We start from the raw sequence: 49,559 nt of genomic DNA, 5'->3' as shown, positions 1-49,559 counted from the left end.
CGCGCTGACCGGCGCGGCCGGGCTCGCCTTGGCGGCGCGCCGCCGGCGCGAACGCTTCGCGTTCGGCGCGGCGCTGCGCCGGTACGGCAGCGCCCTGAAGGCGGGCCGGCACACCGCGGCCCGCAGCCAGTTCCTTCAGCTCGCGGACGCCGTATGGCGCGAGCTGTACAAGCGGTGCGGCGCGAAGCCGCCGCACCGCACGGCGCGCGAGTACGCGGCGGGACTGGCGCTGCCGCCGGAGGCGGCCCCGCTCGTCGCCGACTTCGTGCGCTGGGACGAGGAGGCGCGGTTCGACGAACTGCCGCGCCGGCTGCCGTCGCCGCAGCAGATGGCGGCGCTCATCGAGGGGCTGAGCGCCCCGAAATAAACCCTATCGGTCACGCGCAAGCCGGGCGAAAAGCCCGGCTTTAGTTGTGCTCTGCCGAAGCTTCGCGCCGACTGCGCGAGTACCGCCGCCGCGCCGCGCTACGACCGCTGCGCGCCGCGCCGACTGCGGAAGTGTCGCCCCGCGCCCTCGCCGCAGGCGTCCAGCCCCGCATATCGCCAGCGGCGTAACCTCGCCGACTGGGGGAGTGCCGCGCCGTGCCTCGCCGCAGGCGTCCCGCCCCGCATCGCCAGCGGCGCAACCGCGCCGACTGGGGGAGTGCCGCGCCGCGCCCTCGCCGCAGGCGTCCCGCCCCGCATCGCCAGCGGCGCAACCGCGCCGACAGCGGGAGTGCCGCCGCAGGCCTTGCACGCGGAACTCGCGCTAGGCGCTGCACGCGGCCCCCCGCGCTAGGACTCGCCCCACCACCAAGGCCTTCCGATTGCCGGAATCATTCAAAAATTTCGTTTTATTACAATTTAATTGATTGAAAACGCTATTTCGTGTAAAATGCATGTATCTAATCCTTTCGGGAAGCGGGGTGTCTCCGTGCTGGAACTGAATTTCGACGAACCGGACAAGCTGGTCGGCATCGCGCACGCGTTATCGACCCGCTCGAGGGTCGACCTGCTGCAGCTGCTGAGCACGAAGAAAATGAACGTCGTCGAGATCGCCGAAGCGCTGCGGCTGCCGGTCTCGACCGTCGCGAACAACGTCAAGATTCTCGAGGCCGCGGGGCTCATCAACACCGAGCTGCTGCCGGCGACGCGCGGCGCGATGAAGGTGTGCAGCCGCAACTACGACGACATTCACATCAAATTCAATACGCCGAAGCCGCTGCCGAAGGGCGAGACGCTGGAGTACCGGATCGAGCTGCCGATCGGCCATTACAGCGACTGCGAGGTGTACCCGACCTGCGGGATCGCGGGCGCGGAGCAGTTCCTGCTGGAAGAGGACGAGCCGGTCCAATTCTATCATCCGAAGCACATCGACGCGCAGCTCATCTGGTTCCGGAAGGGCTACGTCGAGTACCAGCTGCCGCTCGATCTGCCGTCGGGCGCGCGGGTCAAGTCGCTGGAATTCTCCATGGAGCTCTGCTCGGAAGCGCCGAACTACGATCATAATTGGCCCTCCGACATTACGCTCTGGGTCAACGGCCTGGAGGCCGGCAGCTGGACGAGCCCGGGCGACTTCGGGGACCGGCGCGGCAAGCTCAATCCGGCGTGGTGGCTGGACGGCGCGACGCAGTACGGGCTCTTGAAGACGTGGATCGTGGGCGAGGAACGGACGACGCTGGACATGAAGGAAGTGTCCGGAATCACGATCGCGGATTTGAACCTGAAGCGGCGGCCGAGCGTGAGGCTGCGGATCGGCGTGAAGGAAGACGCCTTGCACAAGGGCGGCGTGAATCTGTTCGGCAGGCGGTTCGGCGATTACGAGCAGGATATCGTGATGAAAGTGAATTACGTGATGGAGTAATATTCGATCAAAACGCGGACAATAAGCCTATAATTACAGGAATCCTGTTATTAAAGGCTTATTTTTGTTTTGTTAATTACAAAATTATTGAATGAAACCGTTGACATTATGAATTAATGCCGCTAATATAGGGGCATAGAGACAAGATATATGTAATAAATCAAAAAACGTATTTTGTTTCTGATTGGCATGATTCGATTCGAACTAGGGAGGCCAACCATGAAAAAAAGGTATGCAATGGCAATGACGTCGCTCCTCTCGCTGTCTCTTCTCCTGAGCGCTTGCGGCGGCAACAACGCGGCAAATAACGGCGGCAATAATGGAAGCGCTGACGGCGGCAACGCGGCGCCGGCGGAGAACGCGGGCTCGAATGCCGGCAACGCGGGCGCGGGCGGCGGCGAGAAGGTGAACCTGAACTTCTGGACGCTGTTCGACGGCGGCGACGGCGCGAACATGCAGGCGCTCGTCGACGAATTCAACAAGACGCACCCGGACATCCAAGTCAAGAACACGAAGCTCGTCTGGGGCGAATATTATACGAAGCTGATCACGGCCGTCGGCAACGGCAACGGCCCGGACATCGGGATTTCCCATACGTCCCGCCTGCCGGACCTGATCGACCAAGGCGTCGTGACGGAGCTTGACGACGTCGCCGCGGACGCGGGCGTCGATTGGTCGACCTATAACCAGAACCTGCTGAACGCGACGATCGTCGACGGCAAGCACTACGCCGCCCCGATCGACACGCATCCATTCATCATGTACTACAACAAGAAGCTGCTGAAGGACGCGGGCCTGCTCGGCGAAGACGGCAAGCCGGTGCTGGAGCAATCGGCGGACGGCTTCATGAAATTCCTGCAGACGCTGAAGGAGAAGCTGCCGGCCAAGGTAACGCCGTTCGCGCTCTCCAACTCCAACGACGACCCGTACCGTTTCTGGTGGGCGCTCTACTCCCAGCAAGGCGGCAACGACCTCGTCTCCGACGATCTGAAATCCGCCGCCGTCGACGCCGACAAAGGCGCGAAGGCAGCCGACTACATCCAGAAGCTGTACACGGGCGGCTACATCAAGAAGAACGACCCGGACTTCTATAAGAACTTCCAAAGCGGCACGGCGGCGATCATGATGACCGGCGTTTGGGCGACCGGCACGTGGGAGTCGACGAAGGGCCTTGAGTTCGGCGCGATGCCGATTCCGAAAATATTCGACCAGGAAGCGACGTGGGGCGATTCCCACACGATCATCCTGCCCGTCACGAAGTCCGAGGATCCGGCGAAGCGCAAAGCCGCGATGATCTTCGCGGACTGGATCGCGTCCAACGGCCAGATCTGGGCGAAAGCGGGCCATATCCCGTCCAAGCCTTCGGTGCTCGAGAACGCGGACTATAAAGCGATGCCGTACCGCAGCGACTACGCGTCGGTAGCCGGCACGGTCAAATTCAGCAAGCCGTCCACCAAGAACTGGCAGATTCGCGACAACGCCTCGTTCAAGATCCTGAACGAAGTGTGGGCGAACAAGCTGAGCCCGACGGACGCCATGGCGAAGCTCCAAGAGGCCGTCCAGAAGGTGCTTGACGAATAGACCGATTCATATCGCGAGTTTCCCCCAAGCTTGCGGCCGTCCCGGCCGCAGGCTTGACGGCGAAACGGAGAGGGTGAGGCGCAAGTGAGAATGAGCAAGCTGAGGGCCGACGTGCAGGCGCTTCTGTTTCTGCTGCCGTTCCTGGTCATCTATATTCTGTTCACGATCTGGCCGATGATCAAGGGCGTGAACATGACGTTTTACAAATGGACGCTGATTCGCAAAATGAAATACGTCGGCGGCGACAATTACAACCGCATGCTGCACGACCACGACATGTGGGCGGCCATCTGGCATTCCTTCATCTTCGTCGTGCTGACGACGCCGACGATGATCATCCTCGCGATCGTGCTCGCGCTCATCGCGAACCGCAAGTCCCGGCTGCAGCGCTTCTATCGCAGCGTATTCTTCCTGCCCAGCGTGCTGTCCGTCGCGGTCGCTTCGTTCCTGGGCTTGTTCGTGTTTCAGCCCTACACGGGGCTCGTGAACTCGGTGCTCCACCTGATTCATCTGCTTCCGGAGAACACGGAGATCTTCTGGCTGACCGAAACGAATCTATCCTGGATCGCCATCGCGCTCATCACGCTGTGGTGGACCGTCGGCTTCAACTTCATCCTGTACTTGTCGGCCATGCAGGACATTCCCGACGAAATCTACGAGGCCGCCCGCTTGGACGGCGCGAACGATAGACAGATTTTCTTCCGCATCACGTTCCCGTATCTCAGCCCGATCACGAAGACGATCACGATGCTGCAAATCATTGCGTCCTTCAAGGTGTTTCTGCAAATCTACATCATTACCGGAGGCGGCCCGCTCGACAAGACGCGTCCGATCATTCAATTGATCTACGAAACGGGCTTCAAGAAAAACGATCTCGGCTATGCGGCGACGATGTCGTACATGCTGTTCGCGATTCTCCTCGTGCTCTCCGCCTTCCAATACTGGATGAACAACCGGAAAGGAGCGCAAGCGTGATGAAAAACGTCTACCGCATCTTGTCCCTGCTCGTCGCGCTCGTCTTCGTGGCGCCGGTCGTCTGGATGCTCGTCGTGTCCATCAAGGAAGAAGGCATGAAGATCGTGTCCGTCGTGGACTGGTTCACGCCGCCGTATTCGTTCGCGGTGTACGACCAAGTGCTCTCGGGCACGAAGCTGTCGAACTGGGTGCTGAACAGCTTCTTCGTCGCCGTATGCGTGACGCTGCTGACGGTCGTCATCGCGTCCATGGCGGGTTTCGTGCTCGCCAAGCTGCCGTTCCGCTATCGTTCCTTCGTCTTCTTCTTCACGCTGGCGGGGCTGCTCGTGCCGGGCGAAGCAATCATCATCCCGCTCTACCAGGTGGCGAAGGACATGAATCTGCTGAACTCTTACGCCGGTCTCATTATTCCGGCGCTGGCTTCGCCGTTCGCGGTCATCGTGCTCAAGAGTTTCTTCGACGGCGTGCCGAACGATCTGCTCGAGAGCGTCCAGATCGACGGCGGCGGCACGTGGCGCATCTTCGTCAGCATCATGCTGCCGCTCACCCGGCCGGCGCTGGCGTCCATGGCGATCCTGACTTTCATCGGCTCGTGGAACAATTTCCTCTGGCCGTTCCTGTCGATTACCGACGACAACCTGTTCACGCTCCCGATGGGCATCCCGACGCTGATGAGCCAATATTCGGAGGACTACGTAAAGCCGATGGTCGTCAATACGATCGCGTCGCTGCCGATCATGCTGCTGTTCCTGATCTTCGAACGCCAGATCGTCAAAGGCGTCAGCCTGTCCGGCATTAAAGGATGAGCGGCGGCGGGCCGCGCAAGCGGGAGAGCGCGATCGACCTCTTCAAAGGCTTGCTCGTGCTGGGCATGGTGTACGGCCATACGCTGCAGTTCTTCAGCGACCAGCGGATTTATCCGAACGGCCAAACCGTCATCGATTTCATCAATCTGATCACGTTCTCCGGCTTCGTGTTCAGCTTCGGGTACGTCTCGCAGCTGGCTTACTACCGGAAGACGTTCCGCGAAGCCGCGCCGCGGATGCTGAGCGCGGCGGCGAAGACGCTCGGCGCCTTCTACGTCTCGGGCCTCGCGTACCGGCTGTTCATCGACGGCCGCGTCCTCTCGTGGGCGAACGTCAAGCCGGTCCTGCTCTTGAACGACATGCCGGGCTGGTCGGAATTTCTATGGTCGTTCACGTATCTGATGGTGCTCGGTCTCGCGCTGTTCGTGCCCTTGAAGGCGCTGACGGCGCGCAGATGGACGGGCTTCGCCGCGGCCGCGCTGCTGCTCTTGACGACGTATCTGCCCTACGGGTCCGTTCATGTCATGAAGCTCGGGCCGCTGATCGGCACGCGCGACTTCGCGTCGTTCCCGGTCCTGCAATATTTCCCGTATTATCTCGTCGGCATGCTGTTCGCGAGGCATCGCATCGTCCGGGATTGGCGCGTGCTCGCGGGTGCGGCGCTCGCGACGGGCGCCTTCCTGTGGAAATGGCTGGCGGACGGCGCGCTCCCGGAACGGTTCCCGCCGTCGGTCTGGTGGATTCTCGGGGCGGCGCTGCCGCTGTACGGCTATTACCTGCTCGCCCGGCTGATGGAGCGGACGCCCGCGCCGTTCGCCGCGTTCGACGCGATGGGGCGCAACGTGCTGTGGTGCCTCGTCATGAGCAATTTGCTGCTGTTCTCCCTCAAGGGCAACCAGCAGGACAACCTGCTGCTCAGCACGCTGGACGGGCTCTGGATGGCGGCCGTTCTGCTCGCCGTCGCCTCGTTCGGCATCTGGATCATCACGAAAAAAGAGAGACAGCAATCTAAAAGGAGTGGGAGAGAACATGCTTCAACAACCTAGCGCAGTAGCTACTGAAGAAGATAACGCAATCGCAAGACCGGAATATCCGCGCCCGCAATTCGTGCGCGACCGGTGGCTGAACCTGAACGGCGACTGGGAATTCGCCTTCGACGACGCGAGCATCGGGGAGCGCGAGGGCTGGCAGCGCCGCGAAGCGGCGGCCTTCGACCGGACCATCGCCGTGCCGTTCTGTTATCAGAGCGAGCTGAGCGGCATCGGCGACGCGGCGTTCCATGACACCGTCTGGTACCGCCGTTCGTTCGTCCTGCCCGCCGATTACGCGGGGCACCGCATCCTGCTGCATTTCGGCGCCGTCGATTACGAGTGCCGGGTCTGGGTGAACGGGCAGCTCGTCGCCACGCACGAAGGCGGCCACACGCCGTTCCGCGCGGACATTACGGACGCGCTGCGGGACGGGGAGAACGTCGTCGCCGTCAAGGCGGTCGACTACAGCAAGGACGTTACGCTGCCCCGCGGCAAGCAGTTCTGGGAAGAGAAGTCCGCGGGCATCTTCTACACCCGCACGACGGGCATCTGGCAGACGGTCTGGCTGGAGCCGGTCGCGCCGACGCATCTCGAGCGGGTCCGCCTGACGCCGGACATCGATCGCAATCAAGTGAAGCTGCAGGCGTTCATCGGCGGCTTCGCGCCGGGCGCGGACGTGTCCCTGCGCGCGACGGTGACCTTCGCCGGCGAGCTCGTCTCGGAGGATACGTTCCGCGTGACGCGGGAGACGGAGACGCGCGTCATCGGCGTCCACGACTTCAACGATCACGGCCTCGGCCGCTGGTGGAGCCCGGAGAAGCCGAATCTGTACGACCTGCGCCTCACGCTGCTCGTCGACGGCCGGGAAGCCGACCGCGTCGACAGCTACTTCGGCATGCGTAAAATTTCCGTGGAGGACGGCGTCGTCCTCCTGAATAACCGTCCGTACGTCATGCGGCTGGTGCTCGACCAAGGCTATTTTCCGACGGGCCTCCTGACCGCGCCGAGCGACGAAGCGCTGAAGCGCGACGTCGAGCTGACGAAGGAGATGGGCTTCAACGGCGCCCGCAAGCACCAGAAGATCGAAGATCCGCGCTACCTGTACTGGGCGGACCGTCTCGGCCTGCTCGTCTGGGGCGAGATGGCGAACGCGTATCATTTCTCCGAGAAGTACGTCGGCCGCGTGACCCGCGAATGGCTGGACGCCGTCGAGCGCGACTACAACCATCCGTGCATCGTCGCCTGGGTGCCGATCAACGAGAGCTGGGGCGTCACGAACATCCTGGTCGACGAGCAGCAGCAGCAGCACGCGCTGGCGATGTACCATATGACGAAGTCGCTCGACCCGACGCGCCCGGTCATCTCCAACGACGGCTGGGAGCTCGTGAAGACGGACCTCGTCACGATCCACGACTACGAATGGCGCCGCGAGGTGCTGGCGGACCGTTACTCGTCCGTCGAGAAGGCGCTCTCCGCGCGCCCGGGCAACCGGTGGATCCTCGTGCCGGGCTATCCGTACGAAGGACAGCCGCTGCTGCTGACGGAGTTCGGCGGCATCTCGTTCCAGAAGGGCGACTGGGAAGGCTGGGGCTATTCCGGCGCGAAGGACGAAGCGGATTACGAGGAGCGGCTCGCCAACGTCGTCGATCCCGTCAACGCGGCGCCGCTGCTGCAGGGCTTCTGCTATACGCAGCTGACCGACGTGGAGCAGGAGATCAACGGGCTGCTCACGTACGACCGCCAGCCGAAGATCCCGCTCGAAAACATTCGCCGCATCGTGCAGGGCCGGTGATTGGAAGGCCGGAGCCGGCAAGCGGTTTGATTGCTGGTTCGTAATTTGCGGGTTCGTAAAGTACAAGTTTACAAAGTGCAGGTTCATAAAGTGCAGGTTCAATCGATCGCACGTTCATAGATTGCGCGTTCATAGATGGTAGGTTCATAGATTGCGCATACGATAAATCGTACGTTCAATAGTTTCGTGCAATAGTTTGTGCGTTCGCGGCTTGTACGTTCGCGGAATTTACCTTTAGATTTTACCTTCAATAGAAAGCAAGAGAAAGCAAGCTCAAACTCGCCGAACGGAGGGGCATCGCCATGTCCAAGCTCAAACGGACCGGACTGCTTGCCGCCGCGCTCTGCATCGCGGGAAGCGGGTGCGCCTTGAACGGGAACGACGCGCCGAAGCCGCCGGAGCGCACCTATTCCAATCCGGTCAAGCTGGCCGACGAATGGGGCGACTACGGCCTCGGCGATCCGTTCGTCTTCGCTTACGACGGCTATTACTATCTGTACGTGAGCACGCGGGATACGGACGCCGGCGTCAAGGTGTGGCGTTCGGCCGATCTCGTCGACTGGACGTACGAGGGGCTGTGCGCGGAGGACCCGGTCACGACGGGCGCTTACGCGCCGGAGGTCCGGTATTGGAACGGCAAGTTCTACATGTACACGTCGCCGGCGGGCCAAGGGCATTACGTGCTCGTCGCCGACAAGCCGACGGGGCCGTTCAAGGTCGCGACCGGCAATTTCGGCCGGACGATCGACGGCACGACGTTCGTGGACGACGACGGGCAGTGGTATTTCTATTACGCGGGACCGGCGGGCATTCAAGGCGCGCCGATGACGGACCCGCTGACCGTCGCGCCGGAAGAGTCGCAGACGGGCGCGTATATGGGCGGCTGGACCGAAGGGCCGACCGTGTTCAAGCATGACGGCAAGTATTACATGACGTATACGGGCAATCACGTGTTCAGCGCGGGCTACCGCGTCGATGCCGCCGTCAGCGATTCGCCGCTGCGGGGCTTCGCGGGGCAGCCGAACAATCCCGTGCTGCTGCGCACGGAAGGCGCGACGGTCGGACTCGGCCACAACTCCATCGTGACGGGACCCGATCTGGACACGTCCTACATCGTGTACCATAACCTGGAGGGACACGGCGTCGTCGGGCCGCTGCGGCATCTGAACCTCGACCGGCTCGTCTGGGACGGCGGGCTGCTTCGCGCGGCCGGCCCGACGTCGGAGCCGCAGCCGGCGCCGGGGCTGCCCGCGTTCGCCGACCGGTTCGAGCGGGATCGGCTCGGCGGCGCTTGGAAGCGCAAGGGAGCAGCGGCCGATTGGTCCGTGAAGACGGGCGAGGGCTTGGCGGCGGACGCCGCGGGCAAGGACGGGCTGTCCCTGCTGCTGGCCGGCAAGGAGACGGGCGCGGACTACACGGCGGAATTCCACGTTCGGCAGCTGTCCGGGGCGACGGGCGAGGCGGGCGTCGTCTTCTCGTACAAGGACGACCGCAATTACGGACTTGCGCTGTGGCACGAGGCCGAGCGCCGGTTCGAGGTACGGGTCGTCCGCGACGGCCGGTCCGAGCCGCCGGCGTATGCGAGCGCGCCGGCGAATCTGGACATGGGCCAGCTGCAGGCGATCCGGCTGGAGAAGAACGGCAACGCGCTGGCGCTGTACGCGGCCGGCATGCATCTCCTGACGCTGACGCTGCCGTCCGATGAAGACGGCGAGGCGCTCGGCGCCGGGCGGATCGGCTACGCGGTCGACGGCGCGCAGGCGCGCTTCGGCTACGTCGCCTTTAGCGGCTCGGTGGGCGGCAGCGGCGCCGGCCAGGCGTACGCGCCGCTGCCCGGCCGCGTCGACGCGCATGCGGACGAAGCCGGTCTCGCGCGGACGTACGGGCTGCGCGACGACGGCGGCGGCGGGCTCGCGGCGGCGAAGCTCGACGCGGCCAAGCCGCTGACCTACCGCGTCCGCGTGGCCAAGGACGGCGCGTACAGCATCGACTTCCGCGCCGCCGCCGGTCCGGACGGGGCGCGCTTCCGCCTGACGGAGGACGGCAAGCCCGTCGGCGGGGACCTGGAATTGAAGCCGGCGCCGGGGCCTTCGGCGTGGCGGACGGTATCCGTGCATGGCGCGGAGCTGAAGGCCGGCTACCACCGCTGGACGCTCGAGGTCGAGCAGGGAAAGCTCGACGCCGATTGGTTCGACGTGTCGCCGTACGCGCAGGTCGTGGCGAAGCGGGACGATTTCGACGTCAAGAACATTCCGGGCTGGACGCGCTTCGAAGGCGTCTGGTCCGTGAAGGACGGACAGCTTCGCGTGTCGTCGGCCGAGAGCGGCAAAATCCTGACCGGCGACGACGGCTGGACCGATTATTCGGTCCAGGCGGACGTGACCGTGCCGGCGGACGGCGGGACGGCGGGCCTGCTCGCCCGCGTCACCGATCCGGCCAACGGCATGGAGCTGAACCAAAACCGCGACGACTTCCTGCGCGGCTACTATGTCTATGTCGACGGCGCCGGCGTTCATCTGGCGCGGCATAACTACGATACCGTGCCGCTGGCCGACGCGGCGCTGCCCGCGGCGAAGCCCGGCGATCCGGTGCGGCTGAAGGTGACCGCGTCCGGTACCGTCCTGTCCGTGTACGCGGGCGGCGCGGCGAAGCCGGTCATCGTCTATGACGATAACGGCGGCCAAGCGCTCCTGCACGGCCGGGCGGGGCTCAAGGCCACGGGCGGCGCCGCCCGATTCGACGGGTTTCGGATCGATCCCGTTTCTTAATGAAAGATAATGCGTTGTGTTTTGTTTTGTTATGTCGGCAATCCTCCATTCTCCTACAGCGGCTCATGCAGCTCGTTGAACAACCAGAAAGCAAGGTGAATCGCGATGACGCTCAGCAGTTACCGCCCGGATTATCCGCGGCCGCAATTCGTCCGCAAGGACTGGCAAAACTTGAACGGAACGTGGGATTTCCGTTTCGACGACGGAGACGAAGGCGAGGCGCAAGGCTGGTTCCGCGCGTTTAACGGCGACCGCCGAATTAACGTTCCGTTCGCGTACGAGACGAAGGCGAGCGGCATCGGCGACGAGACCGCGCATGCCCGCGTTTGGTACCGCCGGACCTTCGACGTGCCGGAGGCGCAGCGGGGGAACCGGATCCTCCTGCATTTTCAAGGCGTGGACTACGTGGCGAAGGTGTGGGTGAACGGCGCGTACGTCGGCAGCCACGAGGGCGGCTACGCCGCGTTCTCGTTCGACGTGACGCCGCATCTCCGGCCGGACGGCGAGAACGTGCTGATCGTGAAAGCGGAGGACAGCGAGAGCGGCACGCAGCCGCGGGGCAAGCAGCGCTGGCGGGGCGCGAACTTCGGGTGCTGGTACGTGCAGACGACGGGCATTTGGCAGACGGTTTGGCTGGAGTACGTCCATCCGAGCCATGTCGAGTCGGTGAAAATAACGCCGGACGTCGACGCGAACGCGGTCCGCTTCGACTATCGGGTGAAGGGCGCGGGCGGCGCGGCGCCGCTGCGGCTGACGACGTCCATCCGCATGGACGGCGAGCTGATCAAGGAGACGGCGCAGCTCGTCGACCGGGCGGCGTTCTCGGCGACGGTGGATCTGGTCAGCGAGAAGCGGGAATGGCGCGTGGAGCACTGGCGTCCCGGGAACCCGAAGCTGTACGAGGTGGACTTCGAGCTTCGCGAGGGCGACCGCGTCGTCGACCGCGTAGCGTCGTATTTCGGCCTGCGCAAAATCTCCATCGTAAACGGCCAGATGCTGCTCAACTATGATCAGCTGTATCAGCGGCTTATCCTGGACCAGGGCTACTGGACGGACAGCCATCTCACTCCGCCGTCGGAGGAAGCCATCATCGCGGACATCGACGCGATTCTCGCGATGGGCTACAACGGCGTGCGGAAGCATCAGAAGATCGAGGACGCGCGGTTCCTCTATTGGTGCGACGTGAAGGGCGTGCTCGTCTGGTCGGAGGCCCCGGCGACGTACGAGTTCAACGACGAGGCCGTCGAGCGGTTCACGCGCGAATGGATGGAGATCGTGCGCCAGCAGTACAACCATCCCAGCATCGTGACGTGGGTGCCGTTCAACGAGTCGTGGGGGATCGGCAACGTGTTCGCCGACAAGCGGCAGCAGCAGTTCACGGAGGCGATCTACCACCTGACCAAAGCGTTCGACCCGCATCGGCCGGTCATCGTGAACGACGGGTGGGAGCACACGGTATCGGATATTCTCACGCTGCACGATTACGAGGAAAGCGGCGACCGGTTCCTGGCGCGCTACGCGGACATGCAGGCGATCACGGACAACGGGAAGGCCTTCAACACCGGCCGGTTTGCCCTGGCGCAGGGCTACGAATACCGGGGGCAGCCGATCATCCTGAGCGAGTTCGGCGGCATTGCCTTCAAGGACGAGCGCGGCTGGGGCTACGGCAACCAGGTGAGCGACGAAGCGGCTTTCCTCGCCCGGTTCGAAAGCATCACGAAGGCGATCAAGGCGACGCCCAACATCTGCGGCTACTGCTACACGCAGGTCACCGACGTGCAGCAGGAGGTCAACGGCCTGCTGACCGAGGACCGCCAGCCGAAGGTTCCGCTGGACGCGATCAAGGCGATCAATCTTACTTGATCGGGGGCGGCCCGCGGCCATCGTGTGCGGAAAGAACGGTACGGGGTGCCGTTCTTTCGGCGTGCTCGCCGGTTTGCGGCGCAAGAGCGGTACGGGATACCGTTCTTCAGCGAAATTGCCTAATTGCGGGGGAAGAACGGTATTGGATACCGTTCTTCCGGCAAAATGGCAGCTAAACGGTTCAAGAACGGTACCACGTACCGTTCTTTTGGCGTATTCGCCGTTTTGAGGAGCAAGAGCGGTACTGGATACCGTTCTTTCGGCAAAATGGCGGCTAAACGGTTCAAGAACGGTACCACGTAACGTTCTTTTGGCGTATTCGCCGTTTTGAGGAGCAAGAGCGGTACTGGATACCGTTCTTCAGCGAAATTGCCTAATTGAGGGGTAAGAACGGTACTGGATATCGTTCTTTCGGCAAAATGGCGGCTAGATGGTTCAAGAACGGTACCGCGTACCGTTCTTTCGGCGTATTCGCTAAGATGAGGGGCAAGAGCGGTACGAGGTACGGTTCTTTCGGCGACTCGGCTTGTTTCAACAATAAAGGCTGTCCCTCCGTCATGAAAATGACGAAGGGACAGCCTAATTTAGGTTACGGTGATCGAGCTGGGGGAGGCGCGTTGCCTCCGTTACGGTTACCAGTTGCGCAGCAGTGCCGCCGCCTCCTCGTCCCTTCGGCTTGCGGTGTTTCCGACGGCGGGGGCGGCAGCCGGCACGGCGGCGCGGCGAGCAGGCCGACGCGGCTCGAAAACCGGCCAGTCCGGTGCCTCGGCCGTTTCAACGATGTTCGCCCTGCTCGTCGCTGCGATGCGGACAACGGTACCGGCATCTTCGGTTGTCCCGCCAACTCCCGCATCGCGTGATGAAATGTCGTGTTCGATATTCTCTTCCGTTGCCGCGACTTGCAGAGCTGTGTGGATATTCTCGGTTGCCTCTCCTCCGCGGCGAACTGCAGCTTCGCCCAACGCGGTAATTTGCGTCTCCGCTAGGAGGCGGGCATCTTCGGCGTCATCGACTTCTGCTGCCAACCCGCTTAAAATCACTCTCGCGCTCATAGCTTTGCTGTCGGCGCATGCGACAGCCGTCATTCCCAATGTCGCAGCGTCGATAGCTGGCGCCGAGGCTTCCGCTGCGTCAGACACGGAAGCCGCCTCCGTGGCTTCCTCCGCCTCCGAGTCGGAACCCGCCGCCATAGCCACGCCCGCCGCTACAGTCACGCTCGCCGCCGCCACGGCTTCCTCCGAATCGGCGCCTATCGCCTCTACGCCTGCGGCAACCTCTGCTCCCATCATCCCGTCTTCCATGTCGGCCCGCTCCGCCAAGTCGCGCCGCGGCTCATCCGCATGCGCGAACGCTCTGCCCGCCACGAAGGTCGCCTCGGCGGATTCGCCGCCCAGCTCGTCGATCAGCAGCTCGTCGATGCTGACGCCACCCGCCGAACGGCCGCCCGTGGCGGGGCCGAACGTCGCCTCCGCCGCAGCGTCCGCGCCGCTGACCGGGGCATGGCCTAAGACGCCCCAAGCGGCGGCGCATCCGCCTGCTCCGCGCGCCGCATCAAAAGCCCTCGCGCCCCCGTCGCCGACTGCGCCGCCGCCGCGCTTACCAGCCGCGGCTTGTCCCGGCACGCCCAGCGCGGCGCGCTCCGCCTCGCTGACGCCCGCCGCGCGCGCCATCGCCCGCGCGCCGCCGCCGTTCATGCTCTGCATGAACGCCCGCCCGCTCTCGCGCAGCGGGTCGGCGGCTTCGGCCGCGCCGCTTGCCGCGGCTTCGGGCCCCGCTTCCGCCGGCGCCGCATTCTCCGGCGCGACGGCGCGCTCCGGCGCGCGGAAGCTGAACTTCCGCGGCATGCCGGCCCGGTCCTCCCGGTTCCGCCGGTCGTATCCGCTGCGGCGCTCCTCGCCGTTCCAGTTCGGATCGGCCGCCACGCGCCGGTCGCGGCCGCCCCGGCGTTCGACGGGGCTGACGACGGGCTCGCCCATGTCCATGGCGCTCTTGCCCTGGAAGACGCCGCCTTCCTCGATCTCGAGCGTGGCCGCATCCATGTCGCCGACCAGTTTGCCGGTCGCCGTGATCGTCAGCTTGCCGCTGACCCGCACGTTCCCGGTCACCTGTCCCGCCAGGTGCAGGCTGCGGGCCGTAATGTTGGAGATCGCGAAGGCGGTCTCGCCGAGCGCCGCGTCTCCTTCGCAGAACAAATCCCCTCGCAGCTGCCCCTCCAGCCGGACGCTGCCGGCCGAGCGGATGGCGCCTTCGACTATGGTTCCTTCGCCGATGAACGTATCGGACAGCAAGGTGCTGATTCGGTCTTTTTTCCAAAACTTGAACATCTGTCGGCATCTCCTTCGTCGCAACCGGGTTTATGATCGCATCGGGTTCGGCAAAACGGGCACCGGCCGTCTCCTTCACAATCGCGACCGTTCGGCCGAATAAACACATATACCGATTAATTCGGCAGGCGATCGCGAAAAGCTTAGAGGAGGCACGGATGTGATTAGGCTCGCAGGCATAGACGTAGGAAACGACAGCGTGAAACTGGTACTCGAAGGAGCGACGGAGCCCGTCGTCATTCCGAGCATTCTCGCGCCCGGGTACGAGCGGCACGTATTCCAGGAGGAGGATGCTCCGCTGAAGGCGCTGGACGTGCGCATTCACAGCCCGAAGCTGAAAAGGAACCGCGAGCGGTATTTCGTCGGCCTGCTCGCCATGGAAGACCAGGACAATTCCGAGCTCGAGGAAACGGACAACAAGGCGACGAGCGACCAAGCGCTGATCGTGGCGCTGACCGCGCTCGCGTACGCGGCGCTCACGAGCGGGGCGTATCCGCCGGCGGAGGGGCAGGGTCCCGAGGTCGCGGAATACATCGTCGGCACGGGGCTGCCCGTGCGCACGTACACCGGATACCACAAGTCGTTTGAGGAGCGGCTCGTCGGCGAGCACGAGGTGACCTTCCTGTCCACGCCGAAGCTGCGCGGGCGCGTCGTCCGGGTCGTGATCCGGCGCGCGGTCGTGTCCATCGAAGGGGCCGCCGCGCTGTTTCACATGGCGACGCACGACAATCTGTCCGTGCGCAACGAGGAGCTGTACTACGGCTGCATCGGCATTTGCGAGATGGGCGCGCTGACGACGGATTTTCCGGTCATCAAACGGATGAGCATCGACAACCAGTTCAGTACGGGCGAGCAGTTCGGGCTGGCCGTCTACCTGGACGGCATCATCCGCGAGGTCGAGGACCAATACGGCCACCGGTTCCCGAGCCGGGCGAAGCTGATCCAGCGCATCAAGAGCGGCGATTACCTGATCCGGCGCATCGGCGAAGGCCAGGCGGACATCCGTCCCATCGTGGACACGTATTTCGGCCGCGCGGCGAACAAGGTGCTCGATCTCATCCTGAAGCGGTGGAAGAAGAACCCGGACATTCAGTGCTTTTACGTACTCGGCGGCGGGGGCGCGGCATTGCGCGGCTACCTGACCGAAGCGGCGGGTTTGGTGCGCCTGCGGTTCGTGGAGGACGGCGAATTCCAGAACGTCTACGGCTACTTGAAGCTGGCCAAGAACAAACAGCTTCAGGCGCTGGACGCCGCCGCTGTCGCAGCCGAGGAGGCCTAAACGCGTATCGCGAGTTGGAGCCGGACGGGCCCTGCCAGGGGCTCTTCCGGTTTTTTTTGCTGCGGCGGGGGGCATGGCGGCGTGGCGGCGGGGCGGTGCGGAGCGGGCGCGGCGCGGGATAAAGCGCACAGCCGGCGGCAGAGGCGAGCGCGCCAGTGGAACCCGACGTACGCGTCTCGCGGTAACTTTCGCCGGATTAATCGCAACGACGGCGGCCGTGGCGCTCCTGCTTGGCGTCCGGCGAACGACAAGCAGGCTCGGCCGGCTTTTTCGCGGCGGAGCGGCGCCGAATAAGCCGCAACCTCCAGGCTGCTGGGGCACTCGCAGCGCAGCAGGAGTCCGGCGCGTACCGTTTGCATTTCCACACCGTAGGTGGACAGAGGGGACACCTCGCTTTCGTTAAGTTGATTATCTTGTTTTTCTTAACGATGTGTCCACTTTTTATTCTAGTTGCACAGAATCCGCTATTTGCCTTCGATACCGCGAAAACGGCCCGGCGTTCACCGATAACGGCACGTGTGGCCGCGAAAAACCGCAAACGGCTTAAAACGCGCAAATAACGGCTCGTGTGTCCGCTAAACGCCGCGGGATGATGGCGGGGGAGCAGGAAACGGGAGGTAAGCTAAGTAAGAAAGCAGGAATCCGCCACCGCTCGTCCCGCAGCGGTTGGCGTGATCCCGCCTGCGCCTGCGCGCCCCGGCGCCGCGGCACCGCCAGCCCCGCAGCGGTTGGCGGAATCCCGCCTGCGCCTGCGCGCCCCGGCGCCGCGGCACTGCCAGCCCCGCAGCGGTTGGCGGAATCCCGCCCGCGCCAGCCCGCAGCGGAGCGGTTGGCGGAATCCCGCCCGCGCCTGCGCGCCCCGGCGGCGCGGCACCGCCAGCCCCGCAGCGGTTGGCGTGATCCCGCCCGAGCCTACGCGCTTCCTGGTTTTCGGCCCGCGGCTGGCGGCACAACTTGCACCAGCCCGCTCGTGCCCGAGCCTGCGCCGATGCACCGCAATCCAGACGCCCCGCGAACCCTGTCCGGCGCCCTCTTCTCCAAGGCAGCGTTTTCTTCCGTTCCCCCGCGCAAACCGCGTCTTTCGTTTCCTTGACTGTCCCATAGCGCCTATATATAATTGACACAATGATTTGAGGGAGGCCTTGACAAAAAAGTGAACAAGCCAAATGAAATGATCGTTGTCCTCGACTTCGGCGGACAGTACAACCAGCTGATTGCACGGCGCATCCGGGACTTGGGCGTATACAGCGAGCTGCTGCCCTTCAATACCCCGGTGGAACGGATCCGGGAGCTGCAGCCGAAAGGCATCGTGTTCTCGGGAGGACCGGCTAGCGTATATGAAGAGAAGTCGCCGCTCGTGGATCCCGCGATTTACGAACTGGGCCTGCCGATCTTCGGGATTTGCTACGGCATGCAGCTGATCGCGCACCAGCTGAGCGGCAAGGTCGAGCGCGCCGGCAAGCGCGAGTACGGCAAGGCGGAAGTGGATTTCGTCGCGGGCAGCGAGCTCGTGAAGGACCTCGAGGCGCGCCAAACGGTCTGGATGAGCCACGGCGACCACGTCGTGGAGCTGCCGTCCGGGTTCCGCGTCGACGCCAGCACGGACCACGCGCCGATCGCGGCGATGAGCCATCCGGAGCGCAAGCTGTTCGCGGTGCAGTTCCATCCGGAAGTGCGCCACTCCGTCAAAGGCAACGAGATGATCCGCAACTTCCTCTACAACGTCTGCGGCTGCGAAGGCAACTGGAGCATGAGCACGTTCATCGACGACACGATCCGCGACATCCGCGCGCAGGTCGGCGGCGGCAAGGTGCTGTGCGCGCTGTCCGGCGGCGTGGATTCGTCCGTCGTGGCGATTCTGCTGCATAAGGCGATCGGCGATCAGTTGACGTGCATGTTCATCGACCACGGCCTCCTCCGGAAAGGCGAAGCCGAGAGCGTCATGGAGACGTTCGTCGGCAAGTTCGACATGAAAGTGGTCAAGATCGACGCGAGCGAGCGGTTCCTCGGCAAGCTGAAGGGCGTCGACGATCCGGAGCAGAAGCGCAAAATCATCGGCAACGAATTCATCTACGTGTTCCAGGAGGAATCCGCGAAGTTCGACGACTTCGAATTCCTCGCGCAGGGCACGCTGTATACGGATATCGTCGAGAGCGGCACGGCGACGGCGCAGACGATCAAGTCGCACCACAACGTCGGCGGCCTGCCGGACGACATCACCTTCAAGCTCGTCGAGCCGCTGAAGGCGCTGTTCAAGGACGAAGTCCGCAAGGTCGGCGAAGAATGCGGCCTGCCGGAAGCGATCGTTTGGCGCCAGCCGTTCCCGGGTCCGGGCCTCGCGATCCGCGTCCTCGGCGAAGTGACGGAAGACAAGCTGAAGATCGTCCGCGACTCGGACTGGATCCTGCGCGACGAGATCGCCAAGGCCGGCCTCGACCGCGAGATTTGGCAATATTTCACGGCGCTGCCGAACATGAAGAGCGTCGGCGTCATGGGCGACGCCCGCACGTATTCGTACACGGTCGGCATCCGCGCGGTGACGTCCATCGACGGCATGACGGCCGACTGGGCGCGCATTCCGTGGGATGTGCTCGAGAAGATCTCCGTCCGCATCGTCAACGAAGTGGACAACGTCAACCGGATCGTGTACGACGTCACGTCCAAGCCGCCGGCGACGATCGAGTGGGAGTAGACGGATATTCCGCTCTCACCCGCGACAATAGAGTGCAAAAATTACTCTCTTTTATTTGCGTTGTTTCGCGAATAGAAGGGAGTTTTTTTATGACTAAATGTAAGGAACTAAGCGAGGATTTCGAGTTGAACCAAGAATCTTGGGCAGGGAAAAGAAATGCGTTGGTCTCCGATCCATCAATTAGGGAGGCGTTCTACTCCGCAGAACCGCAGAGCGACGTATAGAATGTTTGAAAAAAACCAAAATAAAACAGCGTGTTGAATTTCAAACGCACAGAGGAGAAGATGAATTGAGAAACAAATGGATGCCGGCGTTGCTGATGGTGTTGATGCTCGTGTTTAGCATGATGCAGCCGGAAGCATCGGTTAAAGCGCATGTAGGCGAGAAGACGGATTCGGCTTGTTTAAGTCCCAAAATCGTACAGCTGCAAGGGGATTTACGGAAGCTGTGGATCGATCACGCGGTTTGGACGCAAAGATACGTTGTCAGCGCGTTGGCCAATCTCCCGGATCAAAATGAAACGCTGGCAAGACTGCTGCAAAATCAACAGGACATTGGAAATGCTTTCAAGCCCTATTATGGAGAAGAGGCCGGCAATAAGCTGGCTGAACTGTTAAGGGAACATATCCAGATCGCAGGAAAAATCGTAGCGGCCGCCAAAGCGGGCAACCAAGCGGATATGAATAAACTGAACAAAGATTGGCAAAGTAACGCGGACGATATTGCCAAGTTTCTGAGCGCTGCGAATCCGAACTGGCAATTTAAGGATTTGCAAGAGATGCTGTACACGCACCTGCAATTGTTGACGGATCAAATCGTCGCCAGAATTAATAAAGACTGGGAAGGCGATACGGCCGCTTACGATAAATATGAAACGCAAATCATTCATATGGCGGATGCGTTTACAGAAGGCGTTGTCAAACAGTTCCCGGATAAATTTTAATCGACGTCACGTCGAAGCCGCCGGCGACGATCGAGTGGGTATAGCCGCGACAAGACGGGGATTTCGAGACCGTCCGGCCCGGCAATCGCTGAACCCCTAGAGCCGGCGGCGCTTCGGCCCGCCGAAACGAGCCTGCAGCGCAAGCGCCGATCGCGCGGCACGACGGACTCTCTTTCAATTGCCTCCCCGGCAAATGGAAGAGAGTCCTTTTCGGGTTGTTTCGGCTGCGCGGGCGCGATCGGGGACGAGATGGTTTATACTAGACGATATCAATCCGGATAGGGGGCGTTTCGCGAATGACGACGGGCAACAAGACGAATCCGCAGGCGGAGGCGTTCATCGCCAAGGCGAAGACGTGGAAGGCGGAATACGAGAAGCTGCGGGAGATCGTGCTCGACTGCGGGCTGGCCGAGGAGTTCAAGTGGATGCATCCGTGCTACACGTTCCAGGACAAAAACATCGTCCTGATTCACGGGTTCAAGGACTACTGCGCGCTGCTCTTCCACAAGGGGGCACTGCTGAAGGACCCGCACGGGATTCTGATCCAGCAGACGGAGAACGTGCAGGCGGCGCGCCAAATCCGGTTCGCGGACGTACGGGAAATCATCGAGCTGGAGGCGACGGTGCGGGCGTATATTTACGAGGCCGTCGAGGTCGAGCGGTCCGGCCGGGAAGTGACGTTCAAGAAACCCGAGGAGTTCGCCATAACGGAAGAATTCCAGGCGAAGCTCGACGAGCTGCCCGCGCTGAAGGCGGCCTTCGAAGCGCTGACGCCGGGACGGCAGCGCGCGTATCTGCTGCATTTCTCCCAGCCCAAGCAGGCCAAGACCCGCGCGTCGCGGGTAGAGAAATGGCTGCCTAATATTCTCGCGGGCAAAGGCTTGAACGATTAGGGCCGGTTCCCCGAATCCCGGCGGACGGACGGGCCTAAAGACCTAGCATGAATATCCAAAAACTGCAATCGTTTTCCATTGACAGGCCGTGAATAATGTCGCTAAAATGTTCACAGACTCAATACAAACAATTGCATGTCTTTTCGTATAATCTCAAGAATCGGCTTGAGAGTCTCTACGAGGTCACCGTAAATGGCCTGTCTACGAAGAGCAAGAACGCGCGCGAACGGTCCATTCGCGGCGGCGTGTCTTGTTTTGCGTGGAACCTAGAGAGGGATGCCGAGGCAACTCGGCGTTTTTTTCTAGGTTCTTTGTTTGTTCTGAACAACATTTTTTGGGAGGGTTTTTGAAAAATGGGTGGTTTCTTTCGTTTGAAGGAACACGGAACAAATGTAAGAACAGAGATCATGGCGGGCCTCACGACTTTCATGACGATGGCGTATATCCTGGCCGTCAATCCGAGCGTATTGGGCGGAGCGGGACTGAACGTGTACTCCGTCTTCCTCGCGACGGCGCTCGCGGGCGGTATTTTCACGATCGCGATGGGGCTGTTCGTGAACTTCCCGGCGGCGCTGGCGCCGGGCATGGGCCTGAACGCGTACTTCGCGTCGACCGTACTGGCATCGAAGGCGACGAATTCGCCGATTTCCCCGGAAATGGCGCTGACGGCCGTGTTCATCTCCGGCATCATCTTCATGATTCTGACGGTCACGCAGGTCCGGCAAATGCTGATCGTCGCCGTGCCGGACAGCCTGAAGCACGCGATCACGGTCGGCATCGGCTTGTTCATCACGATCATCGGCCTGAAGAACAGCGGCATCCTGACGGTCGGCGTGGAGAACGCCGTCACGGACATTCCGAAGGGCCAATTCACGGACGTGCTCGGCTTCGAAACCGTCTTCCACATGGGCAGCCTGGAAAATTCCAGCGTGTACCTCGCGCTGCTCGGCGTCCTGCTGATCGCGGTGCTGATGGTGCTCCGCGTGCCCGGCGCGATTCTGTGGGGCATCGTCGGCGTGACGATCATCGCGATCATCACCGGCGACGTCAACGTCAGCGAGACGCTGAAGGGCCAAAGCTGGTCCCCGGACTTCAGCCAGCTGAGCTGGTGGGATTTCGACTTTAAGGGCGTCTGGCATACGGGCTTGATCTCCATCATCGCGACGTTCACGTTCGTGGAGCTGTTCGATACGTTCGGCACGCTGGTCGGCACGGCCACCCGCGCGGGCGCGATGAAGGATCCGGCGAAGGGCAAGAAGCTCGTCGGCAAAGCGATGTTCGTCGACGCGGTCGGCGTCAGCGGCGGCGCGATGCTCGGCACGAGCACGGTCACGACGTTCGTCGAGAGCTCCGCGGGCATCGCCCAAGGCGGACGCACGGGCTTGACGGCGCTGACGACGGGGATCGCGTTCCTCGCGTCTCTGTTCATTTGGCCGATCATCAAGCTCATTCCGGATTCCGCGACGGCGGCGGCCCTGATCATCGTAGGCGTGCTGATGGTGCAATCGGTCAAGGAAATCGACTTCCAGGACATGGTGTACGCGATTCCGTCGTTCCTGACGATCGCCCTCATGCCGTTCACGTACAACATCGCCAACGGCGTATCGGCGGGCATCGTCTCCTACGTCGTGCTCGCGACGATCGGCAACCTGTCCGGCAAAAGCAAATACAAAGTCCACTGGCTCATGTGGGTACTCGCGATCTTGATCATCGCGCGCTACGCATGGATCGGCAGCCAAGGGTAACGATAGAGAGAGATGAAGCACAGCGCGGACCGGCGCCGTGCTTTTTTTTTTTGCTCGCCGGCGCCGGAGCAGGCGCCCGATTCGGGCGGCCCGTTCAGCCGCCGGATCGCGGGTAGGCTTCTTCGCCGGTTGCGTGCTTGTAGGCGGCGAGCCGAAGCGTATAGTCGAACGCCCGGCTCCGCTTCATGCCGAAGGCGCCGGCGTAGACGGCGTGGACGGTGACGCGGGCGGAGGCGTAATCGCTGAAAATGCCCATGCTCGTCAGCTTGACCGGCGGAAGCTCCGGGTTGCCGTTGGCGGCCTTCAACAGCCGCTGCTCGATCAAGTCGGGGCGTTCCTGCACCTTCGCGACGTAATGCGCCGCGTTTTTGGCATCGCCGAGCACTTGAGTGCGGGGCATCTCCGGGTCCGGCTGGGCGGCGTTCATGGCCGCGGCGAGCGCGAAGCCGATTTTGTCCCGCATGCCGGCGTCCCGCTCGGCGTTATAGTTCAAGCAGCCGAGCGCGAGCGCGGCGAAGGCCGCGATCGGGACGGCGATGTAGATGAGTTTTCGTTTCATGAAGCAGACCTGCCTTTGCGCTCCGGACACCGGTAGAGCCGTAGGATCCCGGCCTCGCCGAAGGCCCGGTTATGCTTGCCGTTATTCTTGCCTGTCGCGAACGCGGTTCGATCGCCGATCTTCTTCTATAGAACGTTCCGGGGCTCGCCGAAGTTTCGCGCTGCATGCGCCGCGCAGCTTGGGGCGCATCGGTTATCCGCCTCGTCGCCCATTCCTCCGTCCGATTCAAACGCATGCATACGCGAAGGGCCCCTGCGAAGCCGCGGACGACTTCGCAGGGGCGCCCGGTTCGGCGCGCGTTCGGCGTTACCGCCGGTACACCCCGTACTTCACCATGTCGATGAACGCGTCGCATTCCTCGATCAGCATCGCCTGCAGCGCTTCGTGCGTGTACTGGCCGGTTTTGTACAGCTGCATGTATTTGGCGGAGAATTGGTTCAGCATCATGACGACCATGTCGAACACCCGCTCCGGCACCAGCCCTTCGCGGAGCGGTCCGGCGGCCAGCAGGCCGGTCCGGAAAATGCCGTCCAGCATGAGCGGATCGGTGTACTTCGCCATATGCGCGGCGAAGAAGGCGTCCAGCTCCGTCTTCAGCGCCTTCGGCGGGTGGACGAGCGCCCGCTGCACCAGCTCGGTCTCGGACGGGAAGCGGTGCGCGATCCGCTGCTTCGCGAGGATGACTGCCTTCAGCCGGTCGAAGAAATCGGCCGTCTCGATGGCGTTCACCTCGTCGAGCGTCCGCGCGATGAGCAATTGCGTGACATGATCGACGACGACGAGAAATAAATTTTTTTTGCTTTTGAAATAATGAAACAGAATGCCCTTGGATATGCCCGCGCGGGACGTGATCGTATCCGTCGAAGCATGGTCGTAGCCGTTCTTGGCGAATTCCTCGATGCAGACGGACAGGATGAGCGCCCGTTTCTCATCGGGGAGCTTCGCGAACGCGGGATACAACACGGCCTTCACCTCGGTTCTGCGCGTTAGACGGCGATGTCTTTCTTCCTATAATACCAGTACGCGGACAGGAAACAAAAGACGATCGCGGCAACCATGATGCCGGCATAGAGCGGCGGGAACCGTTCCTCCGTGAGGATGGACGCGGAATCCGCGTACTTGAACGGCGTGACGTACTTCAGCCAGGACAGCGAATCGGAGAGGCCGGCCACGACACCGAGGAAGTACATGACGAACACCAGGCCAAGCGACGCGGAGACGATCGTCCGCGTCCGGCGCGCGACGGCGGAGAACAGGAACGCGATGCTCGCGAACGTCAGGTGCATCAGGCATACCGCCAGCTCCAGCAGGAAGAACGCCTTGTACGAGATGTCCCCGCCGCCCGCGAATTGGAAGCCCGCCAGACTGGCCGCGACGATGACGAGATTGAAGAGCAGGACGTTAGCCAGGACGGCGAGCCCTTTCTGGAGGATGATCGTCCGGCGCGGGATCGGCATCGCGAGCAGAAACTCCGCCGTCTTGTCGTTCTGTTCCTTGGCCACGATGCCGGAGGCGAGCATGGCGGCGAAGATGCTGCCGAGCAGCGTCGTCATGAGATGGATCTCGATCCCGTAGAAGCCGAGCGGCGTCCCGAGGCTGAGCCGGTCCATGCCGAACGCGTTGCGCATCCCTTCGGGCATGGCATTCATGAGGTTATCCATGCTCTGCTGCTGCTCCGCCATCGACGGGAAGATGCCGAGGTACAGCAGCACGATGGCCGCCATGATGACGCTCCAGATGATCAGGCTTCGCGAATTCCGTTTGAACTCTCTTCTGAACAGCATGCGCTCACGCTCCGTTAATTCGTGTAATAGTGCAGGAAAATATCGTCCAGCGACGGCTCCTCGACCAGGAGGTCGCTGAAGGGACGGGACGCAATGGCTTCCACGAAGCGCTTCATGTCGCCGTCGTACAGCAGTTTCACGTGCGTTCCGATCGTCTCCTGCTTGACGATGCCGGCGATGCCGGACAGGTCGAGCGTCTCGGGCCGCAACGACGTCAGCGTGATGTGCCGCAGGTTGTTGCGCAGCAGGTTCTCGATCGTCTCGACCTTGACGAGCGAGCCGTCCTTGATGATGGCGACGCGGTCGCACATCCGCTGCACCTCGCTCAGAACGTGCGAGGAGAAGAAGACCGTCGTGCCTTTCGCGCGCTCCTCCTTCAGGAGCTCGAAGAATTCGTTCTGCATGAGCGGATCGAGTCCGCCCGTCGGTTCGTCGAGAATGAGCAGCTTCGGTTCGTGGAGCAGCGCCTGGACGATGCCGACCTTCTTCCGGTTGCCGAAGGAGAGGTCTTCGATCTTGCGTCCGGGGTCGAGATCGAGCCGTTCCAGCAGCGCGGCCGTCCGCCGTTCGCCGCGGTAATGATGGAACGCCGCCGCGTAACGCAGCAGGTCGGCGACCTTCATGTCGTCGTAGTAGAACACCTCGGAGGGCAGATAGCCGATCTGCCGCCGGATGTCCCGGGAGCGCGCGACGATGTCGAGACCGAAGATCGTCGCGCTGCCCGAGGTCGGGAACAGAATGTTCAGCAGCGTGCGGATCGTCGTGCTCTTGCCGGCGCCGTTCGGGCCGATGAAGCCGAACACTTCGCCTTCCTCGATGGCGAACGTGAGGTCGCGGATGCCTCGGCGCTTGCCGTAGATCTTGGTCAGACGATGGATGTCCACGATCGGTTTCAGGGGAATGACCTCCTTCGGTTAAAAGCGGGACGAGCGCGTTGACTCGCCAGTCAATTTCAGTTATACGCCGGATTGACCCGCCAGTCAATAACAAGTTGCATGAGTTTTCTGACAAAACCGTCGCTACGGGGGCGGCAAAGAAAACCATTTCGATTGAAATGATGGCAAAATACGAACTATTAACAACAACCTTTGTTTAATGTTCGGGTTTTTGCGTTGACATTCCAAGTGAGGATTGATACACTAGAAACAGCTAATCCCAATAAAAAATGTTGTCGATCATCTCGTATATCCTTGGGAATCAGGCCCGAGAGTATCTACCCGAGAACCTTAATTTTCGGACTACGAGACACGCAATGAAGAGCCAGGTTGCCGCCGGGACGGGGCAGCCTGATGTTGTCTTTACCGTTTACGCATACCATCCGCTTCGCGGGTCGGAACGGGCAGGTAACCTCTTCGCTGCAGGTCTTGTCGAATCCCGAAGCATGCCAGGTCTTGGACGATGCCGAGGGATTTTTTTACGGCAATCTTTAAACGACGAAAAGGTGGTAATTGGCGAATGTCAGCACAAGTGGGCGTCATCATGGGCAGCAAGTCGGACTGGGACACGATGAAATTAGCCTGTGACGTTCTGGACGAGTTGCAAATTCCGTACGAGAAGAAGGTCGTGTCGGCTCACCGGACGCCGGATCTCATGTTCGAATACGCGGAATCCGCCGCGGAGCGCGGATTGAAGGTCATTATCGCGGGTGCAGGCGGCGCTGCACATTTGCCCGGCATGGTCGCAGCCAAAACGATCCTGCCGGTTATTGGCGTTCCCGTCAAATCGTCGAATCTGAACGGACTCGACTCGCTGCTCTCGATCGTGCAGATGCCGGGCGGCATTCCGGTCGCGACGGTGGCGATCGGCAACGCGGGCGCCGCGAACGCGGGGCTGCTCGCGGGCCAGATCCTCGGCGCCTTCGACCCGGCGGTGCAAGCGCGCGTGCAGGCGCGCCGCGACCGGATCAAGCAAGACGTGCTGGAAAGCAGCGAGACGCTATGAGCGGGACGGCGAAGGACGCGAAGACGATACTTCCGGGCGCGACGATCGGCATTCTGGGCGGCGGCCAGCTCGGACGGATGATGGCGAACGCGGGCAGCGCGATGGGCTATCGGTTCGTGGCGCTGGATCCGACGCCGGACGCGCCGGCCGGGCAGGTCGCGCGGCAGCTCGTCGCGGCGTACGACGACCGCGAGGCCGCCGGGGAGCTGGCGAAGCAGGCGGACGTCATCACGTACGAGTTCGAGAACGTCGACGCGGGCGTCGCGGCGATGCTGATGGAGCGGTCCTACGTGCCGCAGGGCAGCGAGCTGCTGTACACGACGCAGCACCGGCTGCGCGAGAAGCGCGCGATCGAGGCGGCGGGCGTGAAGGTCGCGCCGTACGCCGAGGTCCGCAGCGCGGACGAGCTGCGCGAGGCGGCCGGGCGCTTCGGCCTGCCGTGCGTGCTGAAGACGGCGACGGGCGGCTACGACGGCAAGGGCCAATGGGTCATCCGCGACGAGGCCGAGATCGGCGAAGCGTTCGAGACGCTGAGCCGCGCGGGCACGGAGCTGGTGGTGGAGCAGTTCGTCCGCTTCGCGAAGGAGCTGTCCGTCATCGCGGCGCGCAGCCCGCAGGGCGAGATCCGCACGTTCCCGGCGGCGGAGAATATCCACGTCGACAATATTTTGCACCTGTCGATCGTGCCGGCGCGCATCGACGAGTCGCTGCAGCGGGAGGCCGAACGGCTGGCGTTCCGCATCGCCGAAGGGCTCGGCGTCGTCGGGCTGATCGCGGTGGAGCTGTTCCTGACGGCGGACGGCGAATTGTTCGTGAACGAGCTCGCGCCGCGGCCGCACAACAGCGGCCACTACACGATGGAAGCGTGCCGGACGTCGCAGTTCGAGCAGCATGTGCGCGCGGTATGCGGCCTGCCGCTCGGCGAGACGTCGCTGCTGACGCCGGTCGTCATGGTCAACGTGCTCGGCGAGCACGTGGCGCCGCTGCTCGATCGGATCGCGCTGAAGGACGAGACGGCCGAACGGCTCGGCGTCGCGCCTAAAATTCACTTATATGGGAAACATGAAGCCAAAGCCAAACGGAAGATGGGGCACGTGAACGTGCTCACGGCCGACGTGGAACAGGCGCTGGAATGGATAGCCGAAACGAAGATTTGGAGGGTTTGATTCGATGTTACAACGCTACAGCAGACCGGAAATGAGAGCGATCTGGACCGAGGAAAACAAATTCAAGGCGTGGCTCGAAGTCGAGCTGTGCGCCTGCGAGGCGTGGGTGGAGCTCGGCGTCATCCCGCGCGAGGACGTCGAAGCGCTGCGCGCGAACGCGACGTTCGACATCGACCGCATCAACGAGATCGAGCTGGAGACCCGCCACGACGTCATCGCCTTCACGCGCGCGGTGTCCGAGTCCGTCGGACCGGAGCGCAAGTGGGTGCACTATGGCCTAACGTCCACGGACGTCGTCGACACGGCGATGGGCTACCTGCTCCGCCAAGCGAACGAGATTCTCGCCAAGGACATCGAAACCTTCATCGGGATCCTGCGCGGCCAAGCGGTCGCCTACAAGGACACGGTCATGATGGGCCGCACGCACGGCGTCCATGCCGAGCCGACGACGTTCGGGCTGAAGCTGGCGCTGTGGTACGAAGAGATGAAGCGGAACCTGGAGCGGTTCCAGCATGCGGCCGGCGGCGTGCAGTTCGGCAAAATCTCCGGCGCGGTCGGGACGTACGCGAACATCGACCCGTTCGTCGAGGAATTCACGTGCCGCAAGCTCGGCATCACGCCGGCGCCGATCTCGACGCAGACGCTGCAGCGCGACCGCCACGCGGAATACATGGCGACGCTGGCCTTGATCGCCACGTCGCTCGACAAGTTCGCGACCGAGATCCGCGCCCTGCAGAAGAGCGAGTTCCGCGAGGTGGAGGAGCCGTTCGCGAAGGGCCAAAAGGGCTCGTCCGCGATGCCGCACAAGCGCAACCCGATCGGCTGCGAGAACATCTCCGGCCTGTCGCGCGTCATCCGCGGGCATATGCTGACGGCGTACGAGAACGTGACGCTGTGGCACGAGCGCGACATCAGCCACTCGTCGGCGGAGCGCGTCATCCTGCCGGACGCGACGATGCTGCTGAACTACATGCTGAACCGCCTCGGCAACATCATTAAGAACCTGACGGTGTTCCCGGAGAACATGAAGCGCAACATGCAGCGCACGTTCGGCGTGCCGTTCTCCGGCCGCGTCATGACGAAGCTGATCGACAAAGGCCTCAGCCGCGAGCAGGCGTACGACACCGTGCAGCCGCGCGCGATGCAGGCATGGGAAGAGCAGCGCCAATTCCGCGACATCATCGAATCGACGCCGGAGATCACGGGCAAGCTGACCCCGGACGACATCGCCGACTGCTTCAATCCGGCGTGGCATCTGAAGCACGTGGACACGATTTTCAAGCGGCTTGAGTTAGTTTAAAGGCAGACTCCGCAAGCGAAAACGTCCTCCGATCGCTGTTGTACTCGGAATTTTTATTGAATTCACCCTAGCGGTGAAATTCCGAGTACAAAGGCGACCACTTCGTTTCTCCGGACTGTTTTCGCCTGCTCCGTCAAACCGTTTAAAACCATTCAAGCCTTTGAAGTGAGGAGAGGGAGAGGGACCATGACACAAGCATTGTCCACGGCCGCTGATTATGTGAAGGCGCCGCTGTTGTATAAAGGCAAGGTGCGCGAGCTGTACGATTTGGGCGAGCATTTCCTGATCGTCGTGACCGACCGCATCAGCGCGTTCGACTACGTGCTGGACCCGGCCGTGCCGGAGAAGGGGAACGTGCTGAACCGGCTGTCGGCGTTCTGGTTCGAACGGACGGCCGACATGATGGCCAATCACGTCGTGCACACGGACGTGTATAAGCTCGGCGAGCTCGTGACCGAGCCGGAGCGGCTGAAGAACCGCATCATGGTAACGAAGAAGGCGGAGCGCATCGACATCGAGTGCGTCGTCCGCGGCTACATCACCGGCGGCGGCTGGCGGCAATACGAGAAGACGCAAGCGATCAACGGCATCGAGCTGCCGGCCGGCCTGCGCAAAAACGAACGCTTCCCCGAGCCGCTGTTCACGCCGGCCGCGAAGAACGACATCGGGCATGACGAGGACATCCCGTTCGCGCGCATGCAGGAGCTGGTCGGCGCCGAGCTTGCCGAGGAGCTGCGCGGCAAGAGCATCCGCCTCTACGAGTTCGCCCGCGATTTCTGCGACGAACGGGGCATCATCCTGGCGGACTGCAAATTCGAATTCGGCTTGATCGACGGCCAGGTCATCCTGATCGACGAGATCTTCACGCCGGACGCGTCCCGGTTCTGGGCGAAGGCCAACTACGCCTACGACATCGAGATCGACAGCATGGACAAAGAACCGGTGCGCACGTACCTTGTCGGCTCCGACTGGGACCGCGAAAGCAAACCGGCCCCGCTGCCGCAATCGGTCGTCGACGCGACGACGAACCGCTACCTGGCGATCTACGAAGCGCTGACCGGCCAGCCGCTCAACTAAAGCAAACCCGCGGGACAAGCACAGATGTCCCGCATCACATACACGCCCAAGCGGGGCCGCAATCCCGCCGGCGCCCAACAGGCGCAAGCGGACGCGAAGCCCGCTAGCAAGCAAAACCGCCGCAAGCGGGCGCAAAGCCCCGCAAGCAAGCAATACGCCGCAAGCGGTAGCGAAGCCCGGCAAGCGTTTAAGACCGCCGCAAGCGGCGCAAGCCCGCGCAGCGCGCAGGGTGCTCCCGAGAGCATCCTGCAATATGTTTTATCGGATGGTTGGAGCAAATTAGCGGTTTGTCGAGCCGAAGAGCGTAAGCGATCGCCTTTGAAAGCCGGAAACAACCGAAGGTTATTGTTCAAGTTTCCGGCAGTTCAACAGCGACGAAGGCCGACAAATCCGCGTTTTGCGGAACGCTCCCATCCAGTACAACCATTTTCCAGGAGGCGACCCCCCTAATGAAGGCTAAAGTCTACGTCACGATCAAAGAAAACGTGCTCGATCCGCAAGGCAGCGCCGTGCAAGGCGCCCTGCACACGATGGGCTTCGAGGAAGTCGGCAAAGTCCGCATCGGCAAATTTTTGGAGCTGGACCTGGACACGTCCGACCGCGCGGAAGCGGAAGCGCGTTTGACCGCGATGTGCGAGAAGCTGCTCGCGAACACGGTCGTCGAAGATTTCCGCTTTGAATTGGAGGGGTAACGATGAAATTCGCGGTACTCGTATTTCCGGGCTCCAACTGCGACATCGACTGCTTCAAGGCGGTCGAAGACACGATCGGCCAAGAGGTCGACTACGTTTGGCATACGGCGACGGACCTGTCCGGCTATGACGCGATTCTCGTGCCCGGCGGCTTCTCGTACGGCGACTACCTGCGCTGCGGCGCGATCGCGCAATTCGCCCCGGTCATGAACGAAGTGGTGAAGGCGGCGGAGGCCGGGAAGTTCGTCCTCGGCATCTGCAACGGGTTCCAAATCCTGACGGAAGCGGGGCTGCTCCCGGGCGCGCTGCTGCGCAACACGGGCATGAAGTTCATTTGCCGCCAGACGCCGCTCGAAGTCGTGAACAACGCGACGGCGTTCACGAACCAATATACGCAGGGCGAGGTCATCCACATCCCGATCGCGCACGGCGAAGGCAACTACTATTGCGACGACAAGACGCTCGCGCGGCTCGAAGCGAACAACCAAATCGTCTTCCGCTACGCGGGCGACGAGCATAACCCGAACGGCTCGCTCCGCAACATCGCCGGCGTCAGCAACGAGCGCGGCAACGTGGTCGGCATGATGCCGCATCCGGAGCGCGCGGTGAACCAGCTGCTCGGCTCGGAAGACGGCAAACGGATGTTTACATCGATTTTGAACGCATGGAGGGAACAGCATGGCGCAGCAGTTAACGGCTAAGGAGCCGACGGCGGAACAAATCGCGGATCAGCGCATTTACACGCAATTCGGCGTGACGGATCACGAATACGAGCTCATTTGCGGCTTCCTCGGGCGCAAGCCGAACTACACCGAGATCGGCGTATTCAGCGTCATGTGGTCGGAGCACTGCTCCTACAAGAATTCCAAGAAGATCCTGAAGAAGTTCCCGATCACGGGACCGAAGGTGCTCATGGGGCCGGGCGAAGGCGCGGGCATCGTGGACATCGGGGACAACCAGGCGGTCGTGTTCAAAATCGAATCGCATAACCATCCGTCCGCGGTCGAGCCGTACCAAGGCGCGGCGACGGGCGTCGGCGGCATCATCCGCGACATTTTCTCGATGGGCGCGCGGCCGGTCGCGCTGCTGAACAGCCTCCGCTTCGGCAACCTGGAGAACGCGCGCGTCAAATATTTGTTCGAGCACGTCGTCGGCGGCATCGCCGGCTACGGCAACTGCATCGGCATTCCGACGGTAGCGGGCGAAGTCATGTTCGACGAGAGCTACGAGGGCAACCCGCTCGTCAACGCGATGTGCGTCGGCCTCATCGATCACGATAAAATCCAGCGCGGCGTCGCCAAGGGCGTCGGCAACCCGGTCTTCTACGTCGGGCCGGCCACGGGCCGCGACGGCATTCACGGCGCGACGTTCGCGTCCGTCGAGCTGTCCGAGGAATCCGAAGAGAAGCGCACGGCCGTGCAAGTCGGCGATCCGTTCATGGAGAAGCTCGTCATGGAAGCGACGCTCGAGCTGATCAACGCCGGCATCGTCGTCGGCATCCAGGACATGGGCGCGGCGGGCCTCACGTGCTCCAGCGCGGAGATGGCGTCCAAGGCGGGCAACGGCCTCGAGCTGTACCTCGACGAGGTGCCGCAGCGCGAAGAAGGCATGACGCCGTACGAAATGATGCTGTCCGAGTCGCAGGAACGGATGCTGTTCGTCGTCGAGCCGCAGCACGAAGCGCAGGCGCAGGAGATATTCGACCGGTGGGGCATCATCTGCGTGAAGGTCGGCAAAGTCACGGACGACGGCCGTCTCCGCCTGTTCCACCAAGGCGAGGAAGTGGCGAACATGCCGGTCACGGCGCTCGTCGACGAATGCCCGATGTACGACAAGCCGTCCAAGGAGCCCGCTTATTATGCGGCTAACGCGGCGATCGATACGGCGGCGTATCCGGAAGTGACCGACCTGACGGGCGCGCTCGAGAAGGTGCTCGCCTCCCCGACGGTCGCCAGCAAAGAATGGGTATATAACCAATATGACTATATGGTCCGCACGAGCACGGCGGTGCAGCCGGGCTCCGACGCGGCGGTCGTCACGATCCGCGGCACGCGCAAGGCGCTCGCGATGACGACCGACTGCAACGGACGTTACGTCTACCTCGATCCGGAGGTCGGCGGCCAAATCGCCGTCGCGGAAGCGGCGCGCAACATCGTTTGCTCCGGCGCAGAGCCGCTCGCGATCACGGACAACCTGAACTTCGGCAGCCCGGAGAAGCCGGAAGTGTTCTGGCAGCTCGAGAAAGCCGCGGACGGCATCTCCGAAGCGTGCCGCGTGCTGGACACGCCGGTCATCGGCGGCAACGTCAGCTTGTACAACGAGAACGCGAAGGGCGCGATCTACCCGACGCCGGTCATCGGCATGGTCGGGCTCGTGCAGGACGTCGACCACATCACGACGCAGGGCTTCAAGGCCGAAGGCGACGTCATCATCCTCGCGGGCGAGACGAAGCACGAGCTTGGCGGCAGCGAGCTGCAGTACGTGCTGAACGGCAAGAGCGAGGGCCGTCCGCCGCAGATCGACCTCGCGGTCGAGAAGAAGCTGCAGCAGGGCGTGCTCGGCGCGATCAAGCAAGGCCTCGTCGCTTCGGCGCACGACTTGTCGGAGGGCGGCCTGGCCGTCGCGCTCGCGGAATCCGCGATTAGCGGCAAGATCGGCGCCGAGGTCAACGTCGCGACCGGGCTGCGCGCCGACGCCGCGCTGTTCAGCGAATCCCAATCCCGCATCCTGCTTTCGGCGAAAGCGGACCAAGCGGACAAGCTTGCGAACTATTTGACGGAGCACGGCGTTCCGAATGCGGTCATCGGCGCCGTACGCAGCAACGGACTGGTCATCAACATCAACGGCAAACCGGGCGTCAACGCCTCGGTTGAGCAACTGGAGAAGGTCTGGAAGGATGCGATTCCATGTCTGATGAAATAAAACGGCTGCCGAAGCTGTGGACGGGCGATCACTATAACGAAGGCATCGGCCGCGACGATATTTTCGATAAATTGCGCGAGGAGTGCGGGGTGTTCGGCGTGTTCGGCGTGCCGGACGCCTGCTCGCTCGGCTACTACGGCCTCCACGCCCTGCAGCACCGGGGCGAGGAGAGCGCGGGGCTGGCCGCGGTGGAATCGGCCACCGGGCATTTCTCGTATCACCGCGGCATGGGGCTCGTCAAGGAAGTCTTCGACCAGTCGAAGCTGGAAGGCCTCCCGGGCGACCGCGTCATCGGCCACGTCCGGTATTCGACGGCGGGCGAGAGCAAGCTGGCGAACGCGCAGCCGTTGATCTTCAAATACCGCGACGGCGACCTCGCCGTGGCCACGAACGGCAACATCGTGAACGCGCCGTCCATCCGCAAGGAGCTCGAGAGCCAAGGGTCGATCTTCCAGACGACGAGCGACACCGAGGTTATCGCGCACTTGATCGCGCGGTCGAGCAAGGATTTCGTCAGCGCGGCGAAGGACGCGCTGCAGCGGATCATCGGCGGCTTCGCGTTCCTGATCATGACGAACGACAAGCTGCTCGTCGCCTCCGATGCGCACGGCCTGCGCCCGCTCGTCATGGGCCGGCTGGGCGACGGCTACGTGTTCGCGTCGGAGACGTGCGCGCTCGAGACCGTCGGCGCCGAGTACGAACGCGACGTCCAGCCGGGCGAACTGCTCGTGCTGGACCGCAGCGGCCTGCGCGTCGACCGTTTCGAGCGGCTCGAGCGCCGCGCGACGTGCGCGATGGAGTACATCTATTTCGCCCGTCCGGACAGCGACATCAACGGCATCAACCTGCATTCCGCCCGCAAACGGATGGGCCGCCAGCTGGCGCTGGAATCGTTCATCGACGCGGACATCGTGACCGGCGTGCCGGATTCCAGCATTTCCGCGGCGATCGGCTACGCCGAGCAGACGGGCATTCCGTACGAGCTCGGGCTGATCAAGAACAAGTACACGGGCCGGACGTTCATCCAGCCTTCGCAGGAGCTGCGCGAGAAGGGCGTGAAGATGAAACTGTCCGCCGTCCGCAAGGTCGTGGAAGGCAAGCGCGTCGTCATGATCGACGACTCCATCGTGCGCGGCACGACGTCCCTGCGGATCGTCAACATGCTCCGCGAGGCGGGCGCGACCGAGGTGCACGTGTGCATCACGTCCCCGCCGTTCAAGAACCCGTGCTACTACGGCATCGATACGCCGGACCGCAAGGAGCTCATCGCGTCGCAGAAGACGGTGGAAGAGATCCGGCAGGCGATCAACGCGGACTCGCTTTATTTCCTGAGCAATGAAGGGTTCGTCGAGGCGGTCGGCGGCAATGACGGCGAGTACAACCGGGGCATGTGCATGGCTTGCTTCGATAATGATTATCCGACGCCGGTGGATCCGACGTCGGAAAAGAGCTGCAGCTGCTAGCAGTCGTTATAACGGTGGGGCTGCCGCCTGCGGTCAACACGGGTCTCCGATCGCTGTTGTAGATGGATTTCTGGATTTTCAACCTTAACGGTTGAAATCCATCTACAAAGGCGACCGCTGAAGGTGATTGGTTTGCGTTCACTGTCGGAGGACAGGGAATGCAGCATTCACCTATCGCTTTTCCGACTCGCATTGACCTCCGGCCGCAGCTTCGCCTTTTCCCTTTTAAAGCGAAGTAGCTAACGCGTTAGGGCGCGCTTTCGCTAGAATTACTAACCCATTTCTACCCCGGAGTACCGGGGCGGGACGGTCCCGCAAAATTGACGAAGGAGCTGACTTAAGGCGTGGCAGAAGCGTATAAACAAGCCGGCGTCGACATCGCGGCAGGCAACGAAGCGGTCGAACGGATGAAGAAGCACGTGAAGAAAACGTTCCGCCCGGAAGTGCTGACGGATCTCGGCGGGTTCGGCGCGTTGTTCGGCCTGAACAAGGACAAGTACGAGGAGCCGGTGCTCGTGTCGGGCACGGACGGCGTGGGCACGAAGCTGAAGGTCGCGTTCGCGATGGACAAGCATGACACGATCGGCATCGACGCGGTCGCCATGTGCGTGAACGACATCGTCGTGCAAGGCGCGGAGCCGCTCTTCTTCCTCGACTACCTCGCGTGCGGCAAGGTCGAGCCGGCGAAGATCGAAGCGATCGTCAAGGGCATCTCCGACGGCTGCGTGCAGTCCGGCTGCGCCCTGATCGGCGGCGAAACGGCTGAAATGCCCGGCATGTACCAAGGCGACGAATACGATATCGCGGGCTTCACGGTCGGCATCGTGGACAAGAAGAAGATCATCGACGGCAAGGCGATCCAGCCGGGCGATGTGGTGCTCGGCCTCGCTTCGAGCGGCATCCACAGCAACGGGTATTCCCTCGTTCGCCGCCTTCTGGTCGACGGTTCCGGCTACGGCCTGAACGATAAGCTGCCGGAGCTCGGCGGCGAGAAGACGCTGGGCGAGATCATCCTCGAACCGACGCGCATCTACGTGAAATCGGTGCTGGAGCTGATCAACCGCGTCACGGTGAAGGGCATGGCCCACATCACGGGCGGCGGCTTCATCGAGAACATTCCGCGCGTCCTGCCGGACGGCGTGAACGTGGACATCGCGCCGGGTTCCTGGCCGATTCACCCGGTATTCAAGCTGATGCAGGCCAAAGGCGGCATTACGGACCGCGACATGTTCACGACGTTCAACATGGGCGTCGGCATGGTCGTCGTGGTCGGCGCCGAGCAAGCCGAGGACGCGCTGCGCGCCGCGAAGGAGCTGGGCGAGGACGCGTACATCATCGGCCAAGTGACTTCGGGCAGCAAGATCGTAACGTTCGGAGGAGCCGAGCTGTAATGACGGCCGCAATGCGCGTCGCCGTCTTCGCCTCGGGCAGCGGGAGCAATTTTCAAGCGCTTGCCGAGGCGGCCCAAGACGGGACGTTCCCCGCGGACATCGCGCTGCTGGTCTGCGACAAGCCGGCGGCGCAGGTCGTGCGGCGCGCGGAAACGCTGGGCGTGCCGACTTATCTTTTCGACCCGAAGGCGTACGCTTCCCGCGAAGCGTGCGAAGAAGAGATGGTCGGCCTCCTTCGGCGGGAGGGCATCGAGCTGATCGTGCTCGCCGGGTACATGCGGCTCATCACGGACGTGCTCCTGAAGCCGTATGACGGACGAATGGTCAACGTGCATCCTTCGCTGCTTCCCGCGTTTCCGGGCGTGCGGGCCATCCGTCAGGCGCTGGACTACGGCGTCAAGCTGACGGGGGTGACGGTGCACTTCGTGGACGGCGGCATGGACACGGGACCGATTATCATGCAGCGGGCGGTCGAGGTGGCGGACGATGACACGGAAGAGACGCTGGCCGCGCGGATTCACGCGGTCGAGCACGAGCTGCTCCCGCTCGCGGTGCGCCGCATCGCCGAAGGACGCGTGACGCTTAACGGACGCAAGGTGACGGTAAGGCGCGGGTAGCGCGCACGATGACGGGATACGAGAAAGGACGACGAACGATATTATGAGCGATGTAAACGAAATTGCTTTGCGATACGGCATGAACCCCCACCAGAAGGAAGCGAAGATCTACGCCGCGGACGGCCAGGCGCTTCCGCTGACCGTCGTGAACGGCGACCCCGGCTTCATTAACCTGCTCGACGCGCTGAACGCGTACCAGCTCGTGCGCGAGCTGCGCCAGGCGACCGACTTGCCGGCGGCGGCTTCGTTCAAGCACGTGAGCCCGGCCGGCGTGGCGGTGTATGCGCCGATCAAGCCGGAGCTGGCGAAGGCGTACTTCGTCGACGGCATGGAGCTGTCGGAGCTGGCGACCGCCTACGCGCGCGCCCGCGGCGCCGACCGGATGTCCTCGTTCGGCGACGCGGCCGCGCTGAGCGACGTGGTGGACGCCTCCACGGCGCTGCTGCTGAAGCGCGAAGTGTCCGATCTCGTCGTGGCCCCGGGCTATACGCCGGAAGCGCTCGACATCCTGAAGCGGAAGAAGGGCGGCAAGTACCTCATTCTGCAGATCGATCCGGACTACGTGCCCGATCCGGTCGAGACGCGCACGCTGTTCGGCATGAAGCTGCAGCAGGAGCGCAACAACGCCGTGCCGGACGCGTCGGCGTTCGACAAAGTCGTTACGGCGAACAAGGAGCTGCCCGACCACGCGAAGCGCGATCTGCTGGTCGCGCTCATTACGCTGAAATACACGCAATCCAACTCCATCTGCTATGCGCTGGACGGCCAAACGATCGGCATCGGCGCCGGCCAGCAGTCGCGCATTCACTGCACGCGCCTCGCGGGCGACAAGGCGGACCGCTGGTACCTCCGGCAGCATCCGGCCGCGCTGAACATGAAGTTCCGCGAAGGCTTGGCGCGCGCGGAGCAGAACAACGCGATCGACCTGTGGCTGGAAGACGAAGTCACGCCGGTCGAACAAGCGGCCTGGGAGCGCTGCTTCGAGGAAGTGCCGGCGCGCCTGACGCGCGAACAGAAGCGCGAATGGCTGAACGGCCTGCAGGGCGTATCTTACGGCTCCGACGCCTTCCTGCCGTTCCGCGATAATCTCGACCGCGCCAGCCGCAGCGGCGTGAAATACGTCATTCAGGCGGGCAGCTCGCTGCGCGACGAAGAAGTCGTGCAGGCGGCGAACGATTACGGCATGGTCATGGTCTACTCGGGCGTACGCCTGTTTCATCACTGATATAACGCTTTCGAAGTCGTTTTGTATAGTTGCCGGCACGCCGGCTTCAGGCTTCGCGCAAAACTTCAACCTAGGAGGCGACGAGGATGTCCACGAACACAACGACGAAATGGAAGGCGCTGGCGGATGCGACCGTCGGGCGTTTGCAAGCGAACAGCTATCCGGGGCGCGGCATCGTCATCGGCTTGACGCCGGACGCGACGCGCTACGTGCAGGTGTATTGGATCATGGGACGCAGCGAGAACAGCCGCAACCGCGTCTTCATTCCGGAAGCGAACGGCTTCCTGCGCACGGAAGCGCGCGATCCGGCGAAGCTGACCGATCCGTCGCTCATTATTTATTATCCGCTGCGCCATGAGGGCGGCGCGCATATCGTGACGAACGGCGACCAGACCGATACGATCTGGGACGCGATCCAGGAAGGCGGCACGTTCGAGCAGGCGCTCGCCAAGCGGACGTACGAGCCGGATCCGCCGAATTTCACGCCGCGCATCTCGGGCATCGTCGATCTGAACGACCCGCGGAACGCGTACAAGCTGTCGATTCTGAAATCGAACGAGAACGACGAGTCGCAGACGAAACGGCAGTATTTCCACTACGAGCAGGCGATCGCGGGCTACGGCCACTTCATCTCCACGTACGTGGGCGACGGCAATCCGCTGCCGTCGTTCGCCGGCGAGCCGCAGGTGGCGCCGCTGTTCGACGACGAGGACGAGACGGCGCGTTTCTATTGGGATCTGCTTGATGCGGACAACAAAATCTCCCTGCTCGTCAAGACGATCCGGATCGCGGACGGCGAAACGAAGCTGACGGTCGTGAACCGGCCGGCCGAAGGAGGCGCGTAACCGATGCGGATCATGGTCATCGGCGGCGGCGGGCGCGAGCATGCCATCGTCTGGGCGCTGAGCAAGAGCGACAAGGTTCATAAAATCTACTGCGCGCCGGGCAACGCGGGCATCGCGGAGCTGGCGGAATGCGTGCCGATCCCGGTCAACCGGTTCGGCGATCTCATTCAATTCGCCTGCGACAACGAAGTGGATCTCGTCGTGGTCGGCCCGGACGATCCGCTGGCGGACGGCATCGTCGACGCGTTCGAGGAACGCCAGATTCCGGTCTACGGCCCGCGCAAGAACGCGGCGGAGATCGAAGGCAGCAAGATTTTCATGAAAAACCTGCTGAAGAAGTACGACATCCCGACGGCCAAGTACGAGACGTTCACGGACTACGAGTCCGCGCTGGCGTACCTGCGGGAGCAGCAGGCGCCGATCGTCGTCAAGGCGGACGGCCTCGCGGCGGGCAAAGGCGTGACGGTCGCCTACTCCATGGAGGAAGCGGAAGCGGCGCTGCAGGGCATGATGGTCGACAAGGTGTTCGGCGAATCCGGCGGCCGCGTCGTCATCGAGGAATTCCTCGAGGGGCAGGAAATGTCCATCCTGGCGTTCGTGGACGGCGCGACGGTGCGCGCGATGGTGCCGGCGCAGGACCATAAGCCGGTGTACGACAACGACAAAGGGCCGAATACCGGCGGCATGGGGACGTATTCCCCGCTGCCGCATATCGACCCGGCGCTGGTCGAAGACGCGATTGCGAACATCATCAAGCCGACGGCGAAGGCGATGGTCAGCGAAGGCCGCCCGTTCCGCGGCGTGCTGTTCGCGGGGCTCATGATCACGAAGCAGGGCGTGAAGACGATCGAGTTCAACGCGCGCATGGGCGATCCCGAGACGCAGGTCGTGCTGCCGCGCCTCAAGACCGATCTGGTCGACATCATCCTCGCGTCGCTGAACGGCCGTCTGGATCAGCTCGACATCGAATGGAGCGACGAGGCCGCGGTCTGCGTCATCGCCGCGTCCGAAGGCTACCCGGGCCCGTACCCGAAAGGGCTGCCGATCGCGGGGCTGGACGCCGCCAAGGCGCAAGGCGCGCTCGTCTTCCACGCCGGCACGGCGCTGAAGGACGGCGCGATCGTCACGAACGGCGGCCGCGTGCTCGGCATCGTCGGCCGCGGCCGCGACATCGCGGAGGCGCGCGCCCGCGCGTACGAAGCGGTATCGGTCATCTCCTTCGACGGCATGCACAGCCGCAGCGACATCGCGGCGAAGGCGCTTCGCGGGTAGAGCGGGCGGAAGCCGCGCGCCGCGAGGGCGGCGCCCAGCCATCATCCTAACATCGAAAAAGCCTGTCGAGCCCGGCTCGGCAGGCTTTTTCGCGCGTTCCGCGAGCGGTACGGCGGCCATGGCAAAGAACAACGCCGGACAAGCCCGCGGCGGCCGCATCGAACTGGCGATCGGCCCGTTCCGCCAGCCGTATCGCTAGATCTCGCGGTGGGCCCACTCCGCCGGCCGCGGTGCTCGAACTAGCGATCGGCCCGTTCCGCCAGCCGTATCGTTAGATCTCGCGGTGGGCCAACTCCGTCGGCCGCGGTGCTAACGATCGGCCCGCTCCGCCGGCCGCGGTGCTCGAACTGGCGATCGGCCCGCTCCGCCAGCCGCATCGCCCGGTCTCGCGTTCCGCGCCGGTCAAGGCGGCGGAAGGAATTTCCGGGTCCGCCGCGAATGTATTGATTACAACAAGAATGCGCTTTCATTTTTGTGTCTAAGAGAATTATTTAAACTTATGGAAACGAGGGGAGGGCGATGCGGGGAATCGGGTTTCCGCAAGGACGGCGTACCGGTCAAGCCGCAGCTTGCAATCACGTCAGGATTAACAGCGCAATTACCAATGGATGAGGAGTTGACTCTGTAAACCATGCAACTGCCTGTTCTTCATTTATGCGGAGACTTCGTGGTCAGACGGAATTGGAAGCTGGATTCGCGGGTGTTGGAGGAGCACGAGCTGGTCTATTTCCCGATCGGAACGGGAGCCGTCTACCAGATCGGCGATCGGACGCTGACGATCGACCGGCCCTGCTGGATCATGACGCGCGCGGGCTGCGCGCACTGCTGGCGATTCAGCGAATCGTCCGCCACGCGGCATTTGTTTCTCCACTTCAGCGCCGACGACGGCCAGTTCCCGCATTTGCTGCGGGAGAACGGCCCGGACCTTCTGCCGGCGCCCGAAAGCAGCTTTCACGCGTCGCTCATCAGTTATCTGCTGGAAGTGACGTACCTCGAGAAGAACGGCCGGCGCAGCGGCATGCTGCTGGCGTCGCTGTTGAACGAGCTCGACCACCTGGCCGCCCGGAGGAACGCGCCGCCGGACGAACCGGATCCCCAAGCGGCGGGGTCGCCGTACTCCCTCGTCGTCAGCAAAGCCATCCACTACATCAAGCGCCATCTGGCCCAGCCGATCACCGCCCAGGCGATCGCGGAGCACTGCCGCATCTCCCACGAGCACCTCTCCCGGCTGTTCGTGCGCGAGGTCGGGATTCCGCCGCGCCAAATGATCATCCAGCTGAGGCTGGAGCGGGCCGCGCACCAGCTGCGCCACAGCACGCTCAGCATCAACGAGATCGCGGAGCGGTGCGGATTTTCCGAGAACCACTACTTCTCCCGGACGTTCGCCTCCCATTTCGGCTTGTCCGCCTCCGCCTACCGCGCCAAATACGCGGTGCAGGACGGCCAGCACGTCGACTGCGACGAAACGATCGAGGAGAAGTACCCCATCAACGCCTACATTCGCCTTACCCCTTGATCCCCGTCATCGTAATGCCTTCGATGATATAGCGCTGCAGCAGGAGATAGACGAGCAGCACCGGAACGACCGCGATGGCGGACCCGGACATCATGAGCGTCCAGTCGGTTACATACAGCCCTTTGAACGTGCTCAGCATGAGCGGCACGGTGAAGTGATCGGTCGTGCTGAGGAAAATGACGGGCCGGAAGAAGTTGTTCCACGTCCCGAGGAACGCGATGATCGCGAGCGCGGCGAGCGCAGGCTTGATGAGCGGCACCATGATCCGCCAATAGATCGTCCACATGTTCGCGCCGTCCACGTACGCCGATTCGGACAAGTCCCGCGGGATGCCGAGGAAGAATTGGCGCAGCAGGAACACGCCGAAGGCGCTGAACAGCATGTCCGGCACGATCAGCGACAGATGCGTGTCGAGCCAGCCGAAGTTCTTCAGGATGACGTACAGCGGCACGATCGTGACCTGCTCCGGCACCATCAGCATGGAGAGGAACAGGATGAAGAGCGTGTCGCGGAACGGAAAAGTAATCTTGGCGAACGCATATGCCGCCATGGAGCAGGTCAGCAGCTGGCCGAGCACGATGCAGATCGAGATGTACGCGCTGTTGAAATACGCCTTGTCGAACGGCATCGCCGTCAAGGAACGGTGGATGTTCGACCAGACCCACGGATTGGGGAGCAGCGTCGGCGGGATGATGAAGATCTGCGACAAGTCCTTCAGCCCGCTGGAGATCATCCACCAGAACGGCGCGATCATGAGCACCGACGCGGCCAGCAGGATGAGATGGAGCAGGATGGCGGAGACGTTGATTTTGCGGTACGCGGCTTTAGGCTTGACCGCGTGCAGCGGCCGCAGCGATTCCGGTTTCACCGTGTTCATGGCGATGCCCTCCTATTCGGCGTAATGGACCCATTTGCGGGACAGGCGCGTTTGCAGGATGGTCAGGACGAGGATGACGACGAACAGGACGACCGCGGCGGCGGAGCTTCGGCCGAACTGGAAGTTCTTGAACGCGAGCTCGTACAGGTGGTAGACCATCGTGTAGCTGGCTTTTGCCGGTCCGCCGCTCGTCATGACGAAGGCGGTGTCGAATACTTTGAAGGAGTCGATGACGGCGATGATCGTGACGAACAGCGTCGTCGGGGAGAGGAGCGGCAGCGTGATGCGCCAGAATTGCTGGTTCTTCGTCGCGCCGTCGATCATGGACGCTTCGTAGTAGTCTTTCGAGATGCCCTGCAGGCCGGCCAGGAACAACACCATGTTGAAGCCGAGGCCTTTCCAGATGCTCACGATCGCGAGGGACGGTAGCACGAGGCGCAGATCCGTCAGCCACTGCGGCCCTTTGACGCCGAAGAGCTGCTTCAGCAGCACGTTGACCAGGCCGAAATCGCCGTTCAGGAGCCACATCCAGACGATGGCGACGGCGACGGAGCTCGTGACGACCGGCATGAAGAAGAACAGCCGGTACATGATGCGCAGCCGGACGTTGTTCAGGGCGACGGCGACGAGGAGCGCGAGGAAGATGCCCGCGGGCACCGTGAGCACCGAATAATACAGCGTGTTCGTCATCGCTTTCTGGAAGTCCGGGTTCCGGAACGCGTAGGTGAAATTCTCGAGGCCGAGGAATTTCGGCGTGCTGAAGCCGTCCCAATCCAGGGAGCTGATCACGAAGGTGCTGATGAGCGGTATGAGCGAGAACACGAGGAGCCCGATCAGCTGCGGGGCGATGAACGCAAAGCCCCAAATCGCGTTGGCACGTTTTGGATTCATGGTAGCCCTCCCGTATCGGAATGGTCGGACAGGCGAAAGGGGCGGAAGCGAGTTCCTCCCCTTCGGCTGCCCGTATATCGGCCGGCGGCGCTTAGTTGGCGCTCGCCTCGGCGATCTTCTTGTTCACGCCCTCGGCCATTTTCTTCAGCGTGGTCGCGGCGTCCTGCTTGCCCAGCAGCATGAGGTCGTAGTTGTCCTTGACGACGTCCGACGCGCCCGGCACCGCGGATTCCGACGGCCACAGCGCGTAGCCGATCTCGCGAGCGTCGAGGAAGTACTGCGCGTGCGCCGGCTGCGCTTTGTCGTCGAGCACGAGATCGTCGACGCCGGATACCGATGGCACCGCGTTGCCGCCCTTCAGGCGGAACTGCTGGCCTTCCTTCGAGACGAAGTACGAGAGGAAGTCGTACGTTTCTTTCGGATGCGCCGTTTTCTTGTTCATGACCATGTAAGCGGTCGGAATGCCGGCCGGCTCCATTTTGTTGCCCGTGTTCGTCGGCAGCGGCACGATGTCGTACTGCAGCGCCGTGTTGGCGTTGTATTGCGGCACCCACCAGCGGCCGGCGATGCCGAAGCCGACTTGGTTGGACATGAACATCGCGTCGGCGCCTTGGCCTTTCGGCAGCGAGCCGGAGAAGACGAAATTCTTGTTCTTCACGTTGTCGGCGAGGAACTGGAACGCTTCGACCGTCTTCGAATCGGTGTCGCCGATGAATTTGCCGCCCTGCTCTTTGTCGTAGATCTTGCCGCCGTTCGTCGTGGCCCACGAATAGATCGGCGCGGACCAGTCCTCGAGCACGAGGCCGTACTTGCCCGCGGCCTGCAGCTTGGACGTCAGCTCGGTCAGCTTCTGCCAGTTCCATGCGCCGGATTCGTACAATTGCTGCGGATCGTCGGCAATGCCGGCGTCCTGCAGCACTTTTTTGTTGTAGTACATGACGAGCGGGTTGCAGTCGACGGTGACGCCGTAGATTTTATCGTCGCGCTTCGCGCCGCCCCACAGGCCGTCGGCGAAATCCGACGCCTTGATCGGGCTGCTCGGGCTGTCGATGAGGGAGGTCAGCTCGGAGATGGAGCCGTTCGCGATCAGCTTGACGACGGTGGCGTCGCCGGCGTAGAACGCGTCCGGGGCCGTGCCGCCCTGCAGCTGCGTGATGATCTTCTCTTCATAGCCGTCGTTCGGGACGGCGACCAGCTCCCATTTGACGTTCTTATGGTCTTTATTGTACTGGTCGGTCAATTCGTAGAATCGCTTGAGCTCGCCCGGATTGCCCCAGGTGCTCCATTTCAGGTGAAGGACTTCCCCGTTCGACCCGCCGTTCGAGCCCGAGCCGGAACTGCACCCGCTGACGATCAACGAGACCAACGCCACCGATCCTGCCGTAAGCTGCCATGTTTTCTTCATAGACTTGCTACCCCCTCCAGGTTTAGAAAGATCGTGCAAAGCGGCGAAATCCAGCGGAAAATCCCATTCGTAAGCCGATTATAAGATGCGATGAGAGCGGTTTCAATGTGCGAAATCCGAAGAAGAAATGGACTTTTGTGATCTATCCGGCCGCGGGCGGTTAATAAGGGAGATGCGCATACCGGTATTTTCCGGGCGGGTGTTACTTCTTTGTAACGACTCGGGGTTCCGGTTCCGGTACGATGGGAAGAAGATCGAATCATAGGGGAGTGCAGCATGCGACTGAGGGGAAACGGCCGCGGCGGGCGGCGTTTAGCCGTATCGATATTGGCAACGATGGTAATAGGAAGCGCGCTCGCGGGATGCAGCCTGCGGCCGGGCGGCGGAGATGGCGGTGCGCAGACGGGCAACGCGGGCGGCTGCGCGGACGGCGTTGGGCTGAGCCAAGGCCAAGGAGAAGGGCAAGGGCAAGGACAAGGACAAGGCAAAGGACAAGGACAAGGGCAAGGAGAAGGGCAAGGACAAGGGCAAGGCCAAGGACAAGGCAAAGGACAAAGGCAAGGACAAAGCCAACGACAAGGGCAAGGGCAAGGGCAAGGGCAAGGACAAAGGCAAGGACAAAGCCAAAGCGCTGCCGTCCGGACGCAGGTGCCGGTGAAGGGCGCGGACGGCGCGACGGCGTGCCGGGATATTTTGGGACCGCCGGCGGTTGGAAGCACGGCCGGCGGCCAGGCGGGAGACGGCGTTTCGGCGGGAGCGGGAAGCGCTGCGCAGCCGCCGGACGGCGCCGCGAACGGCGCGAGTGCCGGCGGCAGCGGGAACGCGAAGCCGGGAGCCGAGAGCGATGCGAACGCCGGCGGAAGCGCGGATTCGAAGCCGGGAGCCGGAAGCGGCACGAACGCCGGGGGTAGCGGGGACGCGAAGCCGGGCGACGGGAGCGATGCGAACGCCGGGGGCAGCGGGGACGCGAAGCCGGGCGACGGGAGCGATGCGAACGCCGGGGGCAGCGCGGATTCGAAGGCGGGAGGCGGAAACGGCGCGGATGCCGGAAGCGGGAAGCCGCAGAACCCGGCGCCGCCGGTCACGCTGGACCGGCCGTCCCAGCCCGCGGCGGCGTACGGCGGCCCGGACGGCGCCAAGCTGGTCGCGCTGACGTTCGACGACGGCCCGGACAACAAGTACACGCCGAAGATTTTGGATATATTGAAAGCCAAGCACGTACACGCGACGTTCTTCGCGGTCGGCACGCAGGTGAAGCGCTACGGGGCCGTCATGAAGCGGATCGTGGCGGAAGGCAGCGAGATCGGCAATCACAGTTATTCGCATACGGATCTGTCCAAGCTTGACAGCGCTCATATCATGAATCAAATTAAATGGACGGACACCTTGATCCGGAAGCAAGCCGGCTACGTGCCGCGCCTCGTGCGCGCGCCGTACGGCGCCTCCTCGCCGCTATTGAAGCAGATCGTGGCGGACAACGGCCGTTCCCTGGTGTTCTGGACCGTGGATACCCGCGACTGGGAAGGCGCGTCGGTCACCGCGATGCGGGCCAACGTGAACAAGAACGCGCATCCCGGCGGCATCATTCTCATGCATTCGTTCGGCAGCAAGCATCTCGCCAATACGGTGGAGCTGCTGCCGCTCGTCATTAAGGATTTGCAGGCGAGGGGCTTTACACTCGTCACCGTCAGCGAGCTGCTGGACGTGAAAGCGAAGCACGCGGCCGGGAAAGCGAACGGCACGGCGGACGGCGCCAAGGGCGGAGCGGACGCGAAAGGCGGCGCCGCGGCGGGAAGCGGCGGCACGGCAGGCGGCGCCACCGGCAAGGACGCCGGCGGCGCGAAGGGCGAAGCCGCCGCGGGCGACGTCGCCGGCAAAGGCGGCGCGGACGCGAAGGGCGGAGCCGCGGGAGCGGGCGATGCGGCGGGAGCCGGCACGGCCGGCAAGGACGCTTCTGAAGCGGGCGGCAACGCCGGGAAGCGTGCCGGCGGAGCCAAAGGCGATGGGGCCGGCGGAGTCGACGGCAAGGCCGGGGCGCCCGGCGCGAACGCGAAAGCCGGGGCCAAGGCCGGCAGCTAGGCCGGTGCAGACGCGGCTTTGGGCCGCGCTTCGCGCAGGCCGCCGAAGACGCCCCGGCGGAGGTTTGGCCCCCGCCGGGAGCGAGGGTCTTGAAGAATAGCCGAAAGGAGCGCATCCATGCGGATTCGACGACATTTCATACGGAAGGCGCTCCTGCTCGGCGGGCTGGCTTCCCTGCTGCTCGCCGCGGGCTGCCAGTATACGACGACGCCGGCGGATCTGCTGATGGCGCCGAAGCCGGTGCCGGAGAACGCGGCGCTGACGGAAGCGCTGCGGACGATTTTGCCGCTGCAGGCGAAGCTGTCGGTCGTGACGCACGAGGAAGCCGACTCGGCGATTCTGCAGCTGGACGGCGACGGGGACGGCCGGAAGGAGGCGTTCGTCGTCTTCGCCGACGAGAGCGGCACGCAGCGCGTGATGGTACTGGAGCAGACGTCCGGCGGCTGGCGGCAGCGGTTCACGTTCGCGGAGACGTCCGCCTACGGCGTGGACGTGCTGCGCGCCGCGGACCTCGACGGCGACGGCATCCCCGAGGTGATGATCGGGTGGAACCAGTTCGGCGAGCCGCAGCATATTTTGACGCTCTATCATATCGGCCGGGAGGCCGGGGAGACGGGGCCGCCGAAGCCGCTCGCGGAGCTGCCGTACGACACGATGGGCATCGGCGACGCCGACGGGGACGGCAGCCCCGAGATCGGATTGATCCAGCTCCAGCGGCTGAAGCTGACCGCCGGGCTCGACCTCTACCGGTTCGCGGAAGGCGAAGCCGTGAAGCTGGCGTCCGCGCCGCTCGACGGCTCGGTCAACGCCTACCTGCAGGTGAAGCTCGGCCAGCTGGCGCCGGACAAATACGGCGTCGTGGGCGATGCCGCGATCGGCTCCAATTCGTCGACGACGACGATGCTCGTATGGGAGGACGGGAAGCTCGTGCAGATTTATCCGCCGAAGTCCCCGAGCGACGAGAACGTGCAGACCAACGCGAACGCGGTGCTGAGCGGCGACGCCAACGGGGACGGCATGCTCGACATCCCGCTGCTGGCCGAAGCGCCGGGGCAATCGGACGGCGTGCCGTACAGCGATCTGCTCTGGATCGAGGTCGATAAGCAGTGGAACGGACGCGGCGGCTTCCTCGTCGTCGCGAGGCGGTATACGGACGCGGGCGGTACCTTCGCGATCCAGATTCCGTCCGAATGGACGGGGTTCACGTTCCGGCGCCCGGCGGACGGCAGCCCGAGCGACATCGCGCTCGACGCGTACGACGAAGAATCCGGCCGGCGGGCCGAGGTGCTGACGGTGCGGGTCGCGGCGCTCGATGCCTGGGACGACCGGGAAGGCAAGCTCCAGGCGGACGAGGCGCGGTACTTGAAGCTTGGCGCGGCGGACGGGCTCGTCTATTACGCGGTCTGGCACGACAAGCTGCTGGAGGGCGGCAGGCTGAGCGCCGCCGGGCCGGGAAGCTTTCCGCCGGACGAAGCGGAGATGAAGCGCTTGTTCAAACTGCAGGCGCCGTAGAGAGACAAAGGGATGTTTGCGAAAGGGGGACTGCCGCATGCGGATATTATTTTTGGAGGATGAAGAGGCGATTCGCGGCTTCGTCCGCATTAATTTGAAACGCAACGGCATGGAGGTGACGGAGGCCGAGGACGGGGAGACCGCGCTCGCGCTCGCGAAAGCGGCCGTGCCGCCGTTCGATATCGCCTTGCTGGACGTCATGCTGCCGACGATCAGCGGGTTCGAGGTGTGCGAGCAGCTGCGGCAGCTGTTCCCGCGGATGGGAATCGTCATGCTCACGGCGAAGTCGCAGGAGGAGGACAAAATCCGCGGGCTCGAGCTCGGCGCCGACGACTACGTGCAGAAGCCGTTCAGTCCCGGCGAGCTCATCGCCCGGCTGCACGCGCTGAAGCGGCGCATGATGCCGTACGGCGATGAGCAGCAGGCGGGCGCCGGCGATGTCGAGCGCGAGCTCCGCCGCTTCGTCCGTCAGGCTGCACGAGACCCGAGC

39 protein-coding genes and 2 riboswitches are annotated in these 49,559 nt (G+C 63.0%); of the genes, 31 read left to right on the top strand and 8 right to left on the bottom strand.

The annotated features are described in order from the left end of the window. The 9 genes from I8J29_RS27630 to I8J29_RS27590 form a co-directional block, all read left to right on the top strand. Positions 1 to 367: DUF4129 domain-containing protein (locus I8J29_RS27630; RefSeq protein WP_208850580.1), on the top strand; the 367-nt coding region annotated here is incomplete at its 5' end. A 546-nt stretch (positions 368 to 913) separates the two neighbouring features. Next, entirely contained in the window at positions 914 to 1,843 is a 930-nt protein-coding gene (locus I8J29_RS27625) for an ArsR/SmtB family transcription factor (RefSeq protein ID WP_208850579.1), read from the top strand. A gap of 219 nt (positions 1,844 to 2,062) precedes the next feature. Then, on the top strand, positions 2,063 to 3,424 hold the full coding sequence (locus I8J29_RS27620; RefSeq protein ID WP_208850578.1) for an ABC transporter substrate-binding protein: 1,362 nt from the start codon (positions 2,063 to 2,065) through the stop codon (positions 3,422 to 3,424). Positions 3,425 to 3,514: 90 nt separating this feature from the next. Beyond that, positions 3,515 to 4,399, top strand: coding sequence for a carbohydrate ABC transporter permease (locus tag I8J29_RS27615; protein WP_208850577.1), 885 nt, complete (start codon positions 3,515 to 3,517; stop codon positions 4,397 to 4,399). Next, on the top strand, positions 4,399 to 5,205 hold the full coding sequence (locus I8J29_RS27610) for a carbohydrate ABC transporter permease (RefSeq protein WP_208850576.1): 807 nt from the start codon (positions 4,399 to 4,401) through the stop codon (positions 5,203 to 5,205). The genes I8J29_RS27615 and I8J29_RS27610 overlap by 1 nt, the downstream gene beginning before the upstream one ends. Then, on the top strand, positions 5,202 to 6,251 hold the full coding sequence (locus tag I8J29_RS27605; RefSeq protein WP_208850575.1) for an acyltransferase family protein: 1,050 nt from the start codon (positions 5,202 to 5,204) through the stop codon (positions 6,249 to 6,251). The genes I8J29_RS27610 and I8J29_RS27605 overlap by 4 nt, the downstream gene beginning before the upstream one ends. Then, a complete protein-coding gene (locus I8J29_RS27600) occupies positions 6,235 to 8,028 on the top strand; it encodes a glycoside hydrolase family 2 protein (RefSeq protein ID WP_208850574.1) in 1,794 nt (597 codons plus the stop codon). The genes I8J29_RS27605 and I8J29_RS27600 overlap by 17 nt, the downstream gene beginning before the upstream one ends. Positions 8,029 to 8,330: 302 nt before the next feature. Then, on the top strand, positions 8,331 to 10,796 hold the full coding sequence (locus I8J29_RS27595) for a family 43 glycosylhydrolase (protein WP_208850573.1): 2,466 nt from the start codon (positions 8,331 to 8,333) through the stop codon (positions 10,794 to 10,796). 105 nt (positions 10,797 to 10,901) lie between these two features. Further along, positions 10,902 to 12,659, top strand: coding sequence for a glycoside hydrolase family 2 protein (locus tag I8J29_RS27590; protein WP_208850572.1), 1,758 nt, complete (start codon positions 10,902 to 10,904; stop codon positions 12,657 to 12,659). A 632-nt stretch (positions 12,660 to 13,291) separates the two neighbouring features. Here the strand turns inward: I8J29_RS27590 and I8J29_RS27585 are convergent. After that, a complete protein-coding gene (locus I8J29_RS27585; protein ID WP_208850571.1) occupies positions 13,292 to 14,983 on the bottom strand; it encodes a bactofilin family protein in 1,692 nt (563 codons plus the stop codon). Between the two features lie 160 nt (positions 14,984 to 15,143). On the opposite strand from I8J29_RS27585, the gene I8J29_RS27580 reads away from it, so the two are divergent. The 5 genes from I8J29_RS27580 to I8J29_RS27560 all read left to right on the top strand — a co-directional run bounded on the left by I8J29_RS27580 (position 15,144) and on the right by I8J29_RS27560 (position 22,535). Beyond that, positions 15,144 to 16,262, top strand: coding sequence for a ParM/StbA family protein (locus tag I8J29_RS27580; RefSeq protein ID WP_208850570.1), 1,119 nt, complete (start codon positions 15,144 to 15,146; stop codon positions 16,260 to 16,262). Between the two features lie 1,153 nt (positions 16,263 to 17,415). Beyond that, positions 17,416 to 18,954, top strand: coding sequence for a glutamine-hydrolyzing GMP synthase (gene guaA, locus I8J29_RS27575; protein ID WP_090638994.1), 1,539 nt, complete (start codon positions 17,416 to 17,418; stop codon positions 18,952 to 18,954). Positions 18,955 to 19,243: 289 nt separating this feature from the next. Next, on the top strand, positions 19,244 to 19,897 hold the full coding sequence (locus I8J29_RS27570) for a glycosyltransferase (RefSeq protein WP_208850569.1): 654 nt from the start codon (positions 19,244 to 19,246) through the stop codon (positions 19,895 to 19,897). Positions 19,898 to 20,193: 296 nt separating this feature from the next. Further along, positions 20,194 to 20,790 carry a YdeI/OmpD-associated family protein gene (locus I8J29_RS27565; protein ID WP_208850568.1) on the top strand — a complete coding sequence of 199 codons (597 nt, stop codon included), beginning with the start codon at positions 20,194 to 20,196 and terminating at the stop codon, positions 20,788 to 20,790. A 123-nt stretch (positions 20,791 to 20,913) separates the two neighbouring features. Beyond that, a riboswitch (purine riboswitch) is annotated at positions 20,914 to 21,014 on the top strand. 129 nt (positions 21,015 to 21,143) lie between these two features. Beyond that, positions 21,144 to 22,535 carry an NCS2 family permease gene (locus tag I8J29_RS27560; protein WP_208850567.1) on the top strand — a complete coding sequence of 464 codons (1,392 nt, stop codon included), beginning with the start codon at positions 21,144 to 21,146 and terminating at the stop codon, positions 22,533 to 22,535. A gap of 94 nt (positions 22,536 to 22,629) precedes the next feature. Here the strand turns inward: I8J29_RS27560 and I8J29_RS27555 are convergent, their stop codons facing one another. The 4 genes from I8J29_RS27555 to I8J29_RS27540 form a co-directional block, all read right to left on the bottom strand. Then, positions 22,630 to 23,094 (bottom strand): hypothetical protein, encoded by a 465-nt coding sequence (locus I8J29_RS27555; RefSeq protein ID WP_208850566.1) that lies wholly within the window; start codon positions 23,092 to 23,094, stop codon positions 22,630 to 22,632. 306 nt (positions 23,095 to 23,400) lie between these two features. Beyond that, positions 23,401 to 24,066, bottom strand: a complete 666-nt coding sequence (locus I8J29_RS27550; protein ID WP_208850565.1) for a TetR/AcrR family transcriptional regulator — start codon at positions 24,064 to 24,066, stop codon at positions 23,401 to 23,403. A 14-nt stretch (positions 24,067 to 24,080) separates the two neighbouring features. Continuing rightward, complete coding sequence (locus I8J29_RS27545; RefSeq protein ID WP_208850564.1) at positions 24,081 to 24,878, bottom strand: ABC transporter permease subunit; 798 nt, start codon at positions 24,876 to 24,878, stop codon at positions 24,081 to 24,083. A 14-nt stretch (positions 24,879 to 24,892) separates the two neighbouring features. After that, entirely contained in the window at positions 24,893 to 25,765 is an 873-nt protein-coding gene (locus tag I8J29_RS27540) for an ABC transporter ATP-binding protein (protein WP_338113302.1), read from the bottom strand. A 273-nt stretch (positions 25,766 to 26,038) separates the two neighbouring features. Beyond that, a riboswitch (purine riboswitch) is annotated at positions 26,039 to 26,139 on the top strand. 194 nt (positions 26,140 to 26,333) lie between these two features. Here I8J29_RS27540 and purE point away from each other — a divergent pair. The 14 genes from purE to I8J29_RS34520 all read left to right on the top strand — a co-directional run bounded on the left by purE (position 26,334) and on the right by I8J29_RS34520 (position 42,305). After that, complete coding sequence (gene purE / locus I8J29_RS27535; RefSeq protein ID WP_208850563.1) at positions 26,334 to 26,819, top strand: 5-(carboxyamino)imidazole ribonucleotide mutase; 486 nt, start codon at positions 26,334 to 26,336, stop codon at positions 26,817 to 26,819. Then, on the top strand, positions 26,816 to 27,985 hold the full coding sequence (gene purK / locus I8J29_RS27530; RefSeq protein ID WP_208850562.1) for a 5-(carboxyamino)imidazole ribonucleotide synthase: 1,170 nt from the start codon (positions 26,816 to 26,818) through the stop codon (positions 27,983 to 27,985). The genes purE and purK overlap by 4 nt, the downstream gene beginning before the upstream one ends. A gap of 4 nt (positions 27,986 to 27,989) precedes the next feature. Beyond that, the gene (purB, locus tag I8J29_RS27525; protein ID WP_208850561.1) at positions 27,990 to 29,285 is read left to right on the top strand and encodes an adenylosuccinate lyase; all 1,296 of its coding nucleotides are present in this window, start codon (positions 27,990 to 27,992) and stop codon (positions 29,283 to 29,285) included. A 186-nt stretch (positions 29,286 to 29,471) separates the two neighbouring features. Next, positions 29,472 to 30,362: a phosphoribosylaminoimidazolesuccinocarboxamide synthase gene (locus I8J29_RS27520; RefSeq protein WP_208850560.1), complete on the top strand. Its 891-nt coding sequence runs from the start codon at positions 29,472 to 29,474 to the stop codon at positions 30,360 to 30,362. A 449-nt stretch (positions 30,363 to 30,811) separates the two neighbouring features. Next, entirely contained in the window at positions 30,812 to 31,054 is a 243-nt protein-coding gene (purS, locus tag I8J29_RS27515) for a phosphoribosylformylglycinamidine synthase subunit PurS (RefSeq protein WP_090638969.1), read from the top strand. A 2-nt stretch (positions 31,055 to 31,056) separates the two neighbouring features. After that, positions 31,057 to 31,755 carry a phosphoribosylformylglycinamidine synthase subunit PurQ gene (gene purQ / locus I8J29_RS27510; RefSeq protein WP_208850559.1) on the top strand — a complete coding sequence of 233 codons (699 nt, stop codon included), beginning with the start codon at positions 31,057 to 31,059 and terminating at the stop codon, positions 31,753 to 31,755. After that, a complete protein-coding gene (purL, locus tag I8J29_RS27505; protein ID WP_208850558.1) occupies positions 31,733 to 33,976 on the top strand; it encodes a phosphoribosylformylglycinamidine synthase subunit PurL in 2,244 nt (747 codons plus the stop codon). Before purQ ends, purL begins: the two co-directional genes overlap by 23 nt. Then, positions 33,961 to 35,439, top strand: coding sequence for an amidophosphoribosyltransferase (gene purF, locus I8J29_RS27500; RefSeq protein ID WP_208850557.1), 1,479 nt, complete (start codon positions 33,961 to 33,963; stop codon positions 35,437 to 35,439). The genes purL and purF overlap by 16 nt, the downstream gene beginning before the upstream one ends. Positions 35,440 to 35,783: 344 nt before the next feature. Then, on the top strand, positions 35,784 to 36,830 hold the full coding sequence (gene purM, locus I8J29_RS27495; protein ID WP_208850556.1) for a phosphoribosylformylglycinamidine cyclo-ligase: 1,047 nt from the start codon (positions 35,784 to 35,786) through the stop codon (positions 36,828 to 36,830). Further along, positions 36,830 to 37,447, top strand: coding sequence for a phosphoribosylglycinamide formyltransferase (gene purN, locus I8J29_RS27490; protein ID WP_208850555.1), 618 nt, complete (start codon positions 36,830 to 36,832; stop codon positions 37,445 to 37,447). Before purM ends, purN begins: the two co-directional genes overlap by 1 nt. Positions 37,448 to 37,490: 43 nt before the next feature. Beyond that, the gene (locus I8J29_RS27485; RefSeq protein WP_208850554.1) at positions 37,491 to 38,672 is read left to right on the top strand and encodes a phosphoribosylaminoimidazolecarboxamide formyltransferase; all 1,182 of its coding nucleotides are present in this window, start codon (positions 37,491 to 37,493) and stop codon (positions 38,670 to 38,672) included. Between the two features lie 86 nt (positions 38,673 to 38,758). Beyond that, a complete protein-coding gene (locus I8J29_RS27480) occupies positions 38,759 to 39,517 on the top strand; it encodes an IMP cyclohydrolase (protein WP_208850553.1) in 759 nt (252 codons plus the stop codon). 3 nt (positions 39,518 to 39,520) lie between these two features. Next, positions 39,521 to 40,789, top strand: coding sequence for a phosphoribosylamine--glycine ligase (purD, locus tag I8J29_RS27475; RefSeq protein ID WP_208850552.1), 1,269 nt, complete (start codon positions 39,521 to 39,523; stop codon positions 40,787 to 40,789). Between the two features lie 667 nt (positions 40,790 to 41,456). After that, complete coding sequence (locus I8J29_RS34520) at positions 41,457 to 42,305, top strand: AraC family transcriptional regulator (protein ID WP_208850551.1); 849 nt, start codon at positions 41,457 to 41,459, stop codon at positions 42,303 to 42,305. Here the strand turns inward: I8J29_RS34520 and I8J29_RS27465 are convergent. The 3 genes from I8J29_RS27465 to I8J29_RS27455 form a co-directional block, all read right to left on the bottom strand. Then, positions 42,295 to 43,182 carry a carbohydrate ABC transporter permease gene (locus I8J29_RS27465; RefSeq protein WP_208850550.1) on the bottom strand — a complete coding sequence of 296 codons (888 nt, stop codon included), beginning with the start codon at positions 43,180 to 43,182 and terminating at the stop codon, positions 42,295 to 42,297. The two genes, I8J29_RS34520 and I8J29_RS27465, sit on opposite strands and share 11 nt — an antisense overlap. 12 nt (positions 43,183 to 43,194) lie before the next feature. After that, a complete protein-coding gene (locus tag I8J29_RS27460; protein WP_090638949.1) occupies positions 43,195 to 44,073 on the bottom strand; it encodes a carbohydrate ABC transporter permease in 879 nt (292 codons plus the stop codon). 91 nt (positions 44,074 to 44,164) lie between these two features. Then, the gene (locus I8J29_RS27455; RefSeq protein ID WP_208850549.1) at positions 44,165 to 45,478 is read right to left on the bottom strand and encodes an ABC transporter substrate-binding protein; all 1,314 of its coding nucleotides are present in this window, start codon (positions 45,476 to 45,478) and stop codon (positions 44,165 to 44,167) included. Positions 45,479 to 45,754: 276 nt separating this feature from the next. On the opposite strand from I8J29_RS27455, the gene I8J29_RS27450 reads away from it, so the two are divergent. The 3 genes from I8J29_RS27450 to I8J29_RS27440 all read left to right on the top strand — a co-directional run. Beyond that, positions 45,755 to 47,557, top strand: a complete 1,803-nt coding sequence (locus tag I8J29_RS27450; RefSeq protein WP_208850548.1) for a polysaccharide deacetylase family protein — start codon at positions 45,755 to 45,757, stop codon at positions 47,555 to 47,557. 117 nt (positions 47,558 to 47,674) lie between these two features. Continuing rightward, positions 47,675 to 49,069 (top strand): FG-GAP repeat domain-containing protein, encoded by a 1,395-nt coding sequence (locus I8J29_RS27445; RefSeq protein WP_208850547.1) that lies wholly within the window; start codon positions 47,675 to 47,677, stop codon positions 49,067 to 49,069. 37 nt (positions 49,070 to 49,106) lie between these two features. Further along, on the top strand, positions 49,107 to 49,559 hold a 453-nt coding region (locus I8J29_RS27440; protein WP_208850546.1), incomplete at its 3' end, for a response regulator transcription factor.

It is taken from the genome of Paenibacillus artemisiicola (assembly GCF_017652985.1).
Lineage (GTDB): Bacteria > Bacillota > Bacilli > Paenibacillales > Paenibacillaceae > Paenibacillus_Z > Paenibacillus_Z artemisiicola.
This window is presented reverse-complemented; position numbering and strand designations above follow the sequence as displayed.

What these genes read in the sequence shown, in the direction of transcription:
- I8J29_RS27620 (WP_208850578.1), top strand. Translation starts at nt 2,063, where the DNA reads ATGAAAAAAAGGTATGCAATGGCAATGACGTCGCTCCTCTCGCTGTCT.
- I8J29_RS27615 (WP_208850577.1), top strand. Translation starts at nt 3,515, where the DNA reads ATGAGCAAGCTGAGGGCCGACGTGCAGGCGCTTCTGTTTCTGCTGCCG.
- I8J29_RS27610 (WP_208850576.1), top strand. Translation starts at nt 4,399, where the DNA reads ATGAAAAACGTCTACCGCATCTTGTCCCTGCTCGTCGCGCTCGTCTTC.
- I8J29_RS27605 (WP_208850575.1), top strand. Translation starts at nt 5,202, where the DNA reads ATGAGCGGCGGCGGGCCGCGCAAGCGGGAGAGCGCGATCGACCTCTTC.
- I8J29_RS27600 (WP_208850574.1), top strand. Translation starts at nt 6,235, where the DNA reads ATGCTTCAACAACCTAGCGCAGTAGCTACTGAAGAAGATAACGCAATC.
- I8J29_RS27595 (WP_208850573.1), top strand. Translation starts at nt 8,331, where the DNA reads ATGTCCAAGCTCAAACGGACCGGACTGCTTGCCGCCGCGCTCTGCATC.
- I8J29_RS27590 (WP_208850572.1), top strand. Translation starts at nt 10,902, where the DNA reads ATGACGCTCAGCAGTTACCGCCCGGATTATCCGCGGCCGCAATTCGTC.
- I8J29_RS27585 (WP_208850571.1), bottom strand. Translation starts at nt 14,983, where the DNA reads ATGTTCAAGTTTTGGAAAAAAGACCGAATCAGCACCTTGCTGTCCGAT.
- I8J29_RS27565 (WP_208850568.1), top strand. Translation starts at nt 20,194, where the DNA reads ATGACGACGGGCAACAAGACGAATCCGCAGGCGGAGGCGTTCATCGCC.
- I8J29_RS27560 (WP_208850567.1), top strand. Translation starts at nt 21,144, where the DNA reads ATGGGTGGTTTCTTTCGTTTGAAGGAACACGGAACAAATGTAAGAACA.
- I8J29_RS27555 (WP_208850566.1), bottom strand. Translation starts at nt 23,094, where the DNA reads ATGAAACGAAAACTCATCTACATCGCCGTCCCGATCGCGGCCTTCGCC.
- I8J29_RS27545 (WP_208850564.1), bottom strand. Translation starts at nt 24,878, where the DNA reads ATGCTGTTCAGAAGAGAGTTCAAACGGAATTCGCGAAGCCTGATCATC.
- purE (WP_208850563.1), top strand. Translation starts at nt 26,334, where the DNA reads ATGTCAGCACAAGTGGGCGTCATCATGGGCAGCAAGTCGGACTGGGAC.
- purK (WP_208850562.1), top strand. Translation starts at nt 26,816, where the DNA reads ATGAGCGGGACGGCGAAGGACGCGAAGACGATACTTCCGGGCGCGACG.
- purB (WP_208850561.1), top strand. Translation starts at nt 27,990, where the DNA reads ATGTTACAACGCTACAGCAGACCGGAAATGAGAGCGATCTGGACCGAG.
- I8J29_RS27520 (WP_208850560.1), top strand. Translation starts at nt 29,472, where the DNA reads ATGACACAAGCATTGTCCACGGCCGCTGATTATGTGAAGGCGCCGCTG.
- purS (WP_090638969.1), top strand. Translation starts at nt 30,812, where the DNA reads ATGAAGGCTAAAGTCTACGTCACGATCAAAGAAAACGTGCTCGATCCG.
- purQ (WP_208850559.1), top strand. Translation starts at nt 31,057, where the DNA reads ATGAAATTCGCGGTACTCGTATTTCCGGGCTCCAACTGCGACATCGAC.
- purL (WP_208850558.1), top strand. Translation starts at nt 31,733, where the DNA reads ATGGCGCAGCAGTTAACGGCTAAGGAGCCGACGGCGGAACAAATCGCG.
- purF (WP_208850557.1), top strand. Translation starts at nt 33,961, where the DNA reads ATGTCTGATGAAATAAAACGGCTGCCGAAGCTGTGGACGGGCGATCAC.
- purN (WP_208850555.1), top strand. Translation starts at nt 36,830, where the DNA reads ATGACGGCCGCAATGCGCGTCGCCGTCTTCGCCTCGGGCAGCGGGAGC.
- I8J29_RS27485 (WP_208850554.1), top strand. Translation starts at nt 37,491, where the DNA reads ATGAGCGATGTAAACGAAATTGCTTTGCGATACGGCATGAACCCCCAC.
- I8J29_RS27480 (WP_208850553.1), top strand. Translation starts at nt 38,759, where the DNA reads ATGTCCACGAACACAACGACGAAATGGAAGGCGCTGGCGGATGCGACC.
- purD (WP_208850552.1), top strand. Translation starts at nt 39,521, where the DNA reads ATGCGGATCATGGTCATCGGCGGCGGCGGGCGCGAGCATGCCATCGTC.
- I8J29_RS27465 (WP_208850550.1), bottom strand. Translation starts at nt 43,182, where the DNA reads ATGAACACGGTGAAACCGGAATCGCTGCGGCCGCTGCACGCGGTCAAG.
- I8J29_RS27460 (WP_090638949.1), bottom strand. Translation starts at nt 44,073, where the DNA reads ATGAATCCAAAACGTGCCAACGCGATTTGGGGCTTTGCGTTCATCGCC.
- I8J29_RS27455 (WP_208850549.1), bottom strand. Translation starts at nt 45,478, where the DNA reads ATGAAGAAAACATGGCAGCTTACGGCAGGATCGGTGGCGTTGGTCTCG.
- I8J29_RS27450 (WP_208850548.1), top strand. Translation starts at nt 45,755, where the DNA reads ATGCGACTGAGGGGAAACGGCCGCGGCGGGCGGCGTTTAGCCGTATCG.
- I8J29_RS27445 (WP_208850547.1), top strand. Translation starts at nt 47,675, where the DNA reads ATGCGGATTCGACGACATTTCATACGGAAGGCGCTCCTGCTCGGCGGG.